Annotated in this window: 60 protein-coding genes, 1 riboswitch and 1 other annotated feature (2 of these 62 only partly in view); of the genes, 29 read left to right on the forward strand and 31 right to left on the reverse strand. The window is 52.9% G+C overall.

The genetic code is table 11. The features are described 5' to 3' along the window. The 3 genes in view from KNP78_RS06465 to KNP78_RS06475 are tightly spaced (at most 60 nt apart) and all read right to left on the reverse strand, a layout consistent with a single transcriptional unit that may run on beyond the window. On the reverse strand, nucleotides 1-1024 hold the 5' portion of the coding sequence (locus KNP78_RS06465) for a DUF418 domain-containing protein (RefSeq protein ID WP_214792955.1). It extends 104 nt beyond the left edge of the window; the window shows 1024 of its 1128 coding nt (coding positions 1-1024); the start codon lies at nucleotides 1022-1024; its stop codon lies beyond the left edge, outside the window. A gap of 21 nt (nucleotides 1025-1045) precedes the next feature. Then, nucleotides 1046-2599, reverse strand: a complete 1554-nt coding sequence (locus KNP78_RS06470) for an ABC-F family ATP-binding cassette domain-containing protein (protein WP_021068083.1) — start codon at nucleotides 2597-2599, stop codon at nucleotides 1046-1048. 60 nt (nucleotides 2600-2659) lie between these two features. Then, nucleotides 2660-3268: an NAD(P)-dependent oxidoreductase gene (locus KNP78_RS06475; RefSeq protein ID WP_214823475.1), complete on the reverse strand. Its 609-nt coding sequence runs from the start codon at nucleotides 3266-3268 to the stop codon at nucleotides 2660-2662. 131 nt (nucleotides 3269-3399) lie between these two features. Continuing rightward, nucleotides 3400-3501, forward strand: a riboswitch (purine riboswitch). A gap of 77 nt (nucleotides 3502-3578) precedes the next feature. On the opposite strand from KNP78_RS06475, the gene KNP78_RS06480 reads away from it, so the two are divergent. From KNP78_RS06480 to KNP78_RS06495, 4 genes are read left to right on the forward strand one after another with little or no spacing between them, the layout of a single operon-like run. Then, nucleotides 3579-4160, forward strand: a complete 582-nt coding sequence (locus tag KNP78_RS06480) for a xanthine phosphoribosyltransferase (protein ID WP_021068085.1) — start codon at nucleotides 3579-3581, stop codon at nucleotides 4158-4160. After that, entirely contained in the window at nucleotides 4157-5461 is a 1305-nt protein-coding gene (locus KNP78_RS06485) for a nucleobase:cation symporter-2 family protein (protein WP_214710687.1), read from the forward strand. The genes KNP78_RS06480 and KNP78_RS06485 overlap by 4 nt, the downstream gene beginning before the upstream one ends. Nucleotides 5462-5495: 34 nt before the next feature. After that, nucleotides 5496-6143: an NAD(P)H-binding protein gene (locus KNP78_RS06490; RefSeq protein WP_214754866.1), complete on the forward strand. Its 648-nt coding sequence runs from the start codon at nucleotides 5496-5498 to the stop codon at nucleotides 6141-6143. After that, a complete protein-coding gene (locus tag KNP78_RS06495) occupies nucleotides 6140-6532 on the forward strand; it encodes an RDD family protein (protein ID WP_034780735.1) in 393 nt (130 codons plus the stop codon). The genes KNP78_RS06490 and KNP78_RS06495 overlap by 4 nt, the downstream gene beginning before the upstream one ends. Before the next feature lie 19 nt (nucleotides 6533-6551). On the opposite strand, the gene KNP78_RS06500 is transcribed toward KNP78_RS06495, so the two are convergent. Further along, entirely contained in the window at nucleotides 6552-7817 is a 1266-nt protein-coding gene (locus KNP78_RS06500; RefSeq protein ID WP_034780737.1) for a purine/pyrimidine permease, read from the reverse strand. A gap of 75 nt (nucleotides 7818-7892) precedes the next feature. On the opposite strand from KNP78_RS06500, the gene KNP78_RS06505 reads away from it, so the two are divergent. Then, nucleotides 7893-8597 carry an alpha/beta family hydrolase gene (locus tag KNP78_RS06505; RefSeq protein WP_034780739.1) on the forward strand — a complete coding sequence of 235 codons (705 nt, stop codon included), beginning with the start codon at nucleotides 7893-7895 and terminating at the stop codon, nucleotides 8595-8597. Between the two features lie 33 nt (nucleotides 8598-8630). Here the strand turns inward: KNP78_RS06505 and KNP78_RS06510 are convergent, their stop codons facing one another. From KNP78_RS06510 to KNP78_RS06520, 3 genes are all read right to left on the reverse strand, one after another. Continuing rightward, nucleotides 8631-9812, reverse strand: a complete 1182-nt coding sequence (locus KNP78_RS06510) for an MFS transporter (RefSeq protein WP_251128470.1) — start codon at nucleotides 9810-9812, stop codon at nucleotides 8631-8633. 116 nt (nucleotides 9813-9928) lie between these two features. Next, nucleotides 9929-10720, reverse strand: a complete 792-nt coding sequence (locus KNP78_RS06515; RefSeq protein WP_214823477.1) for an endonuclease/exonuclease/phosphatase family protein — start codon at nucleotides 10718-10720, stop codon at nucleotides 9929-9931. A gap of 52 nt (nucleotides 10721-10772) precedes the next feature. Next, nucleotides 10773-12401 carry a PTS transporter subunit IIBC gene (locus tag KNP78_RS06520; RefSeq protein WP_034780743.1) on the reverse strand — a complete coding sequence of 543 codons (1629 nt, stop codon included), beginning with the start codon at nucleotides 12399-12401 and terminating at the stop codon, nucleotides 10773-10775. 221 nt (nucleotides 12402-12622) lie between these two features. On the opposite strand from KNP78_RS06520, the gene KNP78_RS06525 reads away from it, so the two are divergent. From KNP78_RS06525 to KNP78_RS06535, 3 genes are all read left to right on the forward strand, one after another. Next, nucleotides 12623-13387 (forward strand): TrmH family RNA methyltransferase, encoded by a 765-nt coding sequence (locus KNP78_RS06525; protein WP_114164885.1) that lies wholly within the window; start codon nucleotides 12623-12625, stop codon nucleotides 13385-13387. A gap of 58 nt (nucleotides 13388-13445) precedes the next feature. Next, a complete protein-coding gene (locus KNP78_RS06530; RefSeq protein ID WP_021068095.1) occupies nucleotides 13446-13901 on the forward strand; it encodes a GNAT family N-acetyltransferase in 456 nt (151 codons plus the stop codon). Nucleotides 13902-13991: 90 nt separating this feature from the next. Continuing rightward, nucleotides 13992-14480, forward strand: a complete 489-nt coding sequence (locus tag KNP78_RS06535; RefSeq protein WP_214823478.1) for a hypothetical protein — start codon at nucleotides 13992-13994, stop codon at nucleotides 14478-14480. 32 nt (nucleotides 14481-14512) lie between these two features. On the opposite strand, the gene KNP78_RS06540 is transcribed toward KNP78_RS06535, so the two are convergent. Then, complete coding sequence (locus KNP78_RS06540; RefSeq protein ID WP_214797426.1) at nucleotides 14513-15022, reverse strand: hypothetical protein; 510 nt, start codon at nucleotides 15020-15022, stop codon at nucleotides 14513-14515. Between the two features lie 115 nt (nucleotides 15023-15137). Here KNP78_RS06540 and KNP78_RS06545 point away from each other — a divergent pair, with 115 nt between their 5' ends. Beyond that, complete coding sequence (locus KNP78_RS06545) at nucleotides 15138-15794, forward strand: TVP38/TMEM64 family protein (RefSeq protein ID WP_052090263.1); 657 nt, start codon at nucleotides 15138-15140, stop codon at nucleotides 15792-15794. 28 nt (nucleotides 15795-15822) lie between these two features. Here the strand turns inward: KNP78_RS06545 and queF are convergent, their stop codons facing one another. Genes queF through queC form a run of 4 tightly spaced genes read right to left on the reverse strand, consistent with a single transcriptional unit; the run spans nucleotide 15823 to nucleotide 18114 of the window. Further along, nucleotides 15823-16311 (reverse strand): preQ(1) synthase, encoded by a 489-nt coding sequence (gene queF / locus KNP78_RS06550; RefSeq protein WP_021068099.1) that lies wholly within the window; start codon nucleotides 16309-16311, stop codon nucleotides 15823-15825. Nucleotides 16312-16322: 11 nt separating this feature from the next. After that, entirely contained in the window at nucleotides 16323-17018 is a 696-nt protein-coding gene (gene queE / locus KNP78_RS06555) for a 7-carboxy-7-deazaguanine synthase QueE (RefSeq protein ID WP_251128471.1), read from the reverse strand. Then, a complete protein-coding gene (queD, locus tag KNP78_RS06560) occupies nucleotides 17018-17473 on the reverse strand; it encodes a 6-carboxytetrahydropterin synthase QueD (protein WP_021068101.1) in 456 nt (151 codons plus the stop codon). The genes queE and queD overlap by 1 nt, the downstream gene beginning before the upstream one ends. Next, complete coding sequence (gene queC, locus KNP78_RS06565; protein WP_034780758.1) at nucleotides 17470-18114, reverse strand: 7-cyano-7-deazaguanine synthase QueC; 645 nt, start codon at nucleotides 18112-18114, stop codon at nucleotides 17470-17472. The genes queD and queC overlap by 4 nt, the downstream gene beginning before the upstream one ends. 208 nt (nucleotides 18115-18322) lie before the next feature. Between queC and nhaC the strand changes: the two genes are divergently transcribed. Beyond that, nucleotides 18323-19699, forward strand: a complete 1377-nt coding sequence (nhaC, locus tag KNP78_RS06570) for a Na+/H+ antiporter NhaC (protein WP_034780760.1) — start codon at nucleotides 18323-18325, stop codon at nucleotides 19697-19699. Nucleotides 19700-19760: 61 nt separating this feature from the next. Here nhaC and KNP78_RS06575 read toward each other — a convergent pair whose 3' ends face one another. Next, nucleotides 19761-20234, reverse strand: coding sequence for an NUDIX hydrolase (locus KNP78_RS06575; RefSeq protein WP_214823480.1), 474 nt, complete (start codon nucleotides 20232-20234; stop codon nucleotides 19761-19763). Nucleotides 20235-20358: 124 nt separating this feature from the next. Here KNP78_RS06575 and KNP78_RS06580 point away from each other — a divergent pair, with 124 nt between their 5' ends. The 4 genes from KNP78_RS06580 to KNP78_RS06595 all read left to right on the forward strand — a co-directional run bounded on the left by KNP78_RS06580 (nucleotide 20359) and on the right by KNP78_RS06595 (nucleotide 23712). Further along, nucleotides 20359-20949, forward strand: coding sequence for a DNA-3-methyladenine glycosylase (locus KNP78_RS06580; protein WP_138860072.1), 591 nt, complete (start codon nucleotides 20359-20361; stop codon nucleotides 20947-20949). A 69-nt stretch (nucleotides 20950-21018) separates the two neighbouring features. Continuing rightward, nucleotides 21019-21531, forward strand: coding sequence for a type 1 glutamine amidotransferase domain-containing protein (locus KNP78_RS06585; protein WP_034780765.1), 513 nt, complete (start codon nucleotides 21019-21021; stop codon nucleotides 21529-21531). Between the two features lie 116 nt (nucleotides 21532-21647). Beyond that, the gene (locus tag KNP78_RS06590) at nucleotides 21648-22787 is read left to right on the forward strand and encodes an MFS transporter (protein WP_251128473.1); all 1140 of its coding nucleotides are present in this window, start codon (nucleotides 21648-21650) and stop codon (nucleotides 22785-22787) included. A gap of 91 nt (nucleotides 22788-22878) precedes the next feature. Next, nucleotides 22879-23712: an undecaprenyl-diphosphate phosphatase gene (locus KNP78_RS06595; RefSeq protein ID WP_214823481.1), complete on the forward strand. Its 834-nt coding sequence runs from the start codon at nucleotides 22879-22881 to the stop codon at nucleotides 23710-23712. Between the two features lie 165 nt (nucleotides 23713-23877). Here the strand turns inward: KNP78_RS06595 and bshB2 are convergent, their stop codons facing one another. The 3 genes from bshB2 to pdxK are packed head-to-tail and all read right to left on the reverse strand — an operon-like array spanning nucleotide 23878 to nucleotide 25777. Further along, nucleotides 23878-24531, reverse strand: coding sequence for a bacillithiol biosynthesis deacetylase BshB2 (gene bshB2 / locus KNP78_RS06600; protein WP_034780767.1), 654 nt, complete (start codon nucleotides 24529-24531; stop codon nucleotides 23878-23880). Continuing rightward, on the reverse strand, nucleotides 24528-24899 hold the full coding sequence (locus KNP78_RS06605; RefSeq protein ID WP_034780768.1) for a YojF family protein: 372 nt from the start codon (nucleotides 24897-24899) through the stop codon (nucleotides 24528-24530). Before KNP78_RS06605 ends, bshB2 begins: the two co-directional genes overlap by 4 nt. 53 nt (nucleotides 24900-24952) lie before the next feature. Then, complete coding sequence (gene pdxK, locus KNP78_RS06610) at nucleotides 24953-25777, reverse strand: pyridoxine/pyridoxal/pyridoxamine kinase (protein ID WP_034780769.1); 825 nt, start codon at nucleotides 25775-25777, stop codon at nucleotides 24953-24955. Between the two features lie 187 nt (nucleotides 25778-25964). On the opposite strand from pdxK, the gene cbpA reads away from it, so the two are divergent. Then, nucleotides 25965-26600, forward strand: coding sequence for a cyclic di-AMP binding protein CbpA (gene cbpA, locus KNP78_RS06615; protein ID WP_034780770.1), 636 nt, complete (start codon nucleotides 25965-25967; stop codon nucleotides 26598-26600). Between the two features lie 34 nt (nucleotides 26601-26634). On the opposite strand, the gene KNP78_RS06620 is transcribed toward cbpA, so the two are convergent. The 3 genes from KNP78_RS06620 to KNP78_RS06630 all read right to left on the reverse strand — a co-directional run bounded on the left by KNP78_RS06620 (nucleotide 26635) and on the right by KNP78_RS06630 (nucleotide 28570). Then, nucleotides 26635-27159 (reverse strand): GNAT family N-acetyltransferase, encoded by a 525-nt coding sequence (locus KNP78_RS06620; RefSeq protein WP_214797430.1) that lies wholly within the window; start codon nucleotides 27157-27159, stop codon nucleotides 26635-26637. A gap of 55 nt (nucleotides 27160-27214) precedes the next feature. Continuing rightward, complete coding sequence (locus KNP78_RS06625) at nucleotides 27215-28102, reverse strand: diacylglycerol/lipid kinase family protein (protein WP_034780782.1); 888 nt, start codon at nucleotides 28100-28102, stop codon at nucleotides 27215-27217. 93 nt (nucleotides 28103-28195) lie between these two features. Further along, complete coding sequence (locus KNP78_RS06630) at nucleotides 28196-28570, reverse strand: hypothetical protein (RefSeq protein ID WP_034780785.1); 375 nt, start codon at nucleotides 28568-28570, stop codon at nucleotides 28196-28198. 159 nt (nucleotides 28571-28729) lie between these two features. Between KNP78_RS06630 and KNP78_RS06635 the strand changes: the two genes are divergently transcribed. From KNP78_RS06635 to KNP78_RS06650, 4 genes are all read left to right on the forward strand, one after another. After that, entirely contained in the window at nucleotides 28730-29161 is a 432-nt protein-coding gene (locus KNP78_RS06635) for a MarR family winged helix-turn-helix transcriptional regulator (RefSeq protein ID WP_034780788.1), read from the forward strand. Between the two features lie 121 nt (nucleotides 29162-29282). Further along, nucleotides 29283-29918 (forward strand): FMN-dependent NADH-azoreductase, encoded by a 636-nt coding sequence (locus KNP78_RS06640; RefSeq protein WP_029596264.1) that lies wholly within the window; start codon nucleotides 29283-29285, stop codon nucleotides 29916-29918. Between the two features lie 80 nt (nucleotides 29919-29998). Continuing rightward, a complete protein-coding gene (locus KNP78_RS06645) occupies nucleotides 29999-30676 on the forward strand; it encodes a uracil-DNA glycosylase (RefSeq protein WP_034780791.1) in 678 nt (225 codons plus the stop codon). 122 nt (nucleotides 30677-30798) lie between these two features. Further along, nucleotides 30799-30994: a binding site (T-box leader), on the forward strand. A 53-nt stretch (nucleotides 30995-31047) separates the two neighbouring features. Further along, on the forward strand, nucleotides 31048-32610 hold the full coding sequence (locus KNP78_RS06650) for an aromatic amino acid hydroxylase (protein ID WP_214823482.1): 1563 nt from the start codon (nucleotides 31048-31050) through the stop codon (nucleotides 32608-32610). 40 nt (nucleotides 32611-32650) lie between these two features. Here the strand turns inward: KNP78_RS06650 and KNP78_RS06655 are convergent, their stop codons facing one another. Beyond that, nucleotides 32651-33640 (reverse strand): alpha/beta hydrolase, encoded by a 990-nt coding sequence (locus tag KNP78_RS06655; protein WP_138860063.1) that lies wholly within the window; start codon nucleotides 33638-33640, stop codon nucleotides 32651-32653. A gap of 36 nt (nucleotides 33641-33676) precedes the next feature. Continuing rightward, complete coding sequence (locus KNP78_RS06660; RefSeq protein ID WP_034780799.1) at nucleotides 33677-34498, reverse strand: Cof-type HAD-IIB family hydrolase; 822 nt, start codon at nucleotides 34496-34498, stop codon at nucleotides 33677-33679. A 123-nt stretch (nucleotides 34499-34621) separates the two neighbouring features. Here KNP78_RS06660 and KNP78_RS06665 point away from each other — a divergent pair, with 123 nt between their 5' ends. The 4 genes from KNP78_RS06665 to KNP78_RS06680 all read left to right on the forward strand — a co-directional run bounded on the left by KNP78_RS06665 (nucleotide 34622) and on the right by KNP78_RS06680 (nucleotide 38541). Next, nucleotides 34622-35314 (forward strand): response regulator transcription factor, encoded by a 693-nt coding sequence (locus KNP78_RS06665; RefSeq protein ID WP_034780802.1) that lies wholly within the window; start codon nucleotides 34622-34624, stop codon nucleotides 35312-35314. Beyond that, nucleotides 35311-36690, forward strand: coding sequence for a sensor histidine kinase (locus tag KNP78_RS06670; RefSeq protein WP_214823483.1), 1380 nt, complete (start codon nucleotides 35311-35313; stop codon nucleotides 36688-36690). The genes KNP78_RS06665 and KNP78_RS06670 overlap by 4 nt, the downstream gene beginning before the upstream one ends. Before the next feature lie 64 nt (nucleotides 36691-36754). Next, the gene (locus KNP78_RS06675) at nucleotides 36755-37120 is read left to right on the forward strand and encodes a DUF1499 domain-containing protein (protein ID WP_205729343.1); all 366 of its coding nucleotides are present in this window, start codon (nucleotides 36755-36757) and stop codon (nucleotides 37118-37120) included. Next, complete coding sequence (locus KNP78_RS06680; protein WP_034780806.1) at nucleotides 37117-38541, forward strand: dihydrolipoyl dehydrogenase family protein; 1425 nt, start codon at nucleotides 37117-37119, stop codon at nucleotides 38539-38541. The genes KNP78_RS06675 and KNP78_RS06680 overlap by 4 nt, the downstream gene beginning before the upstream one ends. 35 nt (nucleotides 38542-38576) lie before the next feature. On the opposite strand, the gene KNP78_RS06685 is transcribed toward KNP78_RS06680, so the two are convergent. Both KNP78_RS06685 and motA read right to left on the reverse strand, forming a co-directional pair. Next, a complete protein-coding gene (locus KNP78_RS06685; RefSeq protein ID WP_214788341.1) occupies nucleotides 38577-39353 on the reverse strand; it encodes a flagellar motor protein MotB in 777 nt (258 codons plus the stop codon). Beyond that, nucleotides 39331-40113, reverse strand: coding sequence for a flagellar motor stator protein MotA (motA, locus tag KNP78_RS06690; protein WP_034780808.1), 783 nt, complete (start codon nucleotides 40111-40113; stop codon nucleotides 39331-39333). Before motA ends, KNP78_RS06685 begins: the two co-directional genes overlap by 23 nt. Nucleotides 40114-40592: 479 nt before the next feature. On the opposite strand from motA, the gene KNP78_RS06695 reads away from it, so the two are divergent. Continuing rightward, a complete protein-coding gene (locus tag KNP78_RS06695; protein WP_214797436.1) occupies nucleotides 40593-41972 on the forward strand; it encodes a TrkH family potassium uptake protein in 1380 nt (459 codons plus the stop codon). Nucleotides 41973-41989: 17 nt separating this feature from the next. Here KNP78_RS06695 and KNP78_RS06700 read toward each other — a convergent pair whose 3' ends face one another. Together KNP78_RS06700 and KNP78_RS06705 are read right to left on the reverse strand one after the other, a co-directional pair. Next, entirely contained in the window at nucleotides 41990-43060 is a 1071-nt protein-coding gene (locus tag KNP78_RS06700) for an SDR family oxidoreductase (RefSeq protein WP_138860057.1), read from the reverse strand. Beyond that, nucleotides 43057-45231, reverse strand: coding sequence for a PAS domain-containing sensor histidine kinase (locus KNP78_RS06705; protein WP_034780811.1), 2175 nt, complete (start codon nucleotides 45229-45231; stop codon nucleotides 43057-43059). The genes KNP78_RS06700 and KNP78_RS06705 overlap by 4 nt, the downstream gene beginning before the upstream one ends. Nucleotides 45232-45365: 134 nt before the next feature. On the opposite strand from KNP78_RS06705, the gene KNP78_RS06710 reads away from it, so the two are divergent. Both KNP78_RS06710 and KNP78_RS06715 read left to right on the forward strand, forming a co-directional pair. After that, entirely contained in the window at nucleotides 45366-45851 is a 486-nt protein-coding gene (locus KNP78_RS06710) for a restriction endonuclease (RefSeq protein ID WP_235420246.1), read from the forward strand. A gap of 217 nt (nucleotides 45852-46068) precedes the next feature. Further along, nucleotides 46069-46548 (forward strand): LURP-one-related family protein, encoded by a 480-nt coding sequence (locus tag KNP78_RS06715; protein ID WP_034780813.1) that lies wholly within the window; start codon nucleotides 46069-46071, stop codon nucleotides 46546-46548. Between the two features lie 68 nt (nucleotides 46549-46616). Here the strand turns inward: KNP78_RS06715 and KNP78_RS06720 are convergent, their stop codons facing one another. Beyond that, nucleotides 46617-47240, reverse strand: coding sequence for a DUF1836 domain-containing protein (locus KNP78_RS06720; RefSeq protein WP_214823484.1), 624 nt, complete (start codon nucleotides 47238-47240; stop codon nucleotides 46617-46619). Nucleotides 47241-47389: 149 nt separating this feature from the next. On the opposite strand from KNP78_RS06720, the gene KNP78_RS06725 reads away from it, so the two are divergent. Beyond that, nucleotides 47390-48040: a diacylglycerol/polyprenol kinase family protein gene (locus KNP78_RS06725; protein ID WP_034780817.1), complete on the forward strand. Its 651-nt coding sequence runs from the start codon at nucleotides 47390-47392 to the stop codon at nucleotides 48038-48040. A gap of 154 nt (nucleotides 48041-48194) precedes the next feature. Then, nucleotides 48195-49115: a UDP-N-acetylmuramate dehydrogenase gene (murB, locus tag KNP78_RS06730; protein WP_034780819.1), complete on the forward strand. Its 921-nt coding sequence runs from the start codon at nucleotides 48195-48197 to the stop codon at nucleotides 49113-49115. A gap of 89 nt (nucleotides 49116-49204) precedes the next feature. Here murB and ald read toward each other — a convergent pair whose 3' ends face one another. From ald to trhO, 4 genes are all read right to left on the reverse strand, one after another. Then, complete coding sequence (gene ald, locus KNP78_RS06735; RefSeq protein ID WP_034780820.1) at nucleotides 49205-50335, reverse strand: alanine dehydrogenase; 1131 nt, start codon at nucleotides 50333-50335, stop codon at nucleotides 49205-49207. A gap of 131 nt (nucleotides 50336-50466) precedes the next feature. Continuing rightward, on the reverse strand, nucleotides 50467-51690 hold the full coding sequence (locus KNP78_RS06740) for a PucR family transcriptional regulator (RefSeq protein ID WP_214823485.1): 1224 nt from the start codon (nucleotides 51688-51690) through the stop codon (nucleotides 50467-50469). A gap of 101 nt (nucleotides 51691-51791) precedes the next feature. Next, the gene (locus KNP78_RS06745) at nucleotides 51792-52217 is read right to left on the reverse strand and encodes a divergent PAP2 family protein (RefSeq protein WP_138860348.1); all 426 of its coding nucleotides are present in this window, start codon (nucleotides 52215-52217) and stop codon (nucleotides 51792-51794) included. Between the two features lie 116 nt (nucleotides 52218-52333). Further along, on the reverse strand, nucleotides 52334-53275 hold the full coding sequence (trhO, locus tag KNP78_RS06750) for an oxygen-dependent tRNA uridine(34) hydroxylase TrhO (RefSeq protein WP_034804313.1): 942 nt from the start codon (nucleotides 53273-53275) through the stop codon (nucleotides 52334-52336). Between the two features lie 224 nt (nucleotides 53276-53499). Here trhO and KNP78_RS06755 point away from each other — a divergent pair, with 224 nt between their 5' ends. Continuing rightward, nucleotides 53500-54144, forward strand: a complete 645-nt coding sequence (locus tag KNP78_RS06755) for a TVP38/TMEM64 family protein (RefSeq protein WP_214718447.1) — start codon at nucleotides 53500-53502, stop codon at nucleotides 54142-54144. A 27-nt stretch (nucleotides 54145-54171) separates the two neighbouring features. Here the strand turns inward: KNP78_RS06755 and KNP78_RS06760 are convergent, their stop codons facing one another. Then, nucleotides 54172-55455, reverse strand: partial view of a Na+/H+ antiporter NhaC family protein gene (locus KNP78_RS06760; RefSeq protein ID WP_214823486.1) — the 3' portion only. The gene runs 18 nt beyond the window's last position; only the last 1284 of its 1302 coding nucleotides appear in the window; the start codon falls outside the window, past its right edge — the gene reads right to left on this strand; it ends in the stop codon at nucleotides 54172-54174.

Consider the following 55455-nt stretch of genomic DNA (forward strand, 5'->3'; position numbering starts at 1 on the left):
CAATCAAAATCGCGATACTTAAGAACAATCCTTCCGTCAACGACAGGCGACCGTAGTAGCCGAGGGCGATGACCGGCAGGACGACGACGAGCGTGTGCGTCAAATAGTTCGTCAGCGCCATACGGCCAAGCGCCTGTAGCGGACGGAATGCGCGTCCGTTACGGACGGCGATCGTGAACAGACAGACGTACGCCGTCGCGAGCAGTTTGCCAGAGACGAGGACGGCCGTTAAGTTGACCCAATAATATATATAGCCGCCGCCGTAATGATGCCAAAGGATGACAGCGAAAAACGGGAGAGCAGCCACCGCACAAATGATGGCCGTCCGGGTCAATCCTCGGATGCTCCAAGTGAGGAGTTTCCGTTCCCGTCCGATATACAGGCCGAACAAGAACAGGCTAAAGATCTCAATTCCGACGAGAAGGGAGTTCGAGATGGCAGAAAAGATTTCGACGTTGAGACGATAATCGAACCAATCGCCAAAGCCCATATTATAGGCGCTTGGGAAAGGATCACCTTCATAGAAAGCACCGCCGTTCGCCCATTCTGTCAGCGAAAATGTTACATAAAACAAAAAGAAACTCCCAATCAATAAGCTCCACGCCCATGTCAAAATCGCCCGGTTGCTTAATCCATAAAACAGTGGGAGCAACAAGCCCCACATCGCATACGTATGTAAGATGTCACCCGACCAAATGGCCAGGTGAACGAGTCCGAATAGAAACAAGATGGCGATGCGTCGGATGTAACGGCCGACCGAGTCCCCGCGCGCATACGAGCGCTCAAGGAAAATCGAGAAGCCGATCCCGAACAAGAGCGAGAAGATCGTGTAAAACTTCGTCTGAATGAACAAATCGAACAGCGTCCGGACGACGAGGTCACTCCCGTAATAGTCGGGGCGACCGAACATCCAGTCGCTCCCGAGCATGCTTGGGATGTTGACGAGGAAGATGCCGCATAGGGCAAATCCTCGAATGATATCATACAGAACGATGCGTTCGTTTACTTGAATCGGGCCAGCCATACGCCACTTCCTCTACATGGATTAGAATACTTTCGTCGTCCACGATTCACAGTTCCAGACGTCGGTGACGATGTCTTGATAGAACTCCGGTTCGTGACTGATGAGTAGGATACTGCCTTTATATTCTTTCAACGCGCGCTTCAACTCTTCCTTCGCGTCAACGTCCAAGTGGTTCGTCGGCTCATCGAGGAGGAGCAAGTTCGATTCGTTGTTTTGGAGCTTACAGAGACGGACCTTCGCCTTCTCTCCACCACTGAGGACCGCGATTTTACTCTCGATATGCTTCGTCATGAGACCGCATTTCGCGAGCATGGCGCGGACTTGTTGCTGGTTGAGGGATGGGAACTCGCTCCAAATCTCTTCGATACACGTGTTGTTGCTGACGGCCGCTTCTTGTTCGAAGTACCCGATCTCCAAGAACTCACCGCGTTCGACGGTTCCTTCAAGCGGGTTGATCATGCCGAGCAGACTCTTCAACAGCGTCGTTTTCCCGATCCCGTTCGCACCGACGAGGGCGATCTTCTGACCGCGCTCCATTTGGAGGTCGAGTGGTCGTGAGAGCGGCTCGTCATAACCGATGACGAGATTTTTGGCGTCAAAGATGAGACGACCTGACGTGCGTGCCTGCAAGAACCGGAACTCTGGTTTCGGACGTTCCGCACTCAATTCGATGACGTCCATCTTATCGAGTTTCTTCTGGCGTGACATCGCCATGTTCCGCGTCGAGACGCGTGCCTTGTTGCGGGCGACGAAGTCTTTCAAGTCGGCGATTTCCGCCTGCTGGCGTTTATAAGCCGATTCAAGCTGCGAGCGTTTCATCTCGTATACTTCCATGAACTTGTCGTAGTCCCCGACATAGCGTGACAAGTCCTGGTTTTCCATATGGTAGACCAAGTTGATGACGCTGTTTAAGAACGGGATATCGTGCGAAATCAAGATGAAGGCGTTGTCGTAGTTTTGGAGATAACGCTTCAACCACTCGATGTGGGCCTCGTCCAAATAGTTGGTCGGCTCATCGAGGAGAAGGATGTCCGGCTTCTCGAGAAGCAATTTCGCGAGCAATACTTTCGTCCGCTGACCACCTGAGAGGTCCGTGACGTCACGGTCGAGTCCGACATCTAAAATACCGAGACCGCGAGCGACTTCCTCGACTTTTGCGTCGATGATATAGAAGTCGTTTGAATCGAGCATTTCCTGCAGTTCGCCGACTTCAGCGAGCATGTCGTCCATCTGTTCAGGTGTCGCATCGCCCATTTCCATATAGAGCTCACCGATTCGTGTTTCGGTGTCGATCAAGTATTGGAACGCGCTCTTCAACACGTCCCGAATCGTCATCCCACGCTCGAGGACAGCGTGCTGGTCGAGGTAACCGACACGGACGTTTTTCGCCCATTCGATTTTGCCTTCGTCCGGTTGGAGTTTGCGCGTGATGATGTTCATGAACGTTGATTTTCCTTCACCGTTCGCTCCGATGAGGCCGATGTGTTCGCCTTTCAATAGACGGAAAGACACGTCGTTCAAAATGGCGCGGTCACCGAAACCGTGGCTCAAGTTTTGTACTGTTAATATACTCATATTTCTTATTCGTTCCCTTCAAAGTTGACTATCCGATATTGTAGCATGGATTCAAAAAAATTAGTACGCCAGCCCGACTGATTGGCGGACGAAGTGTTGTTCTTCAACGGCGTTCAGCATGAACTGGGCGACATCGGCCCGTGAAATCTGTTTTCCGTTGTCTGGAATGCTGTCGATAGACGTGCGGTACACCGAGGTCCGGGGACCGTCCGTCAGTTGCATCGGCCGCACGATTGTGTAATCGAACGACGAGTTGCGCCACAAATCGACCGCGGCCCGGTGATCACGGAGCGGCTTGCGAAGCATGAACGTCACGACCGTACCAGCAAGGCCCGGAATCTCTTTATCGATTCCAGCCGAGGCGAGGTAGACGACCCGAGTGACGTCATTTGCTTTCAGCGCCGGGACGAGTGCGTCGGTGACGTGGGCCAAGAAGTCCGAATCGCTCAAGTCGGTCCCGAGACAGCTGATGACGGCGTCATGACCAGCGAGGGCGTCTGTCAAAGCGGCGCTGTCTGTGACGTCGCCTTCGATGATTTCAAGTTGCGGGGTCGGAATCAATTTTTTCTGTTCCCGCACGAAGGCGGTCACATGGTGGCCATGCTCGATGGCCTGGTCGACAAACTGATGACCGGTCCGGCCTGTGGCACCTAAAACGAATAGCTTCATAATGGATGTGGCTCCTCTCGTTTTTCCAGTATCTTTAGTATACAGCAGTTTCAGAAAAATCGAACTTTTAGCCGTCTTTTCCAAAACGGGTTGCAATTTATTAAATATCGTCTAGAATAAGTCCTATCTTATATAAATAAAAGATTCGCACTCGTATATCAGCGGGAATATGGCCCGCAAGTCTCTACCGAACCACCGTAAATGGTTCGACTACGGGTGACGCTTGTCGTGTGCATTCGTTTTGTTTCCATGCGGTTCGTCGTCCCCGGGTTGGGGTGACGAATCGCATTTTTTTATTGGAGGGAAAACAATGAAGCAGTTAGAAGACAAAATCAGAGATGAAGGGCAAGCGTTGTCCGAACACGTATTGAAAGTCGATGCCTTCTTGAACCATCAAGTCGATCCTGTCTTGATGCAGGCGATCGGTCGTGAGTTCGCGGATCGGTTCCGTGACGCGGGAATCGATCGTATCGTCACATTGGAATCGAGCGGAATCGCTCCGGCTATGATGACGGCGCTCGAGATGAACATTCCGTTCGTCTTCGCCCGTAAACGCAAATCACTTACGCTCCAAGACGATCTCGTCGAAGCGGACGTTTACTCGTTCACGAAACAAGAGACGAACCGCATCAGTTTGAGCCGTCGCTTCGTCCAACCTGGGGAGCGCGTGCTCGTCATCGATGACTTCCTCGCCAACGGGGAAGCGGCACTCGGTTTGACGCAACTCGTCGAATCGGCCGGGGCGGTCGTCGCCGGTGTCGGAATCGTCATCGAGAAGTCGTTCCAACCGGGACGGGACAAGTTGCTCGAGCGAGGCTATCAAGTCGAGTCACTAGCCCGAATTGCGAAGCTTGAAGCGGGTGAGATTTCCTTCGTGGAGGTGGTCCGATGAATACGTTCAAGACAGCCAGCCTTGGTTTCCAACACTTACTCGCCATGTACACGGGCGCGGCCATCGTCCCGCTCATCGTCGGTGGTGCCATCGGACTCGGTCCGACGGAACTCGCGTATCTCGTCGCAATCGATTTGTTCATGTGTGGCGTCGCAACGCTGTTACAAGTCTGGACGACTCGTTTCACCGGTGTCGGTCTGCCAGTCGTACTCGGTTGTACGTTCACCGCGGTCGGTCCGATGATTGCTATCGGTAGTTCGAGCGGAATCACCGCCATCTATGGGGCACTTATTGCGAGCGGGATTATCGTCATTCTAATATCAGGATTTGTCGGGAAACTGGCTCGCTTCTTCCCGCCGGTCGTGCTCGGCTCGGTCGTGACGATTATCGGTCTCTCGCTCATCCCAGTCGCTGTCAATGACATCGGCGGCGGGATGCCGGGTGAGCCTGGCTTCGCTTCGATGCAAAACTTGGCGCTCGGTGGCTTGACCATCGGTTTGATTCTCGTCTTGAACCGAATCGGTACCGTGTTCACACGGGCGGCCGCAGTCTTGTTCGCGGTCTTGATTGGCACAGGTGTCGCCGCGTTCCTCGGTCTCGTCGACTTCAGCCCGGTCCGTGAGGCCGGCTGGTTCCAAATGGTACAACCGTTCTACTTCGGGATGCCGACGTTTGACGTCTCGGCCATCCTCGTCATGACGCTCGTGGCCATCATCTCGATGATCGAATCGACTGGTGTCTTCTTGGCATTGAGCGATATCACGAAAAAGCCGATTGGCTCGAACGAGTTGACGAAAGGGTATCGGGCCGAAGGTGTGGCGACGATTCTCGGTGGGATTTTCAACAGCTTCCCATACACGACGTTCAGTCAAAACGTCGGCCTCGTCCAATTGTCAGGCGTCAAATCGCGCCGTGTCATCTTCTGGACGAGCGGACTATTGATTTTGCTAGGCTTCTTGCCGAAAGTCGCGACGTTCACGACATTGATCCCGAAACCGGTGCTCGGTGGGGCGATGCTTGTCATGTTCGGTACGGTCGCCGCTTCAGGGATTCGAATCTTGAGCCAAGTCGATTTTGCGAAAAACGAGAACTTGATTACAATCGCCTTGTCGATCGGGGTCGGTCTCGGTATCACGGCCAACCCGGCCATCGTCGCGAACATGCCTGAGGCGGTGCAGTTGTTCACGGACAGCGCCATCGTCGCCGGATCGTTCACCGCCTTATTGTTGAACGGGTTCTTCCGACTCGTCGACCGGTTCCGTCCGGCCGAGGTCGTTGCCGAGAACCGGCAAGTCAGCTAGACTGAAAGGAACTACGTAACTAGGGGGAACAAGCATGGGGAAAACTGCACTTGTCGTTGGCGCCACCGGATTGATTGGACGCGAACTCGTCGAACAGTTGCTCGAACAAGAACGATATGATCAAGTCTGGATTGTCGTCCGTCGCTCGAAGCGTTGGAGTCACCCGAAACTGCACGAGGTCGTCGGATTTGAAGGAATGGACGAGGCGTTGCCGCATATTGATGACGTCTACTGCGCACTCGGAACGACGATCGCTGTCGCCGGTTCGCGTCAGGCATTCAAACACGTCGATCTCGACTTGCCGCTCGAAGTGGCACGGGTCGCGAAACAACACGGAGCGACACGTTATGCCGTCGTATCGGCTCAAGGCGCGTCACTTCGGTCACCGTTCTTCTACAACCGGGTGAAAGGGGAGCTCGAGAATGGGCTCAAAGTGTTCGGCTTCGAGCACTTGATTATCGCCCGGCCATCGCTCTTGCTCGGAGATCGCGAGGAGTTCCGTCTCGGCGAGAAAGCAGCCGAAGTCGTCAGCCGTCCGCTCCAACCGTTGTTGCTCGATAAACTACCGGATGCAGCGCCGATTCAAGCGCTCCACGTGGCCCGCGCCTTGATTATGGCCGCAGAAGAAGGACAGGGCATCGAAGTGTTGACGTCAGGTATGATGCAGAGGATGAGCCAATGAACCCATTAACGAAGAAACGTACCCAAGCCGTCTTGATTGATGGCGTCATTGCCGGATTGCTCAGTTTTGGTGTCGAACAGCTCGTTCGGAAGAAAGTGAAAAGCGAGTTCGTCCATGCTGTCATCACCCCGACGCTCGTCTCCTACGCGCTTGAGGCATGTCAGATGCGCCGCAGTGGACAGACGCTCGGCTATAAGCTGATGGGTCTCGAGTTGAAAAATGACGACGGGACACCGGTCACGGCCGAGCAAGCGTTTAAACGGGCGCTTCACCGCGACACAATCTCGATTGTCGCCTACGTCAAAGACCGCGCGCACTTCGAGGCCGAAGACGGTGCCGTCTTGCCGCACGACGCAGCGTTCCATATGCACGTAACCGAAAAAAACTGACCTCTCGAGGTCAGTTTTTTTAGTCTTTGATGCGGCTGAGAATGGCCGTCGTCAAGGCGACGATCGTTCCGAGGACGAGTCCGTTCGAGAACACGGTCGCCAAGAGCGGCGGCAAATCGTTCATTGCCCCAGGTGGGAGCAACATCGCCCCGGCCCCAATGACGAGCGGGAGACCGACAGTGAGTGAGGCCGTCTTTTGGTTCAATTCGAACGCCGCCTCGTTGATTCCGATGATAATCATCGTCGCGATGAGCGGGGTGACGATGGCGTATCCGACAGCGGCTGGGATACTTGCGATCAGCGAGACGAACGGACCGACGAGGGCGAGCACCATCATCAAAGCATGGGCGATGAGGTGTGGCGTGCGATGCACACTTTCAGTCGAAGACAGGAAGCCGGCTGTCCCAGAGATGGCGACCGGTCCCGGTGTCCCGAACAAGCCCGCGACCATTTGGCTGATGCCGCTGACAACGCCGGATGCCGGGACGTTCCCTTCGATTTGACGCTTCTCGCGCGAGCTGACGATGCGCTCAATCAATTTGATATTGGCAAGGACGTTCGTCATGAGCAGGAGCGTGATGACGAACGCAGTCGGGAGCAAGTTCCAATCCCACACCCACGTTCCGAACGGGAATAGTTCAGGGACGAGGAAAAATGACTCGGAACGGACGATCGGGTTCCCGAGGCCGAGCATGTTGAACAACCAAAATCCGGCGATGAGCGTCATGACGAGGCCGTACTGCTTGAACCGGCTCCGCTCGAGCGTGAGCGCGAATAAGACGAGGCCGGCCGTCGCCACGGCTTGGATTGTGTTGATGCCGTCCTCGGTCACACCGAAGCCGCCTTTGATGACGGCGCCGGACAATTGCAACACGAGCAAAATCATATAGACGCCGAGGACTTGCGGGGTAAACAACGACAGCATCCGTCGCAACAGGCCGGTGACAGTCATGACCACACCGAGCACACCACTTAAGAACAACATGAAACCGAGCGCTTGGAGCGTCTCTTGTCCGCTCCCATAAAGTGCTGGACCGATGGAGGCATAGAGTGTGAACACGCCCCACCAAATCCCGGCTGGTCCTTCTAAGATTGGCAGGCGGTGGCCGAGCAGCGTTTGGATAATGCTGAAGAGTGCGAAGACGAACAGTGAACGTGAGATGAACGTCATCGTCTCGCCTGGCGACAGTTCAAATAAGGCGGCGATTGAGAGCGGTGGTACAATGTTTGTAGCTAAAATAAAAATAAACCACTGAATCGTCGTGGTTACAGAACTTTTGGTCATGGTGTCCCCCTGGTATTTCCCTTTTTTAATACTAGTGTACCGTGACGGGGAAGTGGATGCAAATGGAGGTATATAATGAAGAAAAAACTGAAGTGGATTGGCCTCAGTCTATTAGGAGTCATGTTGGTCGCCATCATCGGCTTCCTCGTGTGGACGCAACTGACGTACGGACCGACGGAAGAAGCGCGCGGTTACGCGGCTGAGGCGAGGGAAGTGGACAATCGTCTCGAGTTCGGGCAGACGGACAGCGAGGTTGGGTTCATCTTGTATCCTGGGGCGAAAGTCGAGAAAGAGGCGTACGCTTACTATGGCACCAGACTGGCAGAAGAAGGTGTCTTCGTCGCCATCCCATCGTTGCGCTTGAATCTCGGGATAGCAGATATCGATGCAGCAGAAGATATCATCGCCGCCCACCCGGATATCGAACGTTGGGTCGTCGGGGGGCATTCACTCGGCGGTTCGGCCGCGTCTGGTTACGCGCTCGAACACGAGGAGCAAATCGACGGGGTCATCTTCCTCGCCTCGTATCCGATCAGTTCGATGGCGGACAGCGATTTACGTGTCTTGTCCGTCTCTGGGGAAATCGACGGTCTCGCGAACGAGAGCGATATCGAGGCGAGCCGTGACAATGTCCCGGATGACGCCGTCTTTCATCAAATCAAAGACGGCAATCACGCCAACTTCGGGATGTACGGCCCGCAGGACGGAGATAACGATAGCCCGCTCAGCGCCAAACAACAACTCGACGAGACGATCGATCAAATCTTGGATTGGTTATGAAAACAGCGTGCCCACATGATGGGGCACGCTGTTTTAACGTTGGTCGAGCTTATGACTGACCGCTGTCAGCAAGGCTGTCACGAGCGCGACGGCGCCGCCGACGATGGCGAGGGTCATCACGGGTGCGTTGGCATAGACAAGACCACCAAGCGCCGAACCCATGCCGATACCGACGTTGCTTGCGACCGGCATGAGCGATGAAGCCAGTCCTTTAGCGTCCGGATTGAACTTCTCGGCCAAGTCGATCAAGTAGATTTGCGTCGATGTCGTCAGTAGAATCGCCATGAACGACATGAGCGCGATATTGATCAGGCCGAGCGTCACGTTCGACGTCGTCACATACAAGGCCGCCAAGACGAGCGCTTGGATGAGAAAGACGAACCGGAGACGTCCGATTGGATTATGATTGGCGATTTTCCCGGCCGCCATGTTGCTGAAGATCGAGATGAATCCGTAAGCGAACAGGATTGGACTGACCCAAGCGATCGGGACGCCGAGCACGCCTTTCAAAATCGGGACGAGATACGTATAGACGACGTACGTCGCGCCGAAGCCGAACGCCGGGATGAAGAACGCGATTAGGATGCGCGGGTTCGTCAAGAGCCGCAATTGATCGGCAATCGACGTTTTGACGCTCGTTAAATGGCTCGGCACGACACGGTAGACGGCGAGAAATGCGACGACGCCTAAAGCGGTCGTCAACAGGAATGTCGTTTCCCATCCGGCGCGTTGGCCGATGAACGTACCGAGCGGGACGCCGAATACGTTGGCCATCGTGAAACCGCTGAAAATGAATGAGACAGCGATGCCGCGCTTCCCGGTTGGAACCGATTCACTGGCGACGAGCATGGCGAGCGAGATGAGCACGCCGGTCACGACAGCGGTCATCATCCGGAGCACGAGCAATATCCCGTACGTCGGAGCGAGGCTGCTGAACAAGTTAAAGACGATGAACGCAGCGGTGAGTGTAAGCATCAGTTTTCGTTTCGGCAAATGGCTCGTCAGTGACATCGTCAGCGGGGTCCCGATGGCGAAGGTGATCGCGAACGCCGAGACGAGCGTTCCGGCCGTGGCAATCGAAATCGATAGTCCATCGGCGATATCGGGTAAAATCCCGACGATGACAAATTCACTCGTCCCGAGCACGAACGTGAGCAAGGCGAGCGATAAGATAAGCGTCCAGTCGGTCCGACTGAGCGATGGGGTAGTCGTCAAAATAAAATCACTTCTTTCGTTCAAGGTTGTTAGACTTCAGTCGTTTTCAACCATACAGGATTTCCACGCAAAGCAAAACCCTTTTCCCTTCCGTGAGGAAAAGAAAAGGGTGCCATTTACCGCCAAAATGCCGTTGCTTCAACACCGGCATGATCCGAGACGATCGGACCGTTCTCGCCATCTAAGACGACGGCATGGCGAGAGACGTGGATCGGAGCGTTCGTCAGCATCAAGTCGATGCGAAGCGCCTGCTTGTTCTCGTCCCAGCCGGCAATCTTGCCTTGGACGGTCGCATCGCCTTCACGCTCGGTCGCCAAATGGAACAAATCTTGGAGACCGTGCTCGATCAAGTAATCGTACCCTTCGCCACGGATGAAGGCGTCGTTATTAAAGTCACCGAGCAGCAAGGCGCGGTCGTCGTCCTCGACGCGACGAAGTAGTTCATCGAGCTGATGGCGCACCGGCTCATCGGCGTCATGCCACCAACCGAGGTGACAGGAGTAAATCGCCGTCGGCGCGTCCATGCCGTCCACGACCGCCTTGACGATTTTCCGAGATTTGTAATCGTTCGGGTCGGTCGTCTGGGAGACGAAGAACGACTCGGTCGACACGAACGGAGTGCGCGATAAAATCGCGACGCCCTCCTCGTAGATGTCGTATCCATAATGGGCGAAGTCCCACGTCATGTAGTAATCGACGCCTTGCTCTTTCAAACGCTCGACGAGCACATAGGCGAAGTTGTTCTCTCGAATCAAGCCGTCGATGAGTGGGGCCTCTTTATGTTGATTCACTTCTTGGAGTGCGATGATGTCATATTCCTCGCTCGCGATCCGTTCAACGATCGAGTCGATTTTCTCTTGTTGACGGTCCTCTAACCAGGCGTGACAGTTCAGCGTTAAAATATTCACGATAGTCCTCCTTTAGAAAAAACAGGCCAACTCGTACGAGCTGGCCTGTTGATCATGCACCGATGACGTCTTGAATATCAGACTTCAATACGTCGGCTTTCGGGCCGTAGATTGCTTGGACACCGCGGTCTTTCAAGATGAGACCCATGGCGCCGTTCTTTTTCCATTCGCTCTCTTCTGAGACGAGCGACATGTCTTTGACTGTGACACGGAGACGCGTCATGCAGGCATCGACGTCTTCGATGTTCTCTTCCCCACCGAGTAGAGCGATAATCCCCATGACCTGCTCGTTGCCTGTCACAGTCGATTTCTCTGTCACTTCTTCCATATAGTTCCCGTTACGGCCTGGCGTCGGAAGGTTCATCTTCTTGATGAAGAAGTTGAACACACCGAAGTTCAAGAAGAAGAAGGCAGCCGAGACGAGGAAGAAGTTAATCAAGTCTTGTAACAGTCCCGCTTTGACAATCATCGGGATGCGTGTGAGCAATTCAATCGCACCGAACGCGTGGACACGAAGGTCGATGACATCCGCTAAAGCGAAGGCGGCACCGGCCAAAAGCGCGTAGACGACGTAAAGGACTGGAGCGACGAACATGAACATGAATTCGATTGGTTCTGTGACACCCGTCAAGAACACGGCGAGACCAGCCGACAAGAACATTGGTTTGTATTGTGCTTTCTTGTCTTCGTCGACGTTGCGGTACATCGCATAAGCCGCACCGATCAAGGCAGCGAATGACAAGATGACTTGACCGACTTTGAAGCGGGCCGGTACGACGTCAGCAAGCAAGGCGTTGTAAGCGGCTGTATCACCAGCGGCGCGAAGGTTAACGAGGTCAGTGACCCAAGCCAACCAGAGCGGATCTTGACCCGCAACGACCGAACCAGCTGTCGCACCTGTCAAAATCGTGTACGTGCCACCGAGCTCCGTGTAGTTCATCGGCACGGTCAGCATGTGGTGAAGACCGAACGGCAAGAGGAGACGTTCGAGCGCACCGTAGATGAACGGCGCGAGGACTGGTGCCGTGTTGCGTGATGTGGCAATCCATTCACCGAAGCTGTTGAGCGCGCCTTGAATCGTCGGCCAAATGATGGACAACGCGATGGCGGCAACGACCGAACCGAGAATGACGACGAATGGCACGAAGCGCTTCCCGTTGAAGAACGAGAGGGCGTTCGGCAATTTGTTGAAGTTATAGAACTTGTTATAGAGGGCTCCACCGAGGAAACCGGCGATAATCCCGACGAACACGCCCATGTTGAGAGCAGGTGAACCGAGTACAGATGTGAAGTAGTCGGCGACGACAAGGTCAGCTCCGAAGAGAGACTGGACAGTCGCTTCCGGGTCTTGGAGCATTGCTCCGTTGACGCCGAAGATGGCGCCTGTGACACGGTTGATCAAGATAAAGGCGATCAGTGCAGCGAAGGCACCGCCGGCTTTATCTTTCGCCCACGAGCCACCGATGGCGACTGCGAACAAGATATGTAAGTTGACGATGATTCCCCAACCGAGGTCTTCGATGATGCGAGCCGTCGTGAGCAAGATGCTGACGTCTCCGGCTGACATGCCAATCAATTTACCAATCGAGATCATGAGACCCGCGGCCGGCATGACGGCGATGACGACCATTAAGGCCTTGCCGAGTTTCTGCCAAAAGTCGAACGAGATGAGTTGTTTCATGCTATACGCTTCCTTCCTGTACGGAACTTTTTATCTGTCTGTGGCGACTGTCAATGCAATCGCTTGCATAGATAATTGTAATCGATTGCATAACTTTGTGCAACCGTTTTCCTAATTTTCATGGATTTTCATAACGAGAGGATATTCGACTCGTTTCTCACCTAGCTTGTCAGTCGGAACGAATCTCGCTACAATACTAAAGGTTGAAAGGGGCGAGAACGATGGGATGGAGACAGACAACATCGGCATTATCAAAAGAAGAGCAAGCGGCATTACTCGATGAATTGTTGCAGTCGGGCCTGTTATTAGAAGAGGATCGACTGCTGTACAGCATGTTGATGCCCGACCGCGTCAAGCGTATGCAGGAAGTGCTGGAGTTACGGACGAACCATATCACGATTTTGACGGAAGGGGTCGATGACCCGCACAATCAGTCGGCCGTGCTCCGTTCGGCGGACGCGTTCGGTGTCCAGACGTTGCACGTCGTCGAGGGACGGGCCAAGTTCAAGCCGAACTCGATTATCGCCAAAAGCGCCGATCGCTGGGTCGACGTGGTCGAACATCCTTCAATCGAGGACGCAATCGATCGGTTGAAGGCGGACGGTTACCAAGTGCTCGCGACGGCACTCAGTGAAGAGGCGGTCCCGCTTGAGGACATCGATGTGTCAAAACCGACCGTGCTCTTGTTCGGGAACGAACATCACGGCGTATCGGAACGAGCGCTCGCCAAGGCAGACGGCAATTACTTGATTCCGATGCAAGGATACGTCCAAAGTTTGAACATCTCTGTCGCTGCCGCCATCTCGTTGTACGATGTGACGACGCGGGCGCGCCATGTCGTGACGGACGGATATGGACTGAAGGTGGAAGACAAGCAGCGCATCTTAAAAAATTGGATGGTAAAGAGCCTTCCGAAGCGGTCGCTCGGTGTGTATAAGCAAAAAGGTTTGACCGCTTTTGCGCGTGAGACAGGAAAAACGGAGTAAACGGCGAAAGGTACAGGCGTACGAACAACTTGTCCATATACTGAAAGGGGATGGAAAGATGAGTACGACCAGTTCATTTATCGTGAAAGATGTGACGACGAATTTCAAAGACTACGAAGAGGAATTCTTTAACCTGTACCGCACGCTTTACGGGGACATCGATCAACTGCGTTTTAAAGAACGGCTGTATCGTCATGCGAACCCGCTCGTGTTGCTCGCATTTTCAGATGAGCGCCTCGTCGGCTTCAAAATCGGTTACGAGGCCGAGCCGTATCGCTTCTATAGCTGGGCCGGAGGTGTGCACCCCGAGTTTCAAAAGCATGGCATCGGCCGCAAGCTGATGGACACGCAACTCGAGTGGGTGAAAGCGCAAGGGTTCCATTCGATTCGAACGAAAGCCCGTAACACGAACAAAGGGGTCATCATCTTGAACCTGTTGTGCGGCTACGACATCATGGGAGCTTACACAGAGGATAACGAGCCTCGCATCATGATGGAGAAACAATTGAACTGACCGCTGAGCCGTGGCGCATGCCACGGTTTTTTTGTTGGCATGAAACCAAATGGGGCTGCATCCGTATTATAGAAAAAAGGGGGAGACATCATGGTCCATACGTTTGCATTCGGGGAAGAAGTATACATCGATTCAACAGGGATGGGGGACTCGTTTTTTAGTGGAGTACCAATCATTTTCCCGATATTCTTTTTCCTGATTATCGGTATTATCGTGTTCGCTGTTATTGGAGGGATCGGTAAGCAAGTGAAGACGAACAGTCTATTGAAAGACATGCAACAGTTCGCGTCAGAATTGGCCGACAATCCGAGTGACGAATCGGCAAACCGTCTCGCTGACTACTTGCGAGACGTGACGTCGTTCCCAGTCGAGCGGACACAGATGGAGCCGTTCCGGGTCGCGCTCGGCAGCTATCATTTGGTGATGGAGTCGTCGCACGTGCACGACTTGACGAAAGAGCGGGTCGATCGCCAATACAAACGGCTCGGCATCTTGGACGGGGAGAAGTTCGCCGATGAGCCGGTCCCGCGACGCCGTTCGAGCTCACACCATCATGACCACCATAATCATCACATGTAAAAACGCGTCGGGACGTTCCCGACGCGTTTTTGTTACATATAACGGCTCGCATCGAAGTCAATCTCGGTTCGATGATTGGCTGACTCGATGGCGCTGGCGATGCGGTTGGCCCGTTTCTCGACGTCACGGGCTTTCAGCCGGTAAAGTTCCGGGTCATAGAGCGCATGCTTGATGACGCTCGTCCCTTCCCCGTAACCCGTTTGGAACTCGCGTTTCGGACGCTCGGCCAAATCTTGATACATCCGAGCCTGAGCTCGTAATTGAACGGCGAACTCCATCGCTTCGACGAGTGGGAGCGGTCCGTCATTCGTCTCGATGACGGTATGCAGGTTCGCCTCACAGACGAGACGATCAAGACGGCGTAAATCGGTCCGGATCGCCTCGAGCTCAACTTCGATATCCTCGAGTGAACGGGACTGGATCGTCGGGAGCGGCTCATCTTTCTCGAGTTCGATGAATGCGACACGTTCGACTTCTTCGAGCAACTTATCAATCTGCTTCAGAAGCAGGTGTTTCAACTTGATGGCATCTGCCAAGTACATAGGGATTCCTCCTTCTGCTTTTTTTAACCGTACCATACTGCGATTCCTAAAAAAAGGAAGGCGTTACTTTTTCGAGGTGAGGCGATATGATGGAAGAAAGAGAGGAGGTCGACCGATGAACAAGTGGAAAACGCAATGGATCATTGCCATCGTCTTACTCGTCTTCGGTACCGCGACGTTCCTTTATCAGTGGATCGACTTGCGTCCGAGTGAGATTCGCGATTATATCGTTCAATTCGGGTGGCTCGCCCCGCTCGTCTATATTTTACTGTTCACCGTTCGCCCGTTGATTTTATTTCCGACGTCGGTCTTGTCCGTCGCCGGTGGATTGGCGTTCGGGACGCTGCCTGGTGTCGTCTATACAGTCATCGGGGCCACGCTCAGCGCGCTCGTCGCTTACTATATCGCGATTCGCTTCGGTGACCGCTTTCTCCACCATTTCGAGACGAGCAACTATGAGAAGGTGCAGCATAAGATTGAAGAGGACGGGTTCTTCTACGTCTTGATTTTACGCTTGATTCCGCTCGTCAACTTTGACTTGGTCAGTTACGCCTCAGGGCTCGCGAAAGTGCGCCTCCCGGGTTATGTCTTCGCGACCACGGTCGGGATGATCCCGGGTGCGTTCGCCAACAATTTCCTCGGTAGTAGCCTCGCGAGCGGAGACTTTAAGTTAATCATCCTCGCCCTCGTCGTCTTGGTCGTCCTGACGCTCGTCGCGACGGTGTTCCGGGAACCGATCAAACGACAAGTTAATCGCTATAAAAAGAAGTAGGCGCTCCCGTTGAGCGCCTACTTTTTGGTTAACGGTTGTCGACCGTCTCAGGATACAGGTCGTGATTGAACAAGCGATGTTCAGCCATTCTTTCGTATTTCGTGCCCGGTTTGCCGTAGTTGTAGTACGGATCGATCGAGATGCCGCCGCGTGGCGTGAACTTGCCCCACACTTCGAGATAGCGTGGCTCCATCAACTTGACGAGGTCTTTTCCGATGACGTTGATGCAGTTCTCATGGAAGTCCCCATGGTTGCGGAAGCTGAACAAATATAGCTTGAGCGATTTTGACTCGACGAGCTTCTCGTCCGGGATATATGAGATATAAATCGTCGCGAAGTCCGGTTGGTTCGTGATCGGGCAGAGCGACGTGAACTCCGGTGCGTTGAACTTCACGAAGTAGTCGTTCTCCGGGTGACGGTTCGGGAACGCCTCGAGGACGTCCGGTGCGTATTCAAAAATGTATGGGACGCTCTTCTGTCCGAGGAGCGACAAGTCTTGTAAGTCTTCTGGTCTCATAGTTATTCTCCTTAGACGCCACGTTCGTTGGCGTACAGTAATGTGTGCAGCTGCGGCAGGACACGGACACTTTGCCATGACGGGTCGCGGGCGACGTCCTCCCATAGTTCTTTCAAACGACGGAGCTGGGCGTCGGTGATGTCACCGTCCGCACCGGGCTCGGGATTGCCGGCCGATAAGTACATGACGTCCGGGGTGTAGCGCGTCTGTACCGATTTCGCATAGGCGAGGTCGATCTCGTCGAAGACGGCGACTTTGAACGTCATCTGTTCGGGGCGCAGCCGTTCGACGATGGCGTCGAGTTTCTCCCAGTCGGTCGTCATGCCGGAAGATGGTGGTTTCGGGCTGAGCGTCACGTCGTCGATGTCAGCGAGCCAGTCCTGATAGCGGCTGCCTTGCGTCTCGACGGCGAGTTTGACGTCGCGCGCCTTCAGTTTTATCACCAAGTCTTTCATCGCGGCGATGAGGAGCGGATTGCCGCCCGAGATGGTGACATAGTCGTACACGCCGAGCGCGTCGAGCCGTTCGATCACCTCGTCGGCTGTCAGCATGTCGGGTTTCTCCGAGCCGTCCCACGTGAAGGCGGAGTCGCACCACGAACAGCGATAATCGCAACCGGCGGTCCGGACGAACATCGTCTTTTGTCCGATGGCGCGGCCTTCCCCTTGAAACGTCGGGCCGAACACTTCGAGGACAGGGATTTTCATCAGTCCACCAACCATTCGCGGCGGAACTCGGCGTACGATGTCGGCGTCTCGTACAGTTTGACGAACTCGACGCGGACGTCGCGCTCGTCAGGCAAGTGTTTGGCGAGCTGCTCGAAAATCCAGTAGCACATGTTTTCGGCAGTCGTGTTCATATAAGGTAACGACTCATTCAAATAACGATGGTCGAGGTATGGTTCGAGTTCTTCTTTAAAGATGGCTTTTAAATCGCCAAAGTCGAGCGTCATGCCACGGTTATCGAGAAAACCGCTGATACCCATTTGCAATTTATACGTATGTCCGTGTAGCGCTCGACATTTACCGTCGTAATCGAACAAATGATGCGCGGCGTCAAACGTTACTTCTTTGACGATTTGGACGCGGTGCGGACAATAGATGAGCGAGCCGTCTTGTTTGGCTTCGACACTCGTCGGGGCGAGGAATGGGGCGTTCTTCATACGCGCACCTCCTCATACGCGGCGAGGCCGTTTTGACGGAGCACACAAGCCGGGCATTCGCCGCAACCTGATCCGAGGATGCCGTTATAGCACGTGAGCGTCCGTTCTTTGACGTAATCGAACGCACCGAGTCGGTCCGCGAGTTCCCACGTCTGCTTTTTGTCGAGCCACATGAGCGGTGTGTCGATGACGAACGGATAGTCCATCGCCAAGTTGAGCGTCACGTTCAAGGATTTGACGAACTGGTCCCGGCAATCCGGATAACCTGAGAAGTCGGTCTCACATACGCCGGTGACGATGTGATGCATACCGAGCTGTTTGGCCATGACGGCCGCAAAGGATAAGAATAAGTGATTGCGTCCATCGACGAACGTGTTTGGGACGTCCGCATTGTCGATGTCGAGATCGTGTCTCGTCAACGCGTTAGAGGTGAGTTGTCCGAGTAAGGACAAGTCGAGGATGTGGTGCGGGACATCGAGTTCGGCCGCAATCTCTTTCGCGACCTCGATTTCCGCGTCATGGCGTTGCCCGTAGGCGAACGTCACCGCTTCCACATGAGAGAATTGTTGTTTTGCCCAAAATAGGCAGGTGGTTGAATCTTGACCGCCGCTAAAGACGACCAATGCTTTTTCGTGTTGCAACGTGCACACTTCCTTTTTCGCTAGTTTTGATGTCGGAGGAGGTTACGAACTCCGGAGGTCACCCTCGAGCGTTTACTTTACCATAAAAAGACGTTTGACAGGGAAAAGAGAAGCAGGTATAGTAAAGAACATCACTGAAACACTTTCGCGCATAAAAGCGTTTAAGCGGTTAGGTAGAAAATAATGGAACTGAAAGGAGGGGACGTCGATGCAGATGAAAGGAAAAGAGGCTGTATTCGTCGTGCTGATGAGCGGTATTTCCCTGCTCGCACTGATGTTTTTGGCCAAAGCGACGCCACACATGGCGATCTTTGGCACAATGGTATTAATAGGGGGTTACGCGTATTATCGCACGCGTGATTTTAAACGAATCGAAGCCGCGATGATCAGCGGGATCCGTGAAGCCATCATGCCGGTCTTGATTTTACTGTTGATCGGGATGTTGATTGGTGTATGGCAGATGTCTGGTACGGTGGCGACAATCCTCTCCATCGGTTTAGATACAATCTCAGCGCAATGGTTCTTGCCGAGCGTCTTGCTCATCACAATGATTGTCTCGTCGTTCACGGGCAGTGCCTTTACGACGGTCGGTACGGTCGGGGTCGCCTTGTTCGGTATCGGGATGGCGCTCGGGATTTCTCCGGCGCTTGCCGCAGGGGCGATCGTCTCAGGTGCATTATTCGGCGACAAAATGAGCCCATTGTCAGATACGACGAACTTCGCGCCGGCCGTGGCCGGTGTCAAACTGTTCGACCATATCCGTTTCATGATGGGGACGACCGTCCCGGCTTTCCTAATCACCCTTGTTTTGTTCACAATCCTCGGTCGGAGCGGGCAAGCGGCGGATACGACACAAATCGCTGAGGCACAGGCGGCGCTCGCCGGGCGGTTCAACTTATCATGGCTGACTTTGCTCGCGCCGATCCTAGTTGCCGTTCTCGCCTTCCGCCGGATGCCGGTCTTGCCGACGATGCTCGTCGGCATGTTCGCCGGTGTGTTGACGGCAGGGTTTGTCCAAGGCAACTGGAACGTCACGAACTGGTTTGGCGTTATGCAGGCCGGATTCAAATCGGGCGTCGAGAATGAGACGATTGCGGCCGTACTCGACCGTGGCGGACTCGAATCGATGCTCTGGTCGGTCAGCCTCGTCTTGATCGCGCTCGCGTTCGGTGGATTGCTCCGCGAACTTGGTGTGTTCCAAGCGATCGTCGACGCATTGCTCGAACGGTTGAAGTCACCAGGCAGCTCGGTCTTGTCGGTCGTCCTCAGCTCGATTGGTGTCAACTTGCTCGCGGGTGAGCAGTACTTGTCGATCTTGCTTCCAGGTCAGGCGTTCAAACAAGGGTTCATCGATCGCGGCATCGATCCCCGTTACTTGTCACGTGCTCTTGAAGACGGCGGGACGGTGATCAACCCGCTCATCCCATGGGGCGTGTCGGGTGCATTCTTCGCGGCCACGCTCGGGGTACCGGTACTTGAATACGCACCGTTCGCCTTCTTCCTCTGGCTCAGCCCGATTTTCTCGATCATTCTCGGATACGTGAAGTTGGGAAAGCAACGTGAGGCGATGCGGATCGCATCCTAATCGAATCACTCCAAAAAACCATCCAGGACCAATAGGTGTCCTGGATGGTTTTTTAAATGTCTCAGGTAAAAGAGCTCTCGAGTTCCCATAACGTATCTCCGAACTGATCGATGAGCGCCTGGGCTCTGGATTCGATATCCGTCGGCAAATCAGCTCTTGAGAAATACTGCAAGTCCAGACTTTCTCCGTCGTTCATGGTTAACGTCCCTCGCACTTGCTTCGCATGGAAGAGGTTGATGACACTATGCGTTTCATCTCCGTTCGGGTACTTGAAGAAAAACTTTGGCCCCGAGCAGACACCGACGAGTTCAAATTGATTGGTTTCAAGCCCTGTCTCTTCATTCAATTCACGGGCAGCCACTTCTTCTAACGTCTCATTCAACTCCATCGAGCCTCCTGGCAATCCCCAATCATGCGTGTCGGAACGATGCTGAAACAACAGCTCATGCCTGTCATTCAATACGAGCACGGTCGCCCCGACAGTGATTAATGGCCTGTTGCCGACTGTCTTTCTTAATTCTAATAGATACCCCACCTTGGTTCGCCTCACTTTCTCGTATGTCATACCATTCGGCTTCCATTACGAAATCCCTTTGATTAGAACGGGCATCTTTTTTGTATCTTCCCGTCTTCATTTGAGAAAATGAGACCGAGGAGGGATGACGATGAAACGACTCGATCCATCATTTTATGAGCAACCGACGCTCGAATTGGCCCGTTCGTTACTTGGTCACTATCTCGTCCATGATCATCTCGACGGTCAAATCGTCGGAAAAATCGTCGAGACGGAAGCTTATCTCGGCGCCATCGACCGGGCGGCCCACAGTTTCGGCGGCAGACGGACGAATCGGACCGAGGTGATGTTCGGGTTACCTGGACACGTTTACACGTATCAGATGCACACGCATACGCTCTTGAACGTCGTGAGCGGTCCGGTCGGCACGCCGGAAGCCGTCCTCATTCGGGCCATCGAGCCGATTGAAGGACAGGGCATCATTGAGGCGAATCGTCCCGGCATTAAGCGATTCGACCAGACGAACGGACCCGGAAAACTGACGAAAGCGCTTGGCATCACGATGGACCTATACGGACATTCGCTCCAACATGAGCCACTTTATATCGTTGAAGGGAGTGCCATCCCGGAAATCGAGGCCGGTCCGCGCGTAGGGATTCCGAATACGGGCGAAGCACGCGATTACCCGTACCGCTTCTTCGAACGAGCCAATCCGTACGTCTCGAAGTTTCGTTGAATGTTTATGGGCCGGTTAGGTGTGGAACACTCCTTATGTGCATAAAAATAATGAGGGAGTGTTTTCAATATGGCAAAAGTAGCAACGCTAATCACAGATATGTTTGAAGACGTAGAGTTCACGGGTCCACGCGACGCATTGGTGGAAGCGGGGCACGAAGTTGTCACGATTGAAAAGAAAGCCGGTAACACGGTTGAAGGCAAACAAGGCGAGTCGAAAGTCACGATCGACAAAGCAATCGATGACGTGTCGCCGGAAGACTTCGACGCGTTGCTGTTACCAGGTGGGTTCTCACCCGACTTGTTACGCGAAGACGAGCGGTTCGTTCAATTCGCGAAAGCGTTCATGGACGCGAAGAAACCTGTGTTCGCTATCTGTCACGGCCCACAACTGTTGATTACGGCGAAGACGCTCGAAGGCCGCGATGCAACCGGTTATAAGTCGATTAAAGTCGACATGGAGTATGCCGGTGCGAAGTATGCGGACAAAGAAGTCGTCGTCTGCCAAGAACAGCTGGTGACAAGCCGTCAACCGGACGACATCCCGGCGTTCAATCGCGAAATCCTTAATCTGCTCAAATAATCGTCTGGCCACGGAATTTCCCGTGGCTTTTTTTGTGCAATCGGGAATAGGTGAATAAGGAGGAGATTTAGATGAAACGAGCACGTTCACCTAGCTAAGTCGGTCGAAACGTTACGTTGCTTGGATGGATGCGTTGGTTCGAGGCGCTCGTCCCGGCCTACACGATTGAGCGTCTGTTTTGGGAGTCGCGGACGATCACGATGCAAGAAGTCGTCTATCTCGAAATGCTCTATGCCGTCCTCGTCGTCATCCTCGAAGTGCCGACCGGGGTGTTAGCCGATCGCTTGGAACGCCGACGTCTGTTGCAAATCGGGACTGCACTCGAGTGGGGTTCCTTTGTCGTGTTACTTGTGTCCTTTTCGTTCGGCGGTTTCGCCTTAGCCATCGCCTTGTCAGGCATTGGGGCGGCGCTCCGGAGCGGGGCGGAGAATGCACTTCTCTATGAGACGCTTGAACAGGATGGGAAGACGGAGGCGTTCGAGCGCTGGGTCGGCCGGTTGAATGTCATCGGAATCGTTGCAGCCGTTCTCGCGGCGATCAGCGGCGCCTTGCTGGCCACACGCTTCCCGTTTGAACTGAACTATGTGCTGTCGATTGTCAGTTTGTTTATCGCGACAGCATGTAGCCTCGGCCTTGTCGAGCCGAGACGAGTCGTGACAGAGGAACGAATGACATGGGCGGATATCGGGGCAGGTTTTCGCTTCTTGTGGCACGACCACCAGCTACTTGCCTTGTCGTCGGTGTTCATCGTGACAATCGGTGCGTTCAACTTCATCGATGAGTTTTGGCAGTTGTACGCCCGTGACGTCGAAGTTCCCATCTATTGGTTCGGAATGATTTCGACTGTCCTGTTGCTCATTCAAATACCAGGGCAACTGCTCGCCCCGGTCCTGTTACACATCACGACGGTCGATCGTTGGTTGCACGGAATCGGTTGGGGCATCGGTCTCGGTTTTGTCATTCTCGGCTTTTTCCCAGGACAAGTCGGACTCGTCTGGATGGCAGGCATGGCGTTTCTTATCGGCATCGTCGAACCGCTCTATCTAGGGGCATTGCATCACCGTGTCCCGTCTGTCATCCGGGCGACGACCGAGTCATCCGTCTCGATGTTGCTGCACGTTAGTATCATCCTCATCGGACTAGTGTTTGTGATCGGGGCCGGTATGACGCTCTTCGTTGCCTTTTTATGGATTGGGATCGTCGTTTGTATGCATCAATTGCTCATCATATTCGTTACTTGGAAAAAGGATGCTTAAGCGAGCATCCTTTTTTTTACGCCTCAAGACCGAGGCGGGCGGAGAAGCAACCGTGTATGATAAGAAACAATACTGGAGTAGGAGACAGACGATGGAATGGTATGAGTTACTGATTGGATTTTTGTTAGGGGTCGTCGAAGGGATGACAGAGTTCGCCCCGGTCTCGTCGACGGGGCACATGATTCTTGTGGACGACCTATGGCTCAATTCGAGCAGCTTCCTCGGTCAAGAGGTCGCGAACACGTTTAAAATCGTGATTCAGCTCGGTTCGATTTTAGCGGTCATCGTCGTGTTTCGAAGTCGGTTCAAGGAGTTACTGAACCCGAAAGAATTGCTAGCGATTCGTAACAGCGGGCCGACGAACAAATTGAATGTGTTACATATTTTGATTGGGCTGCTCCCGGCCGCTGTGCTCGGGTTGATGTTCGAGGATTACATCGACACACACTTGTTTTCAATCAAGACGGTCTTAATCGGGCTCGTCATCGGCGCGTTCTTCATGATTGCCGCCGATTTGTCAGGCGTGAAGCGTCAGACGACAGCAACGCTCGATGAGATTTCGTATAAGCAGGCGCTCGGTGTCGGCTTGATTCAATGTTTCTCGCTCTGGCCGGGCTTTTCACGCTCAGGGTCGACCATATCGGGCGGTGTCCTCTTAGGGATGAGTCACCGGGCCGCGGCGGACTTCACGTTCATCATGGCCGTACCGATTATGTTCGGTGCTAGTGCGCTCTCGCTCTACAGCAAATGGGAGTACTTCACGATGGCGACCCTCCCGGTCTTCGTCGTCGGATTCATTAGCGCGTTCTTATTCGCGCTGTTGTCAATCAAGTTCTTCTTGAAGTTGATCAATAAAGTCAAATTGACGCCGTTCGCGATATATCGCATCGTGTTGGCGGTTGTCATTTACTTCTTGTACTTCTAAGAAAAAAAGCGCATGTCAGCACATGCGCTTTGAAACCAATGATCCATCAAGTTCGTATAACCAAGTAGAGGTGAGAACATGGAACATATCGTTGTCGTATTGGGAACGTTGATCGGCCTCGGGGCTGTCGGTGCACTCTTGTACATGACACGTCTCGCTTACGAATCATGAGAACGGATAGTGATAGAAACGCTCACGTTGGAGTAACTCCATGACGTGGGCGTTTTCTGCGTTGTCGATGGCCCGCAGCAATCCTTCCGTCTGAGAGCGGTGGGCGAGCAACGCCTCGCGTTTCGCGGCACTCTCGTCGCCGACTTCGATGAGGACGTGCGGCTTTCCGAGTTCCGCTTCGGTGCGATGGTCAAAGGCGACGCCTAAAAACTCTGGACGACTCGCTTCATCCATCTCTTGGAGCGCTCGAACGACCGCTCGTGCTGTCGCCTCATGGTCGGGATGGACGGCGTAGCCCGGGTAGAAGGAAATGACGCGGGCCGGTTTCACTTCTTCGATTAACGCGCTGAACCGTCCAGCGAGTTCCGCTTCGTCTTCGAACTCGACGGTCTTATCACGGAGTCCCCACATGCGGAGGTCGTCGATGCCCATGACGGCACATGCTTCCTCGAGCTCATGCTTGCGAATCTTCGGCAACTCTTCCCGTGTTGTGAAAATCGGCGAGCCCATATTGCGGCCCATCTCACCGAGCGTCAGACAGACGTACGTGACCGGGAAGCCGTTCTTATGGTGTTGGATGATCGTCCCGGCCGAGCTGAACGCTTCATCATCAGGATGCGGAAAAATAACGAGTAACGGTCCATTCATTGGCTTTCCACCTCCGAGGCTCCTTGTGGGAGCGGTTTGATATCTAAGTGTAAGGCGCAGGCGAGGCGACCGAGCCGGTCATGACCGGCGAGCAGGAGCTGGTCCCCATGCTGTTCGTAATCGGTCAATCCTTCGACGTAAAGCCAACCGTGATCGAGCTTCAAGCCGACCCGATATGGACCGTTGCCTTTGATTTGGCCGATGCTGTATTCGATGACGACGTTCCGGATGAACATGCCGGCGTTATGAAAGTCAGGGTCGTTATGCGTCGCATACGCCCCGTTCGTCGTCTCGACGTGAACATAGAGCGGCATGGATACATGCGCGTCCAAGTATGTCTGGATGGTTGTAGGTTGAATCGATTTCACGCGGTTCCCTCCAATGGAAACGATGACCCGAGACATACGTCCCGGGCCACCCGTTAAGATTGTGTTGCTAGTTTTTTACGGTAACCGGTATGGTTCGTCGGGCCAACGTATTGGTTGAGGCGGAACGAGTGACGGACCGCTTCAGTGATAAACTCTTTTCCGATTTGGATAGCCTCGTCGACCGAGTGACCGTTCGCGAGTGAGGCCGCGATCGCTGACGAGAACGTGCAGCCGCCGCCATGTGTGAAGGCAGGCTCGATTTTCTCGCTCTCAAGGAGACGATACTCGTTACCGTCGTAAAGCACGTCGAATGCTGTATCAAACCCGAGCTTGCCGCCGACTTTGACGATGACAATCTCAGCGCCGAGCTCATGGATCAAACGAGCAGCTTCTTTGATTTCATCCATCGTCGAAGGTGTTTTATCGAGACCTGCAAGCATGCGCGCCTCGAACAAGTTCGGTGTGATGATTTTAGCGACCGGTACGAGGTGCTTGCGCATCGCGACCGCGACGTCCGGGTTGAGAATCTCGTCTGCACCTTTACAAGCCATGACCGGGTCAACGACCGCGTTCTGGATGCCGTATTCTTTAATTTTACGAGCGGCGAGTTCGATGATTTCTGGCGTCGGGAGCATGCCTGTCTTGACGGCATCGACACCGATTCCGGCGAGGACCGTATCGATTTGTTTCTCAATCAACGTCGTGTCGATCGGGAATACTTCGTGGTGCCATGCGTTATGCGGGTCTTGAGCCACGATGACCGTGAGTGCGGTCATCCCGTAAACACCGAGCTCTTCCATCGTCTTCAAATCAGCCTGGATGCCTGCACCGCCGCTCGTATCCGAGCCAGCGATCGTTAACGCTTTTTTCATTGTCATAGTCGTTCAATCCCCTTTGTCTGTTTGGATAGTTTCACTATAACGACTTTTTGACGCTACGACAAATTCCGAGGTCGTTTTCGCGCCGGAATAAGTTTCGAAAATTGATGGCAGGATTTCAATCATATTTGGGGAATAGTAATGAATAGGGTGTAGACCACTTTCAATTGGCTAGGAGGAAAACCGCATGTTAGTGCATAGCTTATGCATTCCGAAGAAAGATGTCGTCACAATCAGTGAAAAGGCGACATTACGCGAGGCGCTCGATACGCTCGAAAAGACAGGCTACCGCTGTGTCCCTGTGCTCGATGAGACGGGAACGTTTTTCCGCGGTAATATCTATAAAATGCATATTTATCGCCACGGGATGAGTGGGGCGAGCCTAGATGACAACGTCATGGAGCTCATCAAGAACACGCAAAAGTACGTCCATGAATCGGACGGTTTCTTCAAAGTGTTCTTCTCGATCAAAGAATTACCGTATATCGCGGTCTTAAAAGATGAGAGCAACGAATTCTACGGGATTTTGCCGCACGGGAAGATGCTCGGCATGCTCGAAGAGGCATGGAGTCGTGACACGGGGAGTTATGTCGTCACAATCGCACTCAGTGAGCAAGCGGGGGCGCTTGAGAAGATTACGAAAATCATCAGCAAATACTCATCGATTGCCAGTCTCATGACGCTCGATGCCAAGAGTAAAGTCTTGCGCCGGGTATTGATCACGTTGCCGCCTGATTGCGACGAGCCGAAGAAAGACAAAATCGTCGCGAAACTCGAACAAAAAGGGTTCCGCGTCGTCGAAGTCGAGAATTTAAATAACTGACGAAAGGCCTTCCTCGATGCGAGGAAGGCCTTATTCAATCCAATCGTTTTTCCATCCGGATATCCGGCCAAAATTGACCGTCCCAGTACGTGAACGCCTCGATACGGGCAATCTCCGTGTAGCCGACCTTTCGATAAAGGTGATGAGCCGCTTCATTGAACCCAAACACACCGAGCTCGATGCGAGGCACATTTTGTGCACGCAATCGTTCTTCTAACAGGGTCAGGGCCGTTGTACCGACACCTCTCCCGCGACCGGTCGGCTCTCCAATCACGAGTCCGAGCCAGGCGCTTCCGCGTTCGTTGTCGTACAGATGCGGGGCATCATAGATGATATTCACCTCACCGACGAGCACGTCATCTGCGTAGATGAGGAAGATATCATGGGTCCGGAGGCGGTCCGTCAAGTCTTCGACCGTCATGTGATGTTCGGCGGCGAGTTCTTCCTCCGAGCGGACGGGACGAATCAAATGGACGATTGTCGGGTCGTTGTTCCAACGATTGAACGTTGCGACGATGGCGTTCGACGCTTCCTGTAAAGGGACGAGCGAGATGGTCATCCTTTCCCCTCCTTTCCGTGACGTTCTTTCGCGTTTAAGGGGGAAAATCCTTGTTTCACTCGACCGGCTTCAAAACGTTCAAATGACTCGGGAGTACTTCAAACGTGAGCGGCAGCTGCCCACCCGTGTCGCCGTCGGCATTGACGGGAAGCGATTCTGGTGAGTCGACATGCACGCGTTTCGTCGTGAACGACGTGACGCTGTCCGTTTCTTTCAACTTGCCGGTGAAGAGGGCCGGTGCGAGTTGGACCGCGTCTTTGAAGCCGAGGTTTTCAAATAAGTAGACATGAAGCAAGCCATCGTTCAACTCAGCGTCCGGTTCAAAGTTCTCAAACCCGCCGACCGAGTTCGTGAGGGCGATGACGACCAAATAAGCGTCTCCGTCGAACGTGTGCTCATCGGCTTGGACCGACAGCGCATACGGACTATGTTCGCGGAACGCTTTGATGCCTTCGATCAAGTAGGCGAACGGGCCCCATTTCGTTTTCTCCTCGACACTGACCTCGTCGACGGCCTCGGCGATGAGCCCGATGGCGATGACGTTCATGAAGTAGCCGTTCTCGTATTTGCCGATATCCATCGGTGTCGGTTGCGCCGTCTTGAGCGCCTCGATGGCATCTGCGGGATCGCTCGGGACGCCGAGCGCGCGGGCGAGGTCGTTGACGGTACCGAGCGGGATGATGCCGAAATCAGGACGATGGTCGGCTTCGGCGAGACCGGTGACGGCCTCGTTCAACGTCCCGTCGCCACCCATCGCGATGACGGCTTTATATTGTTTCGATGCCGCTTCTTTTGCGAAATGGGTGGCATCGTCAGCTTTCTCCGTGAACCGGACATCGACGTTACCGTAACGCTCACGTAAGACTTCCTCCGCTGCCGCGGCGTGTTCTTTCCCTAACTCTTTCCCAGACGATGGGTTGACGATTAACATGACTGTATCCATCAAAGCACATTCTCCTTTTCACACTCAGATATTGTCATCTATTCCCGTCATATGCCCAGACTAGTCATAAAAAAAACAACACAGATGTGTTGTTCAGTAGTGCCGGAACGCCGACATATCGAGATGGCTCGCATCCGATTCGTCGACGGCGAGTTCAATCTTCAAATGCTCATGGAACGGTGAGTCAAACGCGCCCATGCAGGCGACCGGTTCATGGTCCGGGACGGGGGACTTGCGTTTCGTTTTGACGAACAAATAGTCCTCACGCGCCAACGTCAACAAAAAGCGCTCGACCGCATGGGGTTCGCGCGTGACGTTCGGCCATGGTAAGTGGTTGAACAATAAAAAGACCGCGCCTTCTTTTTCGAGCGCATAGTCTGGGGCGATCCCTTCCCGGTTCAACAACTCGATGACCGTACTCAAATAGGCTTGTTTAATCGTCAATGAAATCTCGTAATACTCACGCATACCGTCCACCCTTTCTAAAAATCGCAATAATTCCATTCTATACGTTTCAGACAGGGGCGACAATGAAGAAGTTTCTTGACGAAGCGTTTTTCCCACCGTATACTGCTCATGTCCTGCTATACTAAAGGTAAATGATGAACGAATTGAGGTGAAACCGACATGATTGAATCACTCGAATTGAAGGCGTGGATCGTTTTAGCGCGGGCGATGGACGCGATCAGTGACCGTGTAAAGGACGATTTAAGACGCCACCAATTGAATTCAACAGAGTTCGGTGTTTTATCCGTATTGTATAAACGAGGGGATACCCCGCTCCAGCAAATCGGAGATCAAATTTTGATTACGAGCGGCAGTGTCACATACGTGATCGATAAGCTTGAAAAACGTGGCTTGATTGAACGTGTGGCTTGTCCATCTGACCGACGCGTTACGTATGCTTCGTTGACCGAAGAAGGCAAGCGTTTGATGGACGTCGTCTATCCCGAGCATATCGAAATCTTTAAAGACATTTACGGTCCACTTAGTGAAGAGGAGACGGAAATGCTGATCGACCTATTAAAACGGGTCGGTTATAACGCGGCAGGCAAATGACGCCTGCCTGTTTTTTTCGACTCATTTATCTTGAAGTTAAAATAATTGACTGCGAGATATACAGATGATATAGTTCAAACTGTTGTTACAAATAGAGATTACTTTTATGGAGGAACCCATTATGAAAAAGGTATTATACGTATCTGCTAACCCGAAACCGACAGAATTGTCATACAGCAAACAAGTCGCTGAAACATTCATGACGACACTCACGAACGAGAATGCGTCACTCGAAGTTGAAGCGATTGAACTTTACGATGTCGATGTCCAAGAAATCGATGGCGACGTCCTCAGCGCATGGGGCAAATTCGCATCAGGCGAAGCACTCACAGACGTCGAAGCGGCTAAAGTCGCAACAATGAACGGTATGCTCGAGAAGTTCATGGAAGCTGACATGTATGTGTTCGCGACGCCAATGTGGAACTTCTTCTTCCCAGCACGCATGAAAATGTTCCTCGACAGCGTCTTGACGGCTGGTAAAACATTCCGTTACACAGAGCAAGGTCCAGTCGGTCTTCTCGAGAACAAACAAGCGATCCACATCCAAGGTACGGGTGGCATCTACACGGGTACGGACCTCAACTTCGCAGACGCTTACCTCCGTCAAGCGCTCGCATTTGTCGGCGTGACAGAAGTGACGACACTTCCAGTTGAAGGAATGAACCAATACCCAGACAAAATCGAAGAAATCGTTGCTGACGCAAAAGCGAAAGCCGAAGCACTTGCGAAAGAAGTCGCAGGCGCAGTCACAGTATAATTATCAAGGCGAGTCCAATCGGGCTCGTCTTTTTGTGTGCCATCAATTCGGGTATGATAAGACGGAAAGGGGAGAAACACATGGGAGAACAGTTATCAAATCGCCTGCTTGGGGATTGGAGCGACATCATCGCATCCGAGATGGCCGAGCCTTATTTTACTAACTTGAAAGCGTTCGTCGATGAAGCGTACGAGACATCGACCGTCTATCCGGAGCGAGAAGATATTTGGAACGCGTTCGTCTATACGAAGTTCAAGGACGTCAAATGTGTCATCCTCGGGCAAGATCCCTATCACGGACCGAACCAAGCGCATGGACTCAGTTTCTCGGTCCAAGACGGCGTCCGCCTTCCACCGTCACTCCGTAATATCTTTAAAGAATTGCAGGACGATATCGGCTGTAAGGTCCCGACCAGCGGCAATTTGGAGAAATGGGCCCGACAAGGCGTGCTATTGCTCAACACCGCACTCACGGTCGAGGCAGGCAAGGCCGGGTCTCACCGCGGGAAGGGCTGGGAACAGTTCACCGACTCCATCATCGAGCGACTTGGGCAGCGTGAAGAGCCGATCGTGTTCGTCTTATGGGGGAACGACGCGAAGAAGAAACAGAAATGGATTGGCCCGCAACATGCCGTCTTGACGTCGGTCCATCCGAGCCCGCTCTCGTCCCATCGCGGCTTTTTCGGATCGAAGCCGTTCTCGCAAGTGAACGCGAAGTTGAGTGAGTGGGGACAACCTGAAATTGATTGGTGTTTGTGACAGTCTGCAGATGCGGACTGTTTTTTTGTTGACGACATTCAAACGGTCTGTTATCGTTACTACCAACAAGATACTTTAGCGCTTAAAAGCACATGTGCATAGAAGCATAACTGTATAACAGTATAAAAGCGATGACCGAACCGAAGTAGAGACATCTTCCCTGGCCCAGAGAGCGTGTGGTGCTGTGAACACGCCCAAAGGATGAATCGAATTACAGTTCGCGAGCTCTCACTTGTTGAGCGGTCCCCCGTTATCGGAATAGAGTGACTAGACATCGTCTAGTAATCAGGGTGGTACCGCGGCATCGTCGTCCCTATCGAGTGAATCGATAGGGACTTTTTTACGTTCAGTCAATCAAAGGAGGAAACATCATGCTCACACAAATCATTCCACGCCATTTGGCCCCACATATTTCGCCACAGTTCTACGACGAGTACACGCCGACGGATCATGCTGTCTGGCGCTTCGTCTTGCGACTGAACTTGCACACGCTTGAAGGGAAGGCACACCCGTTCTACATCAAAGGGTTGAAAAAGACGGGCATGGGGCCAGAGCGTCTCCCTGACGTTGAAAAGATGACCGAAGAGATGCGAGCGGCCGGTTGGTCGACGGTCGCGGTCGATGGACTCATCCCAGGCGTCGCTTTCTTTGACTTCCAAGGCAACGGCATGTTGCCGGTCGCGACCGATATTCGTAAAGTCGAGAATATTTTGTACAGTCCGGCACCAGATATCATCCACGAGGCGGCTGGTCATGCACCGATGTTGATGGATCCGGAGTTCTCCCAAATCGTGAAGCGGTTCGGACAGCTTGGAGCGAAAGCGTTCATGAATCGTGAAGAACACGCCTCGTTTGCAGCACTGAAACGATTGACCGTCGTGAAGGAGAATGCGAACTCGACGGACGAGGACATCGCGGCAGCCGAAGCGGCGGTTCATGCGGCCAAAGCCCAAGTAACCGGCTTCTCTGAAGCGCAACAAGTCGCCCGCATCTTTTGGTGGACGGTCGAGTTCGGTCTCATCGGTGAGGTGGACAACCCGCTCATCTACGGGGCAGGACTGTTATCATCGGTCGGGGAGAGCCGTCATTGTTTGACTGACGCCGTCACGAAACATCCGTTCAATTTAGAGCACGCACTCGAAACGAAACAGGACGTGACGAATATGCAACGCGAGTTGTTCGTCATCCCGGACTTTGAAGCGTTGAAGGACGCGCTAGACGAACTCGAGTCACGGATGGCGGTCAACCAAGGTGGAATCGCCTCGCTCGAGAAAGCGCTCGCGTCGGGCAGTCAATCGACCGTCCGGCTTGAAGACGGGACGGACCGCGTCGGTGTGATTCGTCACGTGACACGCTCCGGAGCCCATGCGCTCGTCCAGTGGGACGACTGTGTGAACGTCAATCACGGTCAATTGACGAACTTACAGAACCACGGCGTACTCGTTCTCGACGGACCGCTTCAAGACGTATTGGCGACGGCAGGGATTCGACTGGACGGACGCCTCGTCAGCGAGACGACGGAAGCGTTACAGTTCGAAGACGTCATCGTCACGATTGAAGACCGACAAATCCATCTCACGACACTTGAAGTGAGACAAGACACGCTCCCATCGATCTTCCCAGGCACCGAGATTGAAGAACTCGTCATCTTGGAGAAGCCGGTCCAGATCGAACGTGACGCCCGTGTTTGGACGAACGATGACCCGATGTTCAATCGAATTCGCAATATGCGGGAGCAAGGCGAGTCGATTGATGAGCTCGTGCCGACGATTCTTGCCGATCATCCCGATGCTTGGTTGCTCCACATCGAATGTTTGGAGCTCGTCGAGTCCGATGCGCTTCGACAGGCGTTGACGGAACGGTTGCACGCGTTACGTGAGACGTCACCGTCGCGGCATGAGTTGATTGGCCGCGCGCTCGCATTGCTCAACTGACAAAAATAATCCCCGCCCAATGATGGGCGGGGATTATTTGTTAACGCGTCGTTTCACGCAAGAACGTGATTAAACGGCGATACGTGGCACTGGCGGCTGGTTTATCCATCTCAAAATGGTAGTCGTGGCCGAGTGTGTGCTCGTTTCGGTCGTAAAAGACGCTCGTGACGTCCGCACGACCTGAGAGGATCGTCGCAAATTCTTTCGCTTGCGTTTCGAACGAACCGGTGTTGCCATCGGTGATAAACGTCGGAACGAACGTGGCCGGGATATTGACGAGCGGCGACGCTTCCGCGACGACCGGCAAGTCTTCCCAATTGTACGTTCCGAAGTAAGCCCAACCGATCCGTTTGAACAAGAAGCGGTTGACCGCCTTCGATGACTCGATGATGCTTCGTTTCAAGTCATAAGGACCTGACATGAGAATCGTGCCGAGGATCGACGTTTTCGGAACGACTTGATTCACTTCGGCCGATGGTGCGTAGTCGTCGTTCAATTGGATTCCGACGAATTGGGCCACAAGTTGGGCCCCGTTCGAATCGCCCGCAAAGAAGACGCGGTCGAGATCGAGCCGGAAGCGGTCATTGTTTTCAGCGATATACGTGTATGCCTCTTCAAGTTGTTGGAGCGGGACGGGGTACGTGACGTCTGGAGCGAGCGCATAATTGACGCTGACGACGTTGTAGCCGTTGCTTGCGATTGACGTCGCATACTTGAAGACGTCGGCCTTATCGCCACCGACGAATGAACCGCCGTGCACCCAAAAGATGGTTGGGACGATCTGCTTCTCACCTTCGTAGCGAATCAAGTCGAACGTTCCGTTCTCGTAAGCCGAATGGTAGTCGATGTCTTTACGGACCGACGTTTTTTGTACGACTTCCTCGAACCCTTTAATGGCCACTTCGTTCCCGCCGGCAAATGAGGTTTTGACGAGGCGTGAGGTCGGTTTCGGGGACAAGAATACATAGGCGGCACCGGCGACAGCCGTGCCGACGAGTCCGAGTCCCGCCCGTTTCAATCCTTTATTCATCGTAATTCCTCCTTGAATTCAACCTGAGTTGTCCGTTTATCGATCGACGAGGACAGTTCCCATGAACGTTTCGATAACGTGCGCGATCCCGTCTTCATTGTTTGATTTCGTGATGAAGTCGGCTTTGCCTTTGACCGTTGTGTTGGCGTTGCCCATTGCGACCCCAAGCCCGGCCCATTCAATCATCGTCAAGTCGTTGTTCCCGTCTCCGCAAGCGATGACGTGGGCTTGCTCGATGCCGACGTGCTCCGCTAAGAAGGCGAGGCTCGTCCCTTTCGTCACACCCGCTTCTGTGAACTCAAGGAAAAACGGTTTTGAACGCGCGACGGCGAGTTTGCCTTCGAGTTCGACTTGGAGTTTCGTTTCGATTGGAGCAAGCGTGTCGCCGTCACCGAGCATGAGACACTTGACGACAGGCGTCGTGACCGCTTCTTTGAAGTCATCGACATGGATGACCGGCATCCCTGTCAATTCACCTTCGATATCGGTATACGGGTTCGGTTGATCGGTTACGATTTCGTTACCGATGTACGTATGAATCGCGATTTCTTCCCGGACACTGATATCATGGAGATGGGCGACCGTCTCTGGAAGCAATGTACTTGAGAAGATTTCTTCATTTGTCTCACAGTTGATGATTGAGGCACCGTTAAATGAGAGAATATAGCTACCGTATTTGGCGAGCTCGAGCTCTCGGGCTGCGTCCCACATCGCGTACGTCGGACGTCCGCTCGCGAGCACGACTTTATGTCCGCGTTCTTGTACATCCAGCAAGGCAGCTTTCGTTTTGGCGGAAATCGTGTGATCGCTCGTGAGGAGCGTATCGTCCATATCTAAAACAATCATCTTGTAACTCATAATGGTAAGGAGTCCTCCTTCAGAATCTAATGACTCCATCCTAATACGATTTGAGGTCAATTGACAACCTTGTCGCAAAAACGTAACTATTAAGAAGTAGTGAATTTCAGAAGAGGTGGAATGATGAATCGAATATTAGTAGCCGAAGATGAGCATGCGATTCGCAGCTTTATCATCGTTAATTTAAAGCGGGCCGGATTCGACGTCTTTGAGGCGACGAACGGACGCGAGGCGGTCACGGCGTTTGATCGTGAACCGTTCGATGTCGTGTTATTGGATGTGATGATGCCAGAGATGGACGGTTTTGAGGCATGTGCGGCCATCCGTGATTTAGATGAGAATGTCGGTATTATCATGCTGACGGCGCGCACACTCGAAGAAGATAAAATCGAAGGACTCGGCCGAGGGGCGGACGACTACATCGCCAAGCCGTTCAGTCCCGGCGAACTCGTGGCGCGGATTCAAGCACTCCTCCGACGTGTCGAGAAAGTGAAACGAAAAGAGAAGAAGCGATTGAAGTCCGGACCGTTCGCCATCGACTTGGCAGCGAAGCAAGTGACGAAGTATGGGCAGTCGATTGATTTGACCCCGACCGAATACGATTTGATTTGTCACCTCGTCCAAAACGAGGAAGTCGTCTTATCACGTGATGCGCTGTTAGATGCCGTTTGGGGCATCAATTACTTCGGGGACAGAAAGACGGTCGACGTCAACATCCGTCGTCTCCGTCAAAAAATTGAAGATGATCCGAGCCACCCAGCTTATATCGAGACACTGTGGGGGCACGGGTACAAATGGCGGAGACATGACGGATGAAGCAACAGCTCGTCATTCGGATTATGCTCGTCATGACGTTCGTGCTCGTCTTGCTCGTGAGCGTCTTGTCGTACGGAACGTACCGCTACTACTATGAATATGAATCAGAGGCCTTACTTAGCCATGCGACGACGAGTGCCTATCTCTATCCCCAGGCGCAGGTCGGTTTTGAAACACCGAGCGCGTTCTCGGTTCTCGTCCGGACGTTCGGGTATCCAGGCACCGATTTGACGATTGTCGACCGGACCGGTCAAATCATTAAAACGACGGGACAGCGGGCGCAGCAGGCGGCCTTCACATCGGAACAACTGCAAGACCTCGCCCGCGGTGAGTCCGTCGTCCAAGATTACGATGCGGAAGGGAACCACTATTTGTCGGTGACGAGTCCCATCATCACGGACGGCACGAGTGAATTCGCCATCAGCTTCACGCGACCGCTCGCCGAGCTCGATACGTTGATTCGCGAGATTTGGATGGCTGTCGTCATGATTGGTGTCTTGATTTGGCTGGTCGCGCTCTATGCCGTCATTCGGATTGCAGACCGCTTCGTCCGACCGATTCGAGACATCATTGAGACGGCCGATGAGATGGCGCAAGGTGATTTTGACGTCGAAGTCTATTCCAATGAAAAACATGAGCTCGGGGCACTGGCCCGGACGCTGACGTATTTAGGAGCGAAAGTGCAGCAGCATCAGTCGACGCGAAATGAATTTCTATCAAACGTGTCGCACGAGTTGCGGACGCCGCTCACTTCGATCAAAGGGTGGACCGAGACGATTCGCGGCGGGGACGAGAAAGTGTCGGAGGAGACCGAGCTCGGTTTGAGCATCATCCATTCGGAGACGGAGCGGATGATTGGGCTCGTCGAGCAGTTGCTCGATTACACGAAAATTGAAGAGAGCCGGCTCGTCTTGTATCGGCAAGAACTCGACCTCGTATCGCTGTTACGGAAAGTGACGATTCAGTTGAAACAGTCGCTCGAGGATAAACAGATCACCCTCATCGAACGGTACCCCCAAAAATCGATTGGACTGTTTGATGAGAACCGGTTGAAACAAGTATTTTTAAACTTACTCGAGAACGCCATTCGCTTCTCACCCGAAGGTGGGACGTTGACCGTACGGTTCGTGCAATCCGAGCGGGTCGCGTTCATCTCGATTATTGACGAGGGGCCTGGTATCTCACGGGATCACCTGCAACGCATCACGGAAATGTTCTATCAGGCGCAAGTGACGAAAGGCAGCAGTGGTCTTGGTCTCGCGATTGCGAAGGAGTTGATCGAGGCGCACGAAGGAAAGCTCGTCATTGAAAGTGAGGTCGGTCATGGGACGACGGTGACTGTTTTGTTGCCGCTCGATCCGAGCGAACTGCATTAAAAGGGTTAAACCTTCCGAATTCAGGATACATGTAATTGTATGTAGAATGAGGGAGGTTTTTTTCGTGGCAACGAAATCATTGAAGCCATTGTCAGGTAGTCCGAACGCTGTCTCGACCGAAACAGAAATTGAGGCGCTACGCATGGAGCCGCTCCCATACGGGCAAGACCGCGCTGAGAGCATCGAGACAATGAAGATGGTGATGGGGCAACTGCCTCGGACCGAGCTCGTCAAGGAGACGGATGACACGCTCCATTATGTCGTCACGTCGAAAATGATGCGCTTTAAGGATGACGTTGAATTCCGATTCGACGATGAGACAAGACAGATTGAATTCCGCTCGGCATCACGACTCGGTCACTCTGACTTTGGGGTGAACCGGAAACGGATGCAGGATGTGAGTGAACGCTATCGGAGGTTGATGAGATGAAGGATTATCAGTTGATTGTGATTGGTGGTGGCGCGGCCGGGATGACGGTCGCGGCTGGTGCCGCAAACTTAGGCGCAAAGGTCGCCTTGGTCGAGAAGAAAAAACACCTTGGTGGAGACTGTCTTCACGTCGGGTGTGTCCCGTCGAAAGCGCTGATTGCCGCTTCGAAAGAAGCGAGTAGCATGATGCAGGCGGCGCGTGTGCTCGGAGCTGAGTTTGATGGCCGCGACCATTACCAGACGACGAAGGCGCGTGTCGATCGTGCCCGCGCCATTATCCAAGATCATGACGGAACGGAGCGTTTCGAAAAACTTGGTGTCGATGTGTATATCGGCGAGGCATCATTCCAAAGCCCGTACGAGCTTAAAGTCGGAGACGATTTGTTGATTGGGAAAAAGTTTGTCATCGCGACCGGATCGAAACCGACCGTACCGCCGATTGATGGATTGGACAGTGTGCCGTACTTAACGAACGAACAAGTTTTTGAAGAAGAAACGCTGCCAGAAAGTATCATCGTCATCGGCGCCGGCACGGTCGGGCTTGAACTTGCCCAATCGTTCGCTCGTCTTGGAAGCCAAGTGACCGTGCTTGAGGCACAGGACACGTTCTTACCGAAAGAAGATGAGTCTGTCAGCAAATTGCTCCGCTCCCAGCTCGAGATGGCGATGCGTCTGAAAATCGGGGTGAAGGTGAAGCAGATTGCGGAAGAGGACGGACGTATTCACGTCACGACTGAAGTCGATGGCGAGACCGTGACGTATGAGGCTGACAAACTGCTCATGGCGACGGGCCGTAAACCGAGAATTGATGAACTACGGCTCGACCGGGCGCATGTGAACGTGAAAGACGGGTACGTTGATGTCACTTCGACATACCGGACGTCCCAACCCCACATCTTCGCGATCGGTGACACGATCAAGACGTTACCGTTCACGCATGCGGCCGGAGAAGAAGGGAAAGCCGTCGTAGCGAACGCCTTGTTCGGACTATGGAACAAGGTCGACTACACGAAGATGCCGTGGATCACGTTCACGGACCCGGAAGTGTTCCACGTCGGCATGACCGAGGCCGAGGCACGTGAGCGTCACGGCGATGACGTCGAGATTTTTGAAGCGAAACTGTCTGAGGTCGATCGGTTCGTCGCCGACCGTCAAGAGACAGGATTCGTCAAAATCATCACCCGGAAGAACGGTAAGATTATCGGTGGGCACGCGGTCGGAATGACGGCCGGGGATTGGATGCAAATCGTCGTCTATGCGATGCAGCGGGGCGATAAGATCGGTAAACTGTCCCGGATGATCTATCCGTACCCATCGCGTAGCGAAGCGGTCAAGAAGGCGGCCGACTTGTACTGGCGGAAACGTTTGTTCAACAGTCCGCTCACTGAGCTCGCTCGTAAATATTTTGAATGGACGCGGTAACGAAAAAATCCCACTCTCGATCGAGTGGGATTTTTTTATGGCAAAACGATCGTATCAATCATTTTGGGCGATCCTTCTGACAAATCGACGAGTGGTTTAATCAACACTTCGACGCGGCGGTTTTTCGAACGTCCGGCTTCCGTGTCGTTCGTCGCAATCGGTTTGTATTCCCCGTAGCTCGCAAGTGTGAACTGCCCAGGGTTCAAGGCGTCGTTCGTCAACAAGCCGCGCATGAAGGCGGTGGCTCGGGCTGAACTGAGTTCCCAGTTCGACGGGAAGCGGGCCGTGTTGATTGGGATGTTATCCGTATGACCCGATACGACGATTTCACGATTGCCGGCTTGTTCGAGAATACCGCTGATGGAGCGGGCGACTGCTCTAGCATCGCCATCGAGCGTCGCTTCACCCATGCTGAATAGAGCCCGGTCTTGGATCGTCAGGACGAGACCGCTCGAATTGATGGTCGCTTCGATCTCATCCTCGAGTCCATTCTTTTGAATGTATTGATTGACCTCTTCTTTCAACTCATCGAGCTTGGCGAGTTCGTACGTCCGTGGATTCGCCGTCGTGTCCGTTTTGTTCGTGCGGCTAATATCGCTGTTCGAGGCGGTCGAGGCTTGAAACACACTCGTCCCGCCTGAGAACACTTGATTAAAGGACTGGGACATCTTTTCGAGCTTCGTCTGGTCGACGTTACTCGAGGCGAACAAGACGATGAACAAAGCGAGCAGAAGCGTCAGGAGATCGGCATAAGGAATGAGCCAGCCTTCAGGGATATGTTCTTCATGATCATGCTTCTTTTTGCGCTTCATAGTTCGCTCGCTCCTTTGGAGACAAATACACGGCCAACTTATCTTCTAGCGTCTTTGGTGATTCTCCGCCCTGGATGGATAAAATTCCTTCAATCATCATTTCCTTGACGACGACTTCGCTCTTCGAATATTGCTTCAACTTGTTAGCGAATGGGAACCAAAGGACATAGCCACTAAAGATCCCGAACAGTGTCGCGACAAAGGCAGCTGAGATGGCATATCCGAGTTTGTCGATATCCGATAAATCTTTTAATGCGGCGACGAGTCCGATTACGGCCCCGAGGACACCGAGTGTCGGCGCATATGTCCCCGCTTGCGTAAACACGTCGGCGTTCGCCTTATGGCGTATTTCCATGTTCTCGATATCACGAGACATCACTTCGGCGATGTACTCGGACGGTTGGCCATCAATGACCATCATCATGCCTTGCTTCAAGAACGGTTCTTCGACTTGTTCAAGGGCCGTTTCAAGCGATAACAAACCTTCTTTACGCGCTTGCGTCGATAAATCGACGAATTGCGTCAACAGGCCCGATTTACTCGGCAACTCTTGCTTCTTGAATAAAATTTTGAACAGTTGGGGAACCGTCTGTAACTGTTCTTTTGATACGGCGATGCTGACCGCGGCAGCTGTACCGACAAAAATAATGACCAGTGCTGCTGGGTTGATCAGCGGGGCGACCCCTGCGCCTTTCAAAATCATACCGCCGATAAGCGTGAAGAAACCGAGTAAAAGTCCTATTAAAGTGACGACATCCATGTCTATGTTTTCCACCTTTCTAAAGAGATCGGGAGACAAAAAAAGCGAGAGACTTAACTCGTCTCCCGCAAATGCGTTCCCGATGGTTAAGCGCCGTTTTCGTCAATCAGCATTTGAATGCTGATATTTCGTTCTTCACGCTCTATATCGGTTAACACGTCGTATTTTTTTAATAATGCGTACAATTGATTCACAACTTCTTGATCGAGTGACCAATGTAGCAGTTCTTCAAGTTGGAAATAAAGATGGGCGGGCATACATTGTGACTGACGCTCCAACCTTCGCGAGACATCCGTTAGCGAATGATCTACCGTACTAGGGTCCACGGTTTCATTCAACCTCCTCAACATTCTTAAAGTCTATCTCTCATATTACCAAAAAAATCGACAAACAGTTAGCGATACATTTTTCTAGTTGGCAATTTTAAAAGTGAGGAGTAATATGAGCCTTAGAAAACTAGATATGAAGGAGATAGCGAGATGCGACATCGATTGACCGTGCGGGAAATGCGCATAAAACGAATTGAAGCGCTCTACCGGCTCGTGTTTGAAAAGCCGGCCCGTTTTATCGCGACTGGATTTTTACTCGCCATCTTGACTGGTGCGACCCTGCTCTACATGCCGTTTGCACAGACGCAACCCGTGTCGTGGATTGACTGTCTCTTTATCGCCACGTCGGCCGGTACGGTGACCGGGTTGTCGACGATTGATATCGGCTCTTCCTTCAACACGTTCGGCGAGCTCGTCATCGTCGCCTTGATTCAAATCGGAGGTCTCGGCTTCATGACGGTCGCTCTCATGTTACTCAGCGTGCTCGGGAAGAAAATCGGCTTGAAACAGCGGATTCTCCTTCAAGAATCGCTCAACTTGTCGGGGCCTGGCGGCACGGTCCGGCTCGTCCGCAACATCGTCTTCACGACACTGATCGTTCAGTTTCTAGGCATGCTGTTTTTAACGTTCGAACTGTACAGCACCGGTGATTATCGCTTCGGCGAGGCATTGTATTATGGCTTCTTCCATGCGGTATCAGCGTTCAATAACGCGGGGTTTGCCCTTTGGCCAGACAGTTTGATGCAATTTGAACAGAATACGGCCATCGTCATCACGATTGCCGTCCTCTTGATGATTGGAGGGCTCGGCTTCACGACGATTGCGGACGCGACCGAGGTGAAGCGCTGGAAACGGCTCGCGCTGCATTCGAAAATCATGATTGCGTCACTCGCCATCGTCAACGGCATTGCCTGGTTCGCGCTCATGCTGTTTGAATGGGTGTCGACGGAAGGGAGTTTATATGGACGCCCGTTCGGTGAAGCGTTGCACGTTACTTTCTTCCAGGCGGTGACGACACGGACGGCCGGTTTCAACACGGTCGACATCTCGACGATGGCGCCTGTGTCGATCGGTGTCGTCTTGATTCTCATGTACGTCGGTGCAGGGGCCGCTTCCACCGGGTCCGGGATTAAAGTGACGACCGTGGCTGTCATTTTGGCGGATATGTGGGCGTTCATCGTTGGTAAAAAGGAGACGGTCATCTTGGAGCGGACGATTGACGCGTTCCAAATCAAAAAAGCGTATATGGTGGCCATCACCAGTTTCATCTTTATTTTATTGATTACCGCACTGACCATCTTGACGAACGGCCACATTTCGGCGACCGCGCTCCTATTCGAGACGGTCTCGGCGTTCGGCACGGTCGGGTTATCGCTTGGAATCACGGCAGAACTGAACGATGCCGGAAAAAGCTTTATCATGTTCATGATGTTGCTCGGCCGCGTCGGCTCGTTGACGATTCTATTCACGGTCGCGAGACAAATGGACCGGAAGATTCGCTATCCAAAAGAGAAGTTGTTAATCGGATGACACACAAAAAGCCCTGTTCAGGGCTTTTTGTGTGTCTCGTAATAGGCGACGACTTTCGGCAAGTAGTCTTTCAAGTCAGGACAGACGATGTCCGTCCCGCTCAGTGCCCGCAACGTCTGGGTCGTATCGAAATGGACTTGATGTTTGAAATAGGCGAGTAGTTCGCGCGGAACGCCGTAACGTTCCGACAGATGCAGCGCCGAGAATCCGGTCTCCGCGACTGCGTGTGGAATCGTCCCGCGTGGAGGACGACCGAACATCTCTTCATGAATCATCCGGTACACTTCGCGTGCGCCGTGCGGGAACGGGTCCGTCAAATGGAACGTCCGTTTTAAACCGACCGGGGCGTGGGCGAGATAAGCGGTCGCCTCGACGACATAATCATACGGGACGAGGTTCACTTCGATATTCTGTCGTCCAATGTAAGGCAGCGGGGCGGCTTGGCGGAGTTGGTCCATCAGCTTCAAGACGAAGTAGACCCCGTCAAACTTTTTCGTCTCGCCGGTCTCGCTATGGCCGATGACGATGCCGGGACGGATGATGGTCACCGGCATCGAACCGAGCTCCCGCGAGACGATGGCCTCGGCTTCATACTTCGTCGCCTCGTAATGATTTTTAAAGCGGACACGGTGCCATAACTCGTTCTCATAAACGGTTCCTTGACGGCGTCCGGACACATAGGCGGTGCTGAAGTAGACGTATCGTTTCAAGTGCGGGGCCCGTTTCGCGAGCGAGGTGATGTGTTTCGTCCCAAGCAGATTGATGCGATACCCGACATCATAAGGGATGCTCAAGTCGTACGCAGCGGCCAAGTGAAACACGTAATTCACTTCACGTTCGATGACCGAGCGCATGATCGGGTCGAGCACGACTTCAGGCAGCGTGATATCGGCCTCGACGAGCACGAGTTGGTCATCTCGTAACGATGTCGCTTCCAACAGCTCCTGTTTTAAAGCGAGTGCCCCGGAACGTTCGGTCGGGAGGTGGAGCGCGTAAATCGTTCCGATTTGATTCGGCAAGGTTGCGAGGTGCGTGATCATCTTTCCGGCTAAAAAGCCGGGGAAACCGGTGAAAGCGTAATGGTTCATAGTGTCTCCTCCGCTAAGTCCAACGTGAACGTGAATGTCGAGCCGACGCCGACGCTCGACTCGACCTCGATACTACCGCCGTGTGATTCGATGATTTCCTTACAAATTGACAGCCCAAGACCCGTCCCGCCAATTTGACGTGTGTCCGAGTTGTCGACGCGATAAAACTTTTTGAATAACTCTTCGAACGCATGCTCGGGAATCCCGATGCCGAAGTCTTGAATGGAGACGTGGGCTTGGTTACGTTCATGGCGGACCCGTACCTCGACTTCGTGGTGATGAGGCGAGTACTTGATTGCGTTCGAGAGCAGGTTGATGATGACTTGCTCGATGCGGTCTTTGTCGGCGATGAGGTGAAGCGATTCATCGGCGTCATCGAAATGAATCGAGTGATTGCTCGTCTCGCGGAAGCGTTCGACAACATCGCGGACGAGTTCGTTCAAGATAAAGTGGTCTTTTTTATACTCTTGATTGCCGTCTTCCATTCGTTGAATATCGAGAAAATCGTTCAACAGGTCGGTCAGTCGCTTCGCTTCCTTCGCCATCGTCTTTAAGTAGCGCTCACGCTTCTCCGGGTTCAAGTCGCGAGTGAGCATCAATTCGATATATCCCGACAGTGACGAGAGCGGGGTTCTCAGTTCGTGGGACACGGTGCTGACCAATTCGTTCTTGATTTGGTCCATCCGTTCTTCTTCGGTCCGGTTGCGAAACACAAACAAGAACCCACTGTCCATTCCGATTTGGCGTTTCGTATCCATACCAGTCCCATACATCTCGTAATATTGCTCGTCCCGATCATTCGGTTGCGGAATCGAGAAGCGCATTGACACTTCTCGCGCCGATCCGTCGAGCAACAAATCGATTTTTTTCAACATCTCGGTGCGGTCACGCGCGCGGAACGTCGTCAGGAGCGGAATTCGCTCTTGCATCTTGTTCGGGGCGATACCCGGCAAATCGAGCAGACGACGGGCGTGCACGTTCATGAAGAGGACGCTGCCGTTCGATTCGGTCAAGACGAACGCTTCATTGGACGCCTGTAAAATCGATTGGATGATATCCCGTTGCCGGGCGATGGCGTTCTTCTCCCGCTCGAGCATGCGCTCGACTTTCTTTCGGTCGCTGATGTCGCGCATGACGGCGACACGAAGCGTCTGGCCTTGGAACGTCACTTCTTTCGGGTACACTTCCATCTCGAGGAACGTCCCGTCCTCACGACGGCCGATGACCTCATACGGTGTCTGGATATGATTGCGAATGCGGCGCAACACATCGGCCCGGTAGCCTTCGGCGATGAACTCAATCGTTTGACGGCCGACCATCTGTTCGGCCGGGATGCGAAAAATCGTTTCGGCCGCCTTGTTCGCGTCTAAGATCGTCCCGCCTTCATGGAATAGCACGGCTTCGATGACTGATTCGGCAAACATGCGATAGCGTTGTTCTTTATGAAGCAATTCGCCTTTCAAGGCGATCTCAGGACTGACATCGAACACGAAAAAGAAAAATCCGATGACGCGTGCCTGCTCATAGACAGGGTGCATGAACAGTTTTCCGACGAAATGGGTCCGGTCTTTTCGTTGGAACTTCCATTCACGGTCGCCTCGGTCTAACGCCACACGCAGCATCTGTTCGAATGACAAGAGCCGCTCCGTCTCGTCTTGATAGTGGGTCCGCTTCTCGCTCAGTTCTCTTGACTCGAACAGACCGAACGGGGTCATTTCATAGAGTACTTCGTGCGGCGCATATCCGAACAGTTCGGTCGCCCCTTTATTGAAGCGATTGATCAACAGATTGGCATCGGTCATGATCATCGCCATATCAAGCTCAGTGTGCATCATGGCTTCGAACGCGTTATGTTGTACCGTCACCCGTGTATCGAGCGGAAGCGGCTCGATTGAGAGGATGTAGACGTCACCATTGGGGATGGCGTGAATCCGGATCGTCGGCATCTCATACGTCCAAGATAGTCCTTGCTCCATCCGTCGTGACAGCTCCATCGTGATCGGTGACTGGTTGACCATATGAAAGATGTTTGATCGCGTTTGTAAGTCTTCAGGGAATTGCTCTAAAAACGGACGGTTTGCTTGGACGATTGTCCCATCCGTCGTGATTAACGCTACACCGTAAGGTAAGGCGTGTAGCAGTTCGCTTTGGAGATGTCCTCGGTTCTCCATTAACGATGATCCCTCCTTCTCTATATCAAACGGGTACATCTTCAATACATTCGACAGCTCCCCCTTTGTTTTCCTGCCTTCAAACGGTAAAGTGAAGATAAGAACACATAGAGAGGGCGATGGACGTGAAAGGAATGGGGCTCAGCTTAATGATTGCCCTCGGGTTATGGTGGTGGGATGCACCGATTTGGAGCATCATCGCTTGCGTGGCAGTCGGCCTGCTTTGGCTCATTTGGCGGATGCGTCTCTCGACGATCCACCGCATCGACCGGATGGACGGCCGAGAATTTGAACTATTCTTAGAGGAAGTGTTCACCGCGCTCGGGTATACCGTGACGGTGACCCCGGCGTCACGTGATTTCGGGGCGGATTTGCTCCTTGAAGCAGAAGATGGATGGTCGATCGCGGTCCAAGCGAAACGCTATGAAAAGGCGGTCGGACTCGAAGCCGTCCAGCAAGTCGCGGCGTCTGTTCCATACTATGGCGTGAACGAGGGCTGGGTCGTGACGAACTCATCGTATACCGATAGTGCGTACGAATTGGCGGAACCGAATCAAGTTCGTCTGATTGCAAGAATGGAGCTCGAACAGTTGCTAAAAGAGGCCGGTTTTAAGCGATAAAATCAGGCGTGTTCACAACTTTGACAGAATGGCGGATTGTGTCGAAGAAAAAGGGGTTGTCTTTTTCATGAATCGATGCAATAATCATCTTCGTCATATGAAATATGTAGTCGCTGAAACGAGAAAAGGCGGCTAGCAGTACCAATTTGGGGGTTTCATAGAAAGACCAACCAAACACACACAAATCCAAGGTTGGAACGTATTAGGAGGAAAAGCGGTGCGCAAATTAATTTATGTAAAAGGTTGCGTCTTTACGCAAGGCGAAGCAACCATTTATGACGAGACAAATGATGCGATCGGATCTGTTCACCGCGACGCGGAGGGCAGTGTTCAAGTGCACAACTTGTCAGGCCGTCAAATCGCTCACGGGAAGTACATCCCGAACTGTCAAAAGTGGGTCGTCATGAACCACGACGGGCAGGCGATTGGTCAGTTGAAGGACAAATTCTCGTTATTCGGGAAAAAGTGTGAGTACAACGTCTATGAACGCGGTCTCTATACGATTCAATACGATGTCGAGCGCTATAAGTTCAGCGTTCGAGACAAAGCAGGCAAGCTTGTGGCGGAACTCCGCAAACAAGAGGATGACTGCTTCTGTTTGACGAAAGAGGCCGACCAACTCTCGATGTTCGAGTTGTTGTCTGTCCTTAAAACGTTGACAGTAAAATCACGGATGCCCATCGCGGTATCGGTGTGACCAATATGACGAACACCAGTCACGGCGACTGGTGTTTTTTTTATGAAAAAAAGCTCCATTCGACGTGGTCAAATGAAGCGCTTCAAATAATGTTTGGCCTCGATCTCGAGGGTCGTCACGCGGTGCGCGTATAAACAGAGTTTAAGGACGTGCAAGATGTTCGGATGGGTATAGCCCATCTTCTCGATTGAACGCTTCGCACGGGTGTCGAGGAGCTCGATCGGGCTCGTCGATTTGGCGTACTCGGCGTAGAGACGATAAAAGTCGATCGGTGAGATGAGGTCGTCTTCATCACGGTCAGGGTTGTTGAAGATGAGCGCCAGGAGCGAACTCGTCTCTTCTAGCGAGAACAAGTGCTTCAAATCATCGAGTAAATAAATGATGGCCGCTTGTTGGAGCGAGTACTTTTTACCGACCCGGGGCACTCCGATGATTTTCCGGACCTCTCGTTTCGTCCAGTTTTGGATCGTGGTGGCGGATAAGTGTTCCCCCGTCAACGTGTTCGCCAAAGAAACGATTTGATTGATCGACAATCCGTTCTTTTCAATATGAAACAAATGAATTTTACGAAGTTCTTTCGGGAAATGCTCACGCACGTCCTCTGGGAAGAGAGAGATGGCCCGGTCTACGTCGCCAACCCGCATATAATGAAGGCAATCAGCCAAAGTTTGAATCGAAATTGCGTCGCGCATACAGGCATCCTTTCTATAGCCACCTACGTCCGTTGGCTATACAGTCATTTGACCTCATTCTACCAAATGTTTGAAAAGGAAGCTAGGCTATCGCCTGATTAAGGTATAATGGAAACGTATAAAAAAATGTAGATAAAGGTGGTCCAACGATGAATGAATGGGTCAGTTCCATCCTGTCCATCGTCATTGTCCTGGTGTTTCTCGTCGGTCTTGAACAGATTGGCAAACGCCTCGGCTGGACGGATGAGACAATTCGAAAGAGTGTACATATCGCGGTCGGCCATTGGTCGCTGCTTGCAGTCTGGTTAATGGAGACTTGGTACGTCGCAGCCGTCCCGCTCGTCTTCTTCACGTTTGCGAACGCGTTGCTTCTTTATAAGAGTCCGTCACCGGTCCACCAGACGGAGCGCAAATCACTCGGTACCGTCTATTATCCGATCGCCTTGCTCGTCATCCTGTACTTTTTCTTCGAATCGGAGCCGCTCGCTTTTTTGGCCGGATCACTCGTTTTGGCGTGGGGAGATGGGTTGGCCGCTCTGATTGGACGTAAATACGGTACAGTGACGTACGACTTATACGGACAGAAGCGCTCGTTTCAAGGGAGCATGGCCATGTTTCTCAGTTCGTACGCTGTCCTCTTTTTATTGTTTTTGTGGGATGATGTTCCACTTTGGCAAGTGGTAACATATGGATTCATCATTTCTATTATCGCTACGTTGACAGAAGCGATTTCGTATCGGGATTGGGATAATTTCACAATTCCTATCGTAGTGGCAGTGGCTACATCATTATTGCTATAAACTAATTGCTTCGTTGTAAAGAAAACGTTGCTTGTCACCTCTGTCAAAGATTTGTATACTGTGTTTCGTACTGAAATCATTCAGTGACGTGTTTGCCTCTCTCTTGACGAACCGAGGCATGCTTAAAATAGAACGTAAAGGATTGAGGCAACGCATGAGCTTTTTAGACCAACTACTTACTATCATTCCGGCCGATCGCGTCAACCAAGACGAACCACTGTCGGCACACACGTATACAAAATTAGGCGGGAAGGCCGATTATTTCGTGGCCCCGCACACGTACGAGGAAGTACAAGCCGTGCTTGAACTTGCTCATCGCGAGAGCGTCCCGTTCATGATTCTCGGGTTTGGATCAAACTTAATTGTCCGTGACGGCGGCCTTCGCGGAATCGTCTTGAACTTGAACGAGTTGAAAACGATTCGTCGCGATGGGAATCAATTGATCGCTCAAGCCGGCGCGGCCATCATCGATGTGTCACGCCAAGCGCTCACCGAGGAACTATCAGGCTTAGAATTCGCCTGTGGCATCCCGGGGACGGTCGGTGGTGCGGTCTACATGAACGCAGGCGCCTACGGTGGAGAGACGAAAGACGTCATCGCGAGCGCGGTCGTCTTGTCACCAGAAGGCGAACTCATGACGCTCACGAAAGAAGAGCTCGACCTCGATTATCGGACGAGCCGAGTTTCTAAAGACGGGCTGATTGTCCTCGAAGCGACGTTCGAACTCGAGCCGCTCGGCTATGAGGCAATCAAAGAAGTGATGGATGACTTGACGCACAAGCGCGAGTCGAAACAACCGCTTGAATACCCATCGTGTGGTAGCGTCTTTAAACGACCGCCTGGTTACTTTGCCGGTAAATTGATTCAAGACTGCGGCCTGCAAGGGAAGCGGATTGGCGGGGCGGAGGTCTCGCTCAAGCACGCCGGATTCATCGTCAATATCGATGAAGCGACGGCGACTGAATATATCTCGCTCATCCGTCACGTCCAAGCGACGGTGAAGGCGAAGTTCGAGATTGAGCTTGAACCAGAAGTCAAAATCATTGGTGAGGATATCGCCGTCGAAAACGCATAAGCACGAAAACGCTCGAACCAACCGGTTCGAGCGTTTTTTGATGATGTGACGACATAAAAACCGACAGAACTATTCTGTCGGTTTGGTCCTTACGCTTGTAATTGTTTTGTGACCGCTTCAGCAGGCGCCACGAACGTGTAGCCGAGGTCACGCGCGACAGCCTCATACGTGACTGTCCCGTCGATGACATTCAAGCCTTTGAGTAACGCCGCGTTTTCACGAAGCGCCGGGAAAATCCCTTTTTGAGCGCACTCGACGATATACGGCATCGTCGCGTTCGTCAAACCGAGCGTCGACGTCCGTGGGACAGCACCTGGCATGTTGGCGACGGCATAGTGTTGGACGCCGTAGCGCTCATACGTCGGTGCGTCATGCGTCGTAATATGGTCGATCGTCTCGCAAATCCCGCCTTGGTCGATGGCGACGTCGACGATGACCGACCCAGGTGACATCTGTTGCACCATTTCTTTTGTGACGAGTTTCGGTGCTTTCGCGCCTGGGATGAGGACGGCACCGATGACGAGGTCACTGTCCGCCACTTGTTTGGCGATATTGTAGCTGTTTGAGATGAGCGTATTGATCGTGTTGCCGAATTGGTCGTCGATTTGGCGAAGACGGGCTGGGCTGATGTCCATGATTGTGACATTGGCACCGAGGCCGATGGCGATGCGGGCTGCGTTCATCCCGACGACACCGCCCCCGATGACGGTGACGTTCGCACGTGGTACGCCAGGCAAGCCTGACAAGAGAATCCCTTTTCCACCGTGCGGTTTTTCAAGGATTTGGGCCCCGATTTGAGCGGCCATCCGTCCAGCCACTTCGCTCATCGGCGTGAGGAGCGGCAACGTGCGGTCGATCTCAACCGTCTCGTAAGCGATCGCCGTCACGCCTGAATCGACGAGTGCTTTCGTGAGTTCTGGTTCGGCTGCCAAGTGCAAGTAGGTGAAGAGCGTCAAGTCCGGACGGAAATAACGATATTCAGACGGTTGCGGTTCTTTTACTTTCAACGCTAATTCGACGTTTCCCCAAACGTCTGCGGCTGTGTCGACGATTGTCGCCCCTGCATCGACATACTCCATGTTCGTGAAGCCGCTCCCGACACCGGCTTCCGTCTCGACGAGAACCTCGTGTCCAAGCTCAGTTAATACGGCTGCACCCATCGGCGTCAAGGCGACGCGGTTTTCATTGTTTTTGATTTCTTTCAATACCCCGATTTTCATGTAAAGTTCCCCTTTCTCTCTACTGACACAATTTGTTCACACCTCTAGTATAGACCCATCCGAAAACGCTGTCTTTAGCATGGATTCTAAAAATGACAATGCCCACTTTGTGAAAAATCACAAAGCGGGCATCAATCATCTTGTCGGTATTGGCCTGCCTTGATGGCGAGGTAAACAGCGGCTCGTTCGGGCAGTGAGACTTGCGTAATATTCGTCAGTTCCTCGATGCGGCGAATCCGATAGAGCACGGTGTTCGGGTGGATGTGAAGATGGGCGGCGACGCGTTTGACGTTCCCATCAAAATAGAAATACCACTCGAGCGTCGTGACGAGCTCGGTATGATGGGCGACATCATATGCCTGCAAACGCTCGATGGTCGGATGCGTTTCGAGCCGAAGCCCGATTCGGCGAGCGAGATCTGGGACGAGCTGATAAATCCCGATTTGTTCGAACGTGTGCGTCGCGGCAAGCTCATAGGGGAACTTCCGACGAAGCGACGTGACCTGTCGTGCTTCTTCCATCGCGGCATACAGCATGTCGCTCTCAAAGAAACGACGGCTGACGCCTAAACGTGGATCGACTTCCGTGAATTTCTCTCGGAGCTGTGTCTCGAAGCGATTGGCCCACTGCAAAAGTGCCGTCTCTTCCTCGGCCAACTCCGATTTCATATAATGCCAGACGAGGAGCTGTTGACCATCGATGGCGTGCAACACGACCTCGATCGCTTGTTGGGTCGCGAGAACATAAAACAATCGCTCCGCCAGCTGTGGGGTGATCGGTTGGCTGCACTCGATGATGGTGAGTCGGCTGGCGACAGCGATCGGGGCGAGTTCGTTCAAACGATCACGATGAGCGGACGACAAATTGGGGCTGGCCAACACTTCTAAAAAGAAACGCTCGAGCTCGGCATCGATGCGCCGCTCATGCATGGCGATGGTCATGAGCAATTTTTTAGCGATGCTCGCACCTTCTTTTAACACAGTGAGCTCTTGTTCCGAGAACGGGGTCGTTCGGGCGAGGCTCCAAATATAACCGAGCACATCGTCCTGTTGTTTGATAACGACAGCGGCACGTTCGCCTAAACCGACAGCCATCCGGGCTGGGATGACGACCGGTTCGTCTCGGTCGATCACTTCTTGCAGGATTCCACTTTCCCATAAGTCCTCGATGACCGCTTCCGGCACACGACGGCCGATGATGGTCGCGATGCGGGCCGGGTCGGTCGAGTCGGGGTGGGTGCTGTAGGCGAGCAACTGATGGTGGCGATTTTCAATCGTGATTGGGGCCCGAATCGCTTGTCCGATTGCTTCGGCGAGCGTATCGAGCGATTCATAAGATTTCTGCAAAAAAGGCATGTCGATTCCTCCTCTCTCTCACTATACCGTCTCTGTTGTGAAAGTTCACAAAAAGATGGAGTGTTTTGAGAAGAAGGGGCGACATGCCTCTAAAATTCAGCTTAAATCGGGAAAAATAATCCGATGACGAGACCGAGCAGGGCACCGACGATGACTTGGAACGGGGTGTGACCGACCAACTCATTTAAAATCGGTGTTTCATGTTTGATGCCTTTGAAATAGTCGTTCAACAAACGGGCTTGGAACCCGACCGCCTGACGCACACCGGTCGCATCGTACATGACGATTGTCGCAAAAATCAAGGCGAGCGCGAACATGCTGGAATCGAGCCCTTCGATTCGACCGATGACGGTCGCTAAGGCGACGACGGTCGAAGAGTGGGAACTTGGCATCCCACCCGAGGCAAACATGATTTCTAATTCAAAGTCTCGTGTTTTAATGAGTTCGGTTACGAGCTTAGCTGCTTGTGCGATGAACCAAGCGAGCAAGGCGGCGAGTAAAGGTTCGTTAAAGAGCAATCGATTCACTTCCTGTCTGACAATGGTATCTACACTATACCCGATTCTGTCATCGGCTAGACGTAAAGTTTCTGTCAAAAAAGCACCTCGAGCGTAGGCTCGAAGTGCTTCTCGGTCGATTTTTGTTACCCGACGACGCCTTCAGTCTCCTGAAGTTTGTCCGCGATATTCTCGATGATATAGCGGTTGCGTGGATGCTCCTGGCACTCTTTCGAGCATGAACGCATTTGTTTTGGTTCACACTCTTCACAACAGAAGTGTTGGGCATTACACACCGGGTTGGCACAATTAACGTAGCGGACCGTCTTCGTTCCGCAGTGCATGCACTCCGAAACAACGGACGGGTTGACCGTGTTGACCGGGACGTTGATGCGCTCGTCAAAGACGTAAAGCTCACCTTCCCAGTCCTCGCCTTTCGTGGCTTCGTCTTTGCCGTACATGGCGACGCCGCCTTTAAGGTGGAAAATGTTGTCGTGACCTTGGTCACGCATATATGCGGTAAATTTCTCGCAACGGACGCCTCCGGTACAGTACGTGAGTAACGTTTTCCCTTCGTAGAGGTCCTTGTTCTCTTCGAGCCAATCTGGCATGTAACGAGAAGCCTCTACATCGATTTTGATCGCGTTTTTAAAGTGACCAAGATCGTACTCGTAGTTGTTACGAACGTCGAGGATGACGACATCGTCGCGATTCATCATCTCTTTCCATTCTGCCGGTTCGAGGTATGCACCGTGCTGTTTAGGCACGTCGAACTCACCATCAAAGCGCCACGTCACAAGCTCTTTCTTATGACGGACAAAAATTTTCGAGAACGCATGCTCTTCGACTTCATCGATTTTGAACTCGATGTCGCTGAATAGCGGGTTCGCTTTCAAGTCGTTCATGTATTGCTCGGTCTGTTCCCAAGTCCCAGAGCACGTCCCGTTGATTCCTTCGGAAGAAATCAAGATGCGTCCTTTGATGCCGAGATCCTTGCAATACTTGAGGTGCTCTTGTGTGAGCGTTTCTGGGTCTTCGATATTGACGTACTTATAGTACAGCAAGACCCGCATTGGTTTTGTTTCCATGTGTGTTACTCCCCTGTGTTCAGTTTTTTGCAGGAAAACGAACGTTGGGTTGTGTCGTTCGACGAACGGACTTGCCTGCAACCACAAGTCCATATTATATGATAGATATCACAGCTGAATTTCGCAAATACTTTTTATTTTTTTACGGCGGTGGGCAGGGGGATGCGTCTTCCTGAGCGAAATCGGGTAAAAAGGAATAACGAAAGTTGAAGGTGGAAACTGATATGCTGACATCACTCCAACAATATATTTTAAACTTGATTGAATGGCTACAAGGACTTCCGGGCGGACCTTGGGCAGGACTCGGGGCACCGTTCCTGGAGGCGATCTTTCCATTTCTCCCACTCGTCCTCATCATCTCGGCGAACGCAGCGACATATGGATTTTTGCTTGGGACGTTACTGTCTTGGATCGGGAGTTTGCTCGGAACAATTCTTGTGTTTGTAGCTGTTCGCTACGTGTTCCGAAAGCCGATGACGCGGTGGCTCGAGAGACATAAGCAAGGCGTCTATTGGCTCGAACGCATCAAGCACATGAGTCCGGTCTCACTCGGGTTTCTGTACTCGCTCCCGTTTATTCCGGTCAGCTTGATCACATACTTACTCGCGCTCATTCAAATGCCGCTCCGTACGTTCATCATGGCGGCCGGGTTCGGCAAGTTGCTCGTCGTCTTGATTTTCTCTGTCATTGGCGACCAGTGGGAAGAGTTTATCCAAAGCCCGTTCCGATTATCGATGCTCGTCTTATTACTGATTGTCCTATGGGCCATCAGCCGTGGACTTGAAGAACTGCTTAAACGGCGTGCCTTCAGAAAACGGAACGAGCAGCTGAAGCGTGAACTTGAAGCGAAACGACAAACGACCTTGTGAAGCGACTGCTTCACAAGGTCGTTTTCGTTAAGCGCGTTTTTTGAAACGCGGGAAGTTGAAGGCGATGGCCAATCCTCCGCAAATGAACAACAAGAACGGATAGAACATATACGGAACGAGCGCCGGTGACGCTGTGTTCGTCAGTTCGGCCGCAATGAGAAGCTGTGCCCCATAAGGCAACAGGCCTTGGACGCCACACGAGAAGATGTCGAGTACACTCGCTGACTTTTTACGTTCGATGTCATAATCGTCGGCGATGTTCGCGGCGAGCGGACCAGCCACGAGAATCGAAATCGTGTTGTTCGCCGTCGCGACGTTTGTCGCACTGACGAGCCCGGCGATGCTCCACTCCGCGCCGGCCCGTCTTTTAATTCGGGACGTGAGCGCGTCACGCAAGTACGTGAGTCCGCCGTTATGCGAGATGAGTCCGACGAGCCCACCCATGAGCAATGTCAGGAGTGAAATCTCGGCCATGCCCATCATGCCGTCCGCCATGGCGGTGACGTACGTGGTGACGGCTAGACTGCCGTCCAACAGACCGATGATGCCGGTCAGGGCGATGCCGCCGAGCAAGACGAGGATGACGTTCATTCCCGTCAAGGCGAGCACGATGACCGCAAGGTACGGAATCAGCTTATACCATTCAAACGCTGCCGGCTCGATGGTCGATTCACCGCTCGATAACACCGATAAGAGGACGATTGTGATAAGGGCGGCCGGGAGAACAATCCAAAAGTTGGTTCGGAATTTGTCACGCATATTGGTACGCTGGGTCCGGACGGCAGCTATTGTCGTGTCCGAGATGAACGACAAGTTGTCCCCGAACATGGCACCACCGACGACGGCAGCCGCCGCGATGGCGATATTGACGCCACTTTCTTCGTGGATACCGAGCGCGATCGGGGCGAGGGCGGCAATCGTGCCCGTCGACGTTCCCATCGCCATCGAGATGAATGCCGCGATGACGAATAAACCGCTCAGTAGAAGCGAGGACGGTAAAAATGTCAGCGCCGCATTGACGGTCGCGTCGATTGCGCCGATTGCTTCGGCGACACTCGAGAACGCTCCGGCGAGCAAGAAGATGAAGACCATGATTAAAATGCCGGGGTTCCCCGCACCTTGGGCGACACGCTCGACCGTCTGAGTGACGCTGCCTTTCGTCATCAACGCCGCGACGATGACCGCGATCAACGCCGCGATCAGGACCGGGAATTTATAAAAGTCGTTATAGTAGATGCCTGCCCCGATAAAGAAGACGAGGAAGACGAGCAAAGGCAATAGTGCCCATTTGTTAGCTGTCGGTTGTTCCAA

Source organism: Exiguobacterium sp. s28, from assembly GCF_018618135.1.
GTDB classification, from domain to species: Bacteria; Bacillota; Bacilli; order Exiguobacteriales; family Exiguobacteriaceae; genus Exiguobacterium; species Exiguobacterium mexicanum_A.

What these genes read in the sequence shown, in the direction of transcription:
- ald (WP_034780820.1), bottom strand. Translation starts at nt 50,335, where the DNA reads ATGAAAATCGGGGTATTGAAAGAAATCAAAAACAATGAAAACCGCGTC.
- KNP78_RS06670 (WP_214823483.1), top strand. Translation starts at nt 35,311, where the DNA reads ATGAAGCAACAGCTCGTCATTCGGATTATGCTCGTCATGACGTTCGTG.
- KNP78_RS06740 (WP_214823485.1), bottom strand. Translation starts at nt 51,690, where the DNA reads ATGCCTTTTTTGCAGAAATCTTATGAATCGCTCGATACGCTCGCCGAA.
- KNP78_RS06720 (WP_214823484.1), bottom strand. Translation starts at nt 47,240, where the DNA reads ATGCGCGACGCAATTTCGATTCAAACTTTGGCTGATTGCCTTCATTAT.
- KNP78_RS06645 (WP_034780791.1), top strand. Translation starts at nt 29,999, where the DNA reads ATGGGAGAACAGTTATCAAATCGCCTGCTTGGGGATTGGAGCGACATC.
- KNP78_RS06710 (WP_235420246.1), top strand. Translation starts at nt 45,366, where the DNA reads ATGGGGCTCAGCTTAATGATTGCCCTCGGGTTATGGTGGTGGGATGCA.
- KNP78_RS06665 (WP_034780802.1), top strand. Translation starts at nt 34,622, where the DNA reads ATGAATCGAATATTAGTAGCCGAAGATGAGCATGCGATTCGCAGCTTT.
- nhaC (WP_034780760.1), top strand. Translation starts at nt 18,323, where the DNA reads ATGCAGATGAAAGGAAAAGAGGCTGTATTCGTCGTGCTGATGAGCGGT.
- murB (WP_034780819.1), top strand. Translation starts at nt 48,195, where the DNA reads ATGAGCTTTTTAGACCAACTACTTACTATCATTCCGGCCGATCGCGTC.
- KNP78_RS06655 (WP_138860063.1), bottom strand. Translation starts at nt 33,640, where the DNA reads ATGAATAAAGGATTGAAACGGGCGGGACTCGGACTCGTCGGCACGGCT.
- KNP78_RS06505 (WP_034780739.1), top strand. Translation starts at nt 7,893, where the DNA reads ATGAAGAAAAAACTGAAGTGGATTGGCCTCAGTCTATTAGGAGTCATG.
- KNP78_RS06680 (WP_034780806.1), top strand. Translation starts at nt 37,117, where the DNA reads ATGAAGGATTATCAGTTGATTGTGATTGGTGGTGGCGCGGCCGGGATG.
- KNP78_RS06725 (WP_034780817.1), top strand. Translation starts at nt 47,390, where the DNA reads ATGAATGAATGGGTCAGTTCCATCCTGTCCATCGTCATTGTCCTGGTG.
- KNP78_RS06695 (WP_214797436.1), top strand. Translation starts at nt 40,593, where the DNA reads ATGCGACATCGATTGACCGTGCGGGAAATGCGCATAAAACGAATTGAA.
- motA (WP_034780808.1), bottom strand. Translation starts at nt 40,113, where the DNA reads ATGGATGTCGTCACTTTAATAGGACTTTTACTCGGTTTCTTCACGCTT.
- KNP78_RS06490 (WP_214754866.1), top strand. Translation starts at nt 5,496, where the DNA reads ATGGGGAAAACTGCACTTGTCGTTGGCGCCACCGGATTGATTGGACGC.
- KNP78_RS06705 (WP_034780811.1), bottom strand. Translation starts at nt 45,231, where the DNA reads ATGGAGAACCGAGGACATCTCCAAAGCGAACTGCTACACGCCTTACCT.
- pdxK (WP_034780769.1), bottom strand. Translation starts at nt 25,777, where the DNA reads ATGACAATGAAAAAAGCGTTAACGATCGCTGGCTCGGATACGAGCGGC.
- KNP78_RS06595 (WP_214823481.1), top strand. Translation starts at nt 22,879, where the DNA reads ATGGAATGGTATGAGTTACTGATTGGATTTTTGTTAGGGGTCGTCGAA.
- bshB2 (WP_034780767.1), bottom strand. Translation starts at nt 24,531, where the DNA reads ATGAATGGACCGTTACTCGTTATTTTTCCGCATCCTGATGATGAAGCG.
- KNP78_RS06535 (WP_214823478.1), top strand. Translation starts at nt 13,992, where the DNA reads ATGGTCCATACGTTTGCATTCGGGGAAGAAGTATACATCGATTCAACA.
- KNP78_RS06480 (WP_021068085.1), top strand. Translation starts at nt 3,579, where the DNA reads ATGAAGCAGTTAGAAGACAAAATCAGAGATGAAGGGCAAGCGTTGTCC.
- KNP78_RS06580 (WP_138860072.1), top strand. Translation starts at nt 20,359, where the DNA reads ATGACGATGAAACGACTCGATCCATCATTTTATGAGCAACCGACGCTC.
- queE (WP_251128471.1), bottom strand. Translation starts at nt 17,018, where the DNA reads ATGAAAATCCCTGTCCTCGAAGTGTTCGGCCCGACGTTTCAAGGGGAA.
- KNP78_RS06635 (WP_034780788.1), top strand. Translation starts at nt 28,730, where the DNA reads ATGATTGAATCACTCGAATTGAAGGCGTGGATCGTTTTAGCGCGGGCG.
- KNP78_RS06470 (WP_021068083.1), bottom strand. Translation starts at nt 2,599, where the DNA reads ATGAGTATATTAACAGTACAAAACTTGAGCCACGGTTTCGGTGACCGC.
- KNP78_RS06685 (WP_214788341.1), bottom strand. Translation starts at nt 39,353, where the DNA reads ATGAAGCGCAAAAAGAAGCATGATCATGAAGAACATATCCCTGAAGGC.
- KNP78_RS06475 (WP_214823475.1), bottom strand. Translation starts at nt 3,268, where the DNA reads ATGAAGCTATTCGTTTTAGGTGCCACAGGCCGGACCGGTCATCAGTTT.
- queD (WP_021068101.1), bottom strand. Translation starts at nt 17,473, where the DNA reads ATGAAGAACGCCCCATTCCTCGCCCCGACGAGTGTCGAAGCCAAACAA.
- KNP78_RS06500 (WP_034780737.1), bottom strand. Translation starts at nt 7,817, where the DNA reads ATGACCAAAAGTTCTGTAACCACGACGATTCAGTGGTTTATTTTTATT.
- KNP78_RS06650 (WP_214823482.1), top strand. Translation starts at nt 31,048, where the DNA reads ATGCTCACACAAATCATTCCACGCCATTTGGCCCCACATATTTCGCCA.
- KNP78_RS06630 (WP_034780785.1), bottom strand. Translation starts at nt 28,570, where the DNA reads ATGCGTGAGTATTACGAGATTTCATTGACGATTAAACAAGCCTATTTG.
- KNP78_RS06540 (WP_214797426.1), bottom strand. Translation starts at nt 15,022, where the DNA reads ATGTACTTGGCAGATGCCATCAAGTTGAAACACCTGCTTCTGAAGCAG.
- KNP78_RS06700 (WP_138860057.1), bottom strand. Translation starts at nt 43,060, where the DNA reads ATGAACCATTACGCTTTCACCGGTTTCCCCGGCTTTTTAGCCGGAAAG.
- KNP78_RS06545 (WP_052090263.1), top strand. Translation starts at nt 15,138, where the DNA reads ATGAACAAGTGGAAAACGCAATGGATCATTGCCATCGTCTTACTCGTC.
- KNP78_RS06525 (WP_114164885.1), top strand. Translation starts at nt 12,623, where the DNA reads ATGGGATGGAGACAGACAACATCGGCATTATCAAAAGAAGAGCAAGCG.
- KNP78_RS06755 (WP_214718447.1), top strand. Translation starts at nt 53,500, where the DNA reads ATGCTGACATCACTCCAACAATATATTTTAAACTTGATTGAATGGCTA.
- KNP78_RS06640 (WP_029596264.1), top strand. Translation starts at nt 29,283, where the DNA reads ATGAAAAAGGTATTATACGTATCTGCTAACCCGAAACCGACAGAATTG.
- queF (WP_021068099.1), bottom strand. Translation starts at nt 16,311, where the DNA reads ATGAGACCAGAAGACTTACAAGACTTGTCGCTCCTCGGACAGAAGAGC.
- KNP78_RS06485 (WP_214710687.1), top strand. Translation starts at nt 4,157, where the DNA reads ATGAATACGTTCAAGACAGCCAGCCTTGGTTTCCAACACTTACTCGCC.
- KNP78_RS06660 (WP_034780799.1), bottom strand. Translation starts at nt 34,498, where the DNA reads ATGAGTTACAAGATGATTGTTTTAGATATGGACGATACGCTCCTCACG.
- KNP78_RS06520 (WP_034780743.1), bottom strand. Translation starts at nt 12,401, where the DNA reads ATGAAACAACTCATCTCGTTCGACTTTTGGCAGAAACTCGGCAAGGCC.
- KNP78_RS06530 (WP_021068095.1), top strand. Translation starts at nt 13,446, where the DNA reads ATGAGTACGACCAGTTCATTTATCGTGAAAGATGTGACGACGAATTTC.
- KNP78_RS06620 (WP_214797430.1), bottom strand. Translation starts at nt 27,159, where the DNA reads ATGACCATCTCGCTCGTCCCTTTACAGGAAGCGTCGAACGCCATCGTC.
- cbpA (WP_034780770.1), top strand. Translation starts at nt 25,965, where the DNA reads ATGTTAGTGCATAGCTTATGCATTCCGAAGAAAGATGTCGTCACAATC.
- trhO (WP_034804313.1), bottom strand. Translation starts at nt 53,275, where the DNA reads ATGGAAACAAAACCAATGCGGGTCTTGCTGTACTATAAGTACGTCAAT.
- KNP78_RS06625 (WP_034780782.1), bottom strand. Translation starts at nt 28,102, where the DNA reads ATGGATACAGTCATGTTAATCGTCAACCCATCGTCTGGGAAAGAGTTA.
- KNP78_RS06585 (WP_034780765.1), top strand. Translation starts at nt 21,019, where the DNA reads ATGGCAAAAGTAGCAACGCTAATCACAGATATGTTTGAAGACGTAGAG.
- KNP78_RS06495 (WP_034780735.1), top strand. Translation starts at nt 6,140, where the DNA reads ATGAACCCATTAACGAAGAAACGTACCCAAGCCGTCTTGATTGATGGC.